The 52,280-nt window shown below is 71.1% G+C and carries 58 protein-coding genes and 1 pseudogene (1 of these 59 only partly in view); 29 read left to right on the top strand and 30 right to left on the bottom strand.

Features of this window, described 5'->3' with window-relative positions:
• On the bottom strand, positions 1 to 712 hold the 5' portion of the coding sequence (locus AC3RCE_RS24730) for a LysR substrate-binding domain-containing protein (RefSeq protein WP_369643709.1). It extends 257 nt beyond the left edge of the window; the window shows 712 of its 969 coding nt (coding positions 1–712); the start codon lies at positions 710 to 712; the stop codon falls past the left edge of the window.
• A 108-nt stretch (positions 713 to 820) separates the two neighbouring features.
• On the opposite strand from AC3RCE_RS24730, the gene AC3RCE_RS24725 reads away from it, so the two are divergent.
• The 5 genes from AC3RCE_RS24725 to AC3RCE_RS24705 all read left to right on the top strand — a co-directional run bounded on the left by AC3RCE_RS24725 (position 821) and on the right by AC3RCE_RS24705 (position 6,336).
• The gene (locus AC3RCE_RS24725; RefSeq protein ID WP_218297178.1) at positions 821 to 1,786 is read left to right on the top strand and encodes a tripartite tricarboxylate transporter substrate binding protein BugE; all 966 of its coding nucleotides are present in this window, start codon (positions 821 to 823) and stop codon (positions 1,784 to 1,786) included.
• Positions 1,787 to 1,987: 201 nt separating this feature from the next.
• Positions 1,988 to 2,914 carry an N-formylglutamate amidohydrolase gene (locus tag AC3RCE_RS24720; protein WP_218297179.1) on the top strand — a complete coding sequence of 309 codons (927 nt, stop codon included), beginning with the start codon at positions 1,988 to 1,990 and terminating at the stop codon, positions 2,912 to 2,914.
• 82 nt (positions 2,915 to 2,996) lie between these two features.
• Entirely contained in the window at positions 2,997 to 3,671 is a 675-nt protein-coding gene (locus tag AC3RCE_RS24715) for a response regulator (protein ID WP_218297180.1), read from the top strand.
• 64 nt (positions 3,672 to 3,735) lie between these two features.
• Positions 3,736 to 5,187, top strand: coding sequence for a sensor histidine kinase (locus AC3RCE_RS24710; RefSeq protein WP_218297181.1), 1,452 nt, complete (start codon positions 3,736 to 3,738; stop codon positions 5,185 to 5,187).
• 156 nt (positions 5,188 to 5,343) lie between these two features.
• Entirely contained in the window at positions 5,344 to 6,336 is a 993-nt protein-coding gene (locus tag AC3RCE_RS24705) for a tripartite tricarboxylate transporter substrate-binding protein (RefSeq protein ID WP_492255436.1), read from the top strand.
• 3 nt (positions 6,337 to 6,339) lie between these two features.
• On the opposite strand, the gene AC3RCE_RS24700 is transcribed toward AC3RCE_RS24705, so the two are convergent.
• The 4 genes from AC3RCE_RS24700 to AC3RCE_RS24685 all read right to left on the bottom strand — a co-directional run bounded on the left by AC3RCE_RS24700 (position 6,340) and on the right by AC3RCE_RS24685 (position 9,545).
• Positions 6,340 to 7,104 carry a DUF6882 domain-containing protein gene (locus AC3RCE_RS24700; protein ID WP_492254183.1) on the bottom strand — a complete coding sequence of 255 codons (765 nt, stop codon included), beginning with the start codon at positions 7,102 to 7,104 and terminating at the stop codon, positions 6,340 to 6,342.
• A gap of 83 nt (positions 7,105 to 7,187) precedes the next feature.
• Positions 7,188 to 7,889, bottom strand: a complete 702-nt coding sequence (locus AC3RCE_RS24695) for an SPOR domain-containing protein (RefSeq protein WP_492254182.1) — start codon at positions 7,887 to 7,889, stop codon at positions 7,188 to 7,190.
• Positions 7,890 to 8,046: 157 nt separating this feature from the next.
• Positions 8,047 to 8,922 (bottom strand): biotin--[acetyl-CoA-carboxylase] ligase, encoded by an 876-nt coding sequence (locus AC3RCE_RS24690; RefSeq protein WP_218339462.1) that lies wholly within the window; start codon positions 8,920 to 8,922, stop codon positions 8,047 to 8,049.
• Positions 8,919 to 9,545, bottom strand: a complete 627-nt coding sequence (locus AC3RCE_RS24685) for an SET domain-containing protein (protein WP_492254181.1) — start codon at positions 9,543 to 9,545, stop codon at positions 8,919 to 8,921. Before AC3RCE_RS24685 ends, AC3RCE_RS24690 begins: the two co-directional genes overlap by 4 nt.
• A 137-nt stretch (positions 9,546 to 9,682) precedes the next feature.
• On the opposite strand from AC3RCE_RS24685, the gene AC3RCE_RS24680 reads away from it, so the two are divergent.
• From AC3RCE_RS24680 to AC3RCE_RS24655, 6 genes are all read left to right on the top strand, one after another.
• Positions 9,683 to 12,607 carry a DNA topoisomerase III gene (locus AC3RCE_RS24680; protein ID WP_492254180.1) on the top strand — a complete coding sequence of 975 codons (2,925 nt, stop codon included), beginning with the start codon at positions 9,683 to 9,685 and terminating at the stop codon, positions 12,605 to 12,607.
• Positions 12,604 to 12,822, top strand: a complete 219-nt coding sequence (locus AC3RCE_RS24675) for a hypothetical protein (RefSeq protein ID WP_218339464.1) — start codon at positions 12,604 to 12,606, stop codon at positions 12,820 to 12,822. Before AC3RCE_RS24680 ends, AC3RCE_RS24675 begins: the two co-directional genes overlap by 4 nt.
• Positions 12,823 to 12,932: 110 nt before the next feature.
• Positions 12,933 to 13,712 (top strand): helix-turn-helix transcriptional regulator, encoded by a 780-nt coding sequence (locus tag AC3RCE_RS24670; RefSeq protein ID WP_492254179.1) that lies wholly within the window; start codon positions 12,933 to 12,935, stop codon positions 13,710 to 13,712.
• Positions 13,713 to 13,827: 115 nt separating this feature from the next.
• Positions 13,828 to 14,433, top strand: a complete 606-nt coding sequence (locus tag AC3RCE_RS24665) for a YbhB/YbcL family Raf kinase inhibitor-like protein (protein WP_369643703.1) — start codon at positions 13,828 to 13,830, stop codon at positions 14,431 to 14,433.
• A gap of 74 nt (positions 14,434 to 14,507) precedes the next feature.
• A complete protein-coding gene (locus AC3RCE_RS24660; RefSeq protein WP_492254178.1) occupies positions 14,508 to 14,858 on the top strand; it encodes a DUF4124 domain-containing protein in 351 nt (116 codons plus the stop codon).
• A gap of 149 nt (positions 14,859 to 15,007) precedes the next feature.
• Complete coding sequence (locus tag AC3RCE_RS24655; RefSeq protein ID WP_218297190.1) at positions 15,008 to 15,346, top strand: DUF2834 domain-containing protein; 339 nt, start codon at positions 15,008 to 15,010, stop codon at positions 15,344 to 15,346.
• Here the strand turns inward: AC3RCE_RS24655 and AC3RCE_RS24650 are convergent.
• Positions 15,307 to 16,149 carry an AraC family transcriptional regulator gene (locus AC3RCE_RS24650; protein ID WP_492254177.1) on the bottom strand — a complete coding sequence of 281 codons (843 nt, stop codon included), beginning with the start codon at positions 16,147 to 16,149 and terminating at the stop codon, positions 15,307 to 15,309. The two genes, AC3RCE_RS24655 and AC3RCE_RS24650, sit on opposite strands and share 40 nt — an antisense overlap.
• A gap of 132 nt (positions 16,150 to 16,281) precedes the next feature.
• Between AC3RCE_RS24650 and AC3RCE_RS24645 the strand changes: the two genes are divergently transcribed.
• On the top strand, positions 16,282 to 17,037 hold the full coding sequence (locus AC3RCE_RS24645) for a tyrosine-protein phosphatase (protein ID WP_492254176.1): 756 nt from the start codon (positions 16,282 to 16,284) through the stop codon (positions 17,035 to 17,037).
• A 36-nt stretch (positions 17,038 to 17,073) separates the two neighbouring features.
• Here AC3RCE_RS24645 and AC3RCE_RS24640 read toward each other — a convergent pair whose 3' ends face one another.
• The 8 genes from AC3RCE_RS24640 to AC3RCE_RS24605 form a co-directional block, all read right to left on the bottom strand.
• Positions 17,074 to 18,204 (bottom strand): M20 family metallopeptidase, encoded by a 1,131-nt coding sequence (locus AC3RCE_RS24640; protein ID WP_218297193.1) that lies wholly within the window; start codon positions 18,202 to 18,204, stop codon positions 17,074 to 17,076.
• 91 nt (positions 18,205 to 18,295) lie between these two features.
• Positions 18,296 to 19,219, bottom strand: a complete 924-nt coding sequence (locus AC3RCE_RS24635; protein WP_492254175.1) for an alpha/beta hydrolase family protein — start codon at positions 19,217 to 19,219, stop codon at positions 18,296 to 18,298.
• A gap of 46 nt (positions 19,220 to 19,265) precedes the next feature.
• Entirely contained in the window at positions 19,266 to 20,279 is a 1,014-nt protein-coding gene (locus tag AC3RCE_RS24630) for an ABC transporter ATP-binding protein (protein WP_492254174.1), read from the bottom strand.
• On the bottom strand, positions 20,276 to 21,259 hold the full coding sequence (locus AC3RCE_RS24625) for an ABC transporter ATP-binding protein (protein ID WP_218339472.1): 984 nt from the start codon (positions 21,257 to 21,259) through the stop codon (positions 20,276 to 20,278). Before AC3RCE_RS24625 ends, AC3RCE_RS24630 begins: the two co-directional genes overlap by 4 nt.
• Positions 21,256 to 22,170, bottom strand: coding sequence for an ABC transporter permease (locus AC3RCE_RS24620; protein WP_492254173.1), 915 nt, complete (start codon positions 22,168 to 22,170; stop codon positions 21,256 to 21,258). Before AC3RCE_RS24620 ends, AC3RCE_RS24625 begins: the two co-directional genes overlap by 4 nt.
• Positions 22,171 to 22,191: 21 nt before the next feature.
• The gene (locus AC3RCE_RS24615; RefSeq protein ID WP_218339473.1) at positions 22,192 to 23,166 is read right to left on the bottom strand and encodes an ABC transporter permease; all 975 of its coding nucleotides are present in this window, start codon (positions 23,164 to 23,166) and stop codon (positions 22,192 to 22,194) included.
• Between the two features lie 164 nt (positions 23,167 to 23,330).
• Complete coding sequence (locus AC3RCE_RS24610; RefSeq protein ID WP_492255435.1) at positions 23,331 to 24,953, bottom strand: ABC transporter substrate-binding protein; 1,623 nt, start codon at positions 24,951 to 24,953, stop codon at positions 23,331 to 23,333.
• A gap of 263 nt (positions 24,954 to 25,216) precedes the next feature.
• The gene (locus tag AC3RCE_RS24605; protein WP_218339474.1) at positions 25,217 to 25,795 is read right to left on the bottom strand and encodes a flavin reductase family protein; all 579 of its coding nucleotides are present in this window, start codon (positions 25,793 to 25,795) and stop codon (positions 25,217 to 25,219) included.
• 256 nt (positions 25,796 to 26,051) lie between these two features.
• On the opposite strand from AC3RCE_RS24605, the gene AC3RCE_RS24600 reads away from it, so the two are divergent.
• On the top strand, positions 26,052 to 26,435 hold the full coding sequence (locus AC3RCE_RS24600; protein WP_492254172.1) for a VOC family protein: 384 nt from the start codon (positions 26,052 to 26,054) through the stop codon (positions 26,433 to 26,435).
• Here the strand turns inward: AC3RCE_RS24600 and AC3RCE_RS24595 are convergent, their stop codons facing one another.
• From AC3RCE_RS24595 to AC3RCE_RS24580, 4 genes are all read right to left on the bottom strand, one after another.
• Positions 26,436 to 27,026, bottom strand: a complete 591-nt coding sequence (locus AC3RCE_RS24595; RefSeq protein ID WP_492254171.1) for a hypothetical protein — start codon at positions 27,024 to 27,026, stop codon at positions 26,436 to 26,438.
• Between the two features lie 16 nt (positions 27,027 to 27,042).
• Positions 27,043 to 27,855 (bottom strand): DUF899 domain-containing protein, encoded by an 813-nt coding sequence (locus AC3RCE_RS24590; RefSeq protein ID WP_492254170.1) that lies wholly within the window; start codon positions 27,853 to 27,855, stop codon positions 27,043 to 27,045.
• A 160-nt stretch (positions 27,856 to 28,015) separates the two neighbouring features.
• Positions 28,016 to 28,669, bottom strand: coding sequence for a Vgb family protein (locus AC3RCE_RS24585; protein ID WP_218297230.1), 654 nt, complete (start codon positions 28,667 to 28,669; stop codon positions 28,016 to 28,018).
• Positions 28,670 to 28,789: 120 nt separating this feature from the next.
• Positions 28,790 to 30,025 carry a helix-turn-helix domain-containing protein gene (locus tag AC3RCE_RS24580; protein WP_492254169.1) on the bottom strand — a complete coding sequence of 412 codons (1,236 nt, stop codon included), beginning with the start codon at positions 30,023 to 30,025 and terminating at the stop codon, positions 28,790 to 28,792.
• 120 nt (positions 30,026 to 30,145) lie between these two features.
• On the opposite strand from AC3RCE_RS24580, the gene AC3RCE_RS24575 reads away from it, so the two are divergent.
• Positions 30,146 to 30,754, top strand: a complete 609-nt coding sequence (locus AC3RCE_RS24575; protein WP_218298088.1) for a class I SAM-dependent methyltransferase — start codon at positions 30,146 to 30,148, stop codon at positions 30,752 to 30,754.
• Positions 30,751 to 31,512 (top strand): tRNA-uridine aminocarboxypropyltransferase, encoded by a 762-nt coding sequence (locus AC3RCE_RS24570; protein WP_218298087.1) that lies wholly within the window; start codon positions 30,751 to 30,753, stop codon positions 31,510 to 31,512. The genes AC3RCE_RS24575 and AC3RCE_RS24570 overlap by 4 nt, the downstream gene beginning before the upstream one ends.
• A 22-nt stretch (positions 31,513 to 31,534) precedes the next feature.
• On the opposite strand, the gene AC3RCE_RS24565 is transcribed toward AC3RCE_RS24570, so the two are convergent.
• Positions 31,535 to 32,389, bottom strand: a complete 855-nt coding sequence (locus AC3RCE_RS24565) for a DUF3617 domain-containing protein (RefSeq protein WP_492254168.1) — start codon at positions 32,387 to 32,389, stop codon at positions 31,535 to 31,537.
• A gap of 175 nt (positions 32,390 to 32,564) precedes the next feature.
• On the opposite strand from AC3RCE_RS24565, the gene AC3RCE_RS24560 reads away from it, so the two are divergent.
• Positions 32,565 to 33,449 (top strand): PA4780 family RIO1-like protein kinase, encoded by an 885-nt coding sequence (locus AC3RCE_RS24560; RefSeq protein WP_492254167.1) that lies wholly within the window; start codon positions 32,565 to 32,567, stop codon positions 33,447 to 33,449.
• Between the two features lie 9 nt (positions 33,450 to 33,458).
• Here the strand turns inward: AC3RCE_RS24560 and AC3RCE_RS24555 are convergent, their stop codons facing one another.
• Positions 33,459 to 34,133 (bottom strand): DNA-3-methyladenine glycosylase, encoded by a 675-nt coding sequence (locus AC3RCE_RS24555; protein WP_492254166.1) that lies wholly within the window; start codon positions 34,131 to 34,133, stop codon positions 33,459 to 33,461.
• Positions 34,134 to 34,352: 219 nt separating this feature from the next.
• Between AC3RCE_RS24555 and AC3RCE_RS24550 the strand changes: the two genes are divergently transcribed.
• Together AC3RCE_RS24550 and AC3RCE_RS24545 are read left to right on the top strand one after the other, a co-directional pair.
• Positions 34,353 to 34,844, top strand: a complete 492-nt coding sequence (locus AC3RCE_RS24550) for a GNAT family N-acetyltransferase (RefSeq protein ID WP_492254165.1) — start codon at positions 34,353 to 34,355, stop codon at positions 34,842 to 34,844.
• Positions 34,845 to 35,020: 176 nt separating this feature from the next.
• Positions 35,021 to 35,272, top strand: a complete 252-nt coding sequence (locus tag AC3RCE_RS24545; RefSeq protein ID WP_218298083.1) for a hypothetical protein — start codon at positions 35,021 to 35,023, stop codon at positions 35,270 to 35,272.
• On the opposite strand, the gene AC3RCE_RS24540 is transcribed toward AC3RCE_RS24545, so the two are convergent.
• Positions 35,269 to 36,198 carry a DMT family transporter gene (locus tag AC3RCE_RS24540; RefSeq protein ID WP_492254164.1) on the bottom strand — a complete coding sequence of 310 codons (930 nt, stop codon included), beginning with the start codon at positions 36,196 to 36,198 and terminating at the stop codon, positions 35,269 to 35,271. The two genes, AC3RCE_RS24545 and AC3RCE_RS24540, sit on opposite strands and share 4 nt — an antisense overlap.
• A 70-nt stretch (positions 36,199 to 36,268) precedes the next feature.
• On the bottom strand, positions 36,269 to 37,162 hold the full coding sequence (locus AC3RCE_RS24535) for an AraC family transcriptional regulator (RefSeq protein WP_369643688.1): 894 nt from the start codon (positions 37,160 to 37,162) through the stop codon (positions 36,269 to 36,271).
• 75 nt (positions 37,163 to 37,237) lie between these two features.
• Between AC3RCE_RS24535 and AC3RCE_RS24530 the strand changes: the two genes are divergently transcribed.
• Positions 37,238 to 37,813, top strand: coding sequence for a DUF1439 domain-containing protein (locus AC3RCE_RS24530; RefSeq protein ID WP_369643687.1), 576 nt, complete (start codon positions 37,238 to 37,240; stop codon positions 37,811 to 37,813).
• Between the two features lie 112 nt (positions 37,814 to 37,925).
• On the opposite strand, the gene AC3RCE_RS24525 is transcribed toward AC3RCE_RS24530, so the two are convergent.
• The 3 genes from AC3RCE_RS24525 to AC3RCE_RS24515 all read right to left on the bottom strand — a co-directional run bounded on the left by AC3RCE_RS24525 (position 37,926) and on the right by AC3RCE_RS24515 (position 40,882).
• Positions 37,926 to 38,972 (bottom strand): serine hydrolase domain-containing protein, encoded by a 1,047-nt coding sequence (locus AC3RCE_RS24525; RefSeq protein ID WP_492254163.1) that lies wholly within the window; start codon positions 38,970 to 38,972, stop codon positions 37,926 to 37,928.
• A 112-nt stretch (positions 38,973 to 39,084) separates the two neighbouring features.
• A complete protein-coding gene (locus AC3RCE_RS24520) occupies positions 39,085 to 39,840 on the bottom strand; it encodes an aspartate/glutamate racemase family protein (protein WP_255593114.1) in 756 nt (251 codons plus the stop codon).
• A gap of 118 nt (positions 39,841 to 39,958) precedes the next feature.
• Complete coding sequence (locus tag AC3RCE_RS24515; protein WP_369643810.1) at positions 39,959 to 40,882, bottom strand: LysR family transcriptional regulator; 924 nt, start codon at positions 40,880 to 40,882, stop codon at positions 39,959 to 39,961.
• Positions 40,883 to 41,025: 143 nt separating this feature from the next.
• Between AC3RCE_RS24515 and AC3RCE_RS24510 the strand changes: the two genes are divergently transcribed.
• Positions 41,026 to 41,826: an SDR family oxidoreductase gene (locus AC3RCE_RS24510; protein ID WP_369643686.1), complete on the top strand. Its 801-nt coding sequence runs from the start codon at positions 41,026 to 41,028 to the stop codon at positions 41,824 to 41,826.
• 37 nt (positions 41,827 to 41,863) lie between these two features.
• Here AC3RCE_RS24510 and AC3RCE_RS24505 read toward each other — a convergent pair whose 3' ends face one another.
• Positions 41,864 to 42,844 (bottom strand): LysR family transcriptional regulator, encoded by a 981-nt coding sequence (locus AC3RCE_RS24505; protein ID WP_492254162.1) that lies wholly within the window; start codon positions 42,842 to 42,844, stop codon positions 41,864 to 41,866.
• 159 nt (positions 42,845 to 43,003) lie between these two features.
• On the opposite strand from AC3RCE_RS24505, the gene AC3RCE_RS24500 reads away from it, so the two are divergent.
• The 3 genes from AC3RCE_RS24500 (at position 43,004) to AC3RCE_RS24490 (ending at position 45,639) form a co-directional block, all read left to right on the top strand.
• Positions 43,004 to 43,900 carry an oxidoreductase gene (locus tag AC3RCE_RS24500; protein ID WP_492254161.1) on the top strand — a complete coding sequence of 299 codons (897 nt, stop codon included), beginning with the start codon at positions 43,004 to 43,006 and terminating at the stop codon, positions 43,898 to 43,900.
• Between the two features lie 358 nt (positions 43,901 to 44,258).
• Entirely contained in the window at positions 44,259 to 45,233 is a 975-nt protein-coding gene (locus AC3RCE_RS24495) for an SDR family oxidoreductase (protein ID WP_370627884.1), read from the top strand.
• A gap of 10 nt (positions 45,234 to 45,243) precedes the next feature.
• On the top strand, positions 45,244 to 45,639 hold the full coding sequence (locus AC3RCE_RS24490) for a hypothetical protein (protein ID WP_492254160.1): 396 nt from the start codon (positions 45,244 to 45,246) through the stop codon (positions 45,637 to 45,639).
• 27 nt (positions 45,640 to 45,666) lie between these two features.
• Here the strand turns inward: AC3RCE_RS24490 and AC3RCE_RS24485 are convergent, their stop codons facing one another.
• The gene (locus AC3RCE_RS24485; protein WP_492254159.1) at positions 45,667 to 46,473 is read right to left on the bottom strand and encodes an SDR family oxidoreductase; all 807 of its coding nucleotides are present in this window, start codon (positions 46,471 to 46,473) and stop codon (positions 45,667 to 45,669) included.
• 155 nt (positions 46,474 to 46,628) lie between these two features.
• On the opposite strand from AC3RCE_RS24485, the gene AC3RCE_RS24480 reads away from it, so the two are divergent.
• A complete protein-coding gene (locus AC3RCE_RS24480; protein ID WP_218298074.1) occupies positions 46,629 to 47,525 on the top strand; it encodes a LysR family transcriptional regulator in 897 nt (298 codons plus the stop codon).
• A gap of 17 nt (positions 47,526 to 47,542) precedes the next feature.
• Here the strand turns inward: AC3RCE_RS24480 and AC3RCE_RS24475 are convergent, their stop codons facing one another.
• Both AC3RCE_RS24475 and AC3RCE_RS24470 read right to left on the bottom strand, forming a co-directional pair.
• Positions 47,543 to 48,076, bottom strand: a complete 534-nt coding sequence (locus AC3RCE_RS24475; protein WP_492254158.1) for a hypothetical protein — start codon at positions 48,074 to 48,076, stop codon at positions 47,543 to 47,545.
• Positions 48,077 to 48,108: 32 nt separating this feature from the next.
• Positions 48,109 to 48,912 (bottom strand): NIPSNAP family protein, encoded by an 804-nt coding sequence (locus AC3RCE_RS24470; protein ID WP_492254157.1) that lies wholly within the window; start codon positions 48,910 to 48,912, stop codon positions 48,109 to 48,111.
• 23 nt (positions 48,913 to 48,935) lie between these two features.
• Between AC3RCE_RS24470 and AC3RCE_RS24465 the strand changes: the two are divergent.
• Both AC3RCE_RS24465 and AC3RCE_RS24460 read left to right on the top strand, forming a co-directional pair.
• Positions 48,936 to 49,643 (top strand): annotated as a pseudogene (locus AC3RCE_RS24465) (helix-turn-helix transcriptional regulator); the annotation flags it as partial.
• Complete coding sequence (locus tag AC3RCE_RS24460) at positions 49,639 to 50,076, top strand: WCX domain-containing protein (protein WP_492255434.1); 438 nt, start codon at positions 49,639 to 49,641, stop codon at positions 50,074 to 50,076. The pseudogene AC3RCE_RS24465 and the gene AC3RCE_RS24460, both read left to right, overlap by 5 nt.
• 113 nt (positions 50,077 to 50,189) lie before the next feature.
• Here the strand turns inward: AC3RCE_RS24460 and AC3RCE_RS24455 are convergent, their stop codons facing one another.
• Positions 50,190 to 50,837, bottom strand: a complete 648-nt coding sequence (locus tag AC3RCE_RS24455) for a TetR/AcrR family transcriptional regulator (RefSeq protein ID WP_255591880.1) — start codon at positions 50,835 to 50,837, stop codon at positions 50,190 to 50,192.
• Positions 50,838 to 50,944: 107 nt separating this feature from the next.
• Between AC3RCE_RS24455 and AC3RCE_RS24450 the strand changes: the two genes are divergently transcribed.
• From AC3RCE_RS24450 to AC3RCE_RS24440, 3 genes are read left to right on the top strand one after another with little or no spacing between them, the layout of a single operon-like run.
• Complete coding sequence (locus tag AC3RCE_RS24450) at positions 50,945 to 51,373, top strand: VOC family protein (protein WP_218298070.1); 429 nt, start codon at positions 50,945 to 50,947, stop codon at positions 51,371 to 51,373.
• An 11-nt stretch (positions 51,374 to 51,384) separates the two neighbouring features.
• Positions 51,385 to 51,732 (top strand): GFA family protein, encoded by a 348-nt coding sequence (locus AC3RCE_RS24445; protein WP_218298069.1) that lies wholly within the window; start codon positions 51,385 to 51,387, stop codon positions 51,730 to 51,732.
• A 48-nt stretch (positions 51,733 to 51,780) separates the two neighbouring features.
• Complete coding sequence (locus AC3RCE_RS24440; protein WP_218298068.1) at positions 51,781 to 52,266, top strand: DUF1579 domain-containing protein; 486 nt, start codon at positions 51,781 to 51,783, stop codon at positions 52,264 to 52,266.
• Positions 52,267 to 52,280: the final 14 nt, after the last annotated feature.

Genomic DNA, 52,280 nt, shown 5'->3' with positions numbered 1-52,280 from the left:
CGGCCATCACCGCGCGGATCATGGTCTGGAACTGGTCGAACTGCGGGCCGGCCAGCGGGTCGAGCTGGCCCTGTACCCCGTGCGTCTCGCTCCAGCGCAGCCAGGCCTCGGGCACGGTCACATGGCGCAGCAGCGCGTAGCGCGCCACGTCGCGCGGGGTGTGGATGGGCCAGTCCGCCACCTTGGCGCGCGGCGCGATCAGGGCCACGTCGTTGCCCGTGATGTAGTGGGCGTGGGCGCCCGGCCAGTGGCCATCGCCGAACAGGATGGCGCAGTCGAGCTCGGGCCGTTCGAAGTTGTAGCTGTGCACGTACGGCACGAAGTGCAGCGTGACCTGCGGGTGCTGCTGCTGGAACTGCGGCAGGCGCGGAATGAGCCACTTGGCGGCGAAGGTGGGCAGGCTCGACAGGTGCAGCGCGCCGCCGCCGTCATCGCTGGTGATCAGCTCCAGTGTGGCGGCCTCCAGCTGCGCCAGCACGGCGCGCACGGCCTTCTCGTAGCGCTCGCCCGCGGGGGTCAGCGCCAGGCGCTTGCGGCTGCGCTCGAACAGCGGCACGCCCACCCAGGCCTCCAGTTCCTTCACCTGCTTGCTCACCGCGCTCTGCGTGAGGTGCAGGGCCTCGGCGGCCCGCGAGACGCTGCCGAAGCGCGTGACGGTGGAAAACGCCCGCAGCAGGTGCAAGGGGGGTGAAAGGCGGCGCAGGGAAGACATCGTAAGTTATCAAATCATTCCATATGGGAATGTTATCAGGCATATCCATTGCTTGGTAGGGCTCGTGGATTCCATTAATCTCAACCTACCCCATAGGAGAAATGTCCCATGCAACGCCGTCATCTGCTCTCAGCCCTGGCCACAGTATCTTTCGTTCCTGGAATAACTCTGGCGCAAGAAGGCAAGCCCCTGCGCATCATCGTGCCCTTTCCGCCCGGAGGCGCCACGGACATGACCGTGCGCAGCCTGCAGGAGTCGCTGGCCCGCATCCTCAAGCAGCCCGTGGTGCTGGAAAACCGCGGCGGCGCGGGGGGCTCCATCGGCATGGCCGAAGCCGCGCGCGCTCCGGCCGACGGCCTCACGCTGGGCGTGGCCACGCTGTCCACGCATGGCGTGAACCCCGCCGTCTACAGCAAGCTGCCCTACGACCCCATCAAGGACTTCGTGGGCGTGACCGAGATGGTGAAGGCCCCCGGCGTCGTGGTGGTGAACCCGGCCGTGCTGCCCGTCAAGGACTTTGCCGACCTCGTGAAGTACCTGAAGGCCCATCCCGGCAAGGTTTCGTATGCCACGCCCGGCAACGGCACCATCGGCCACATGTGGGGCGAGCTGTTCAAGAGCAGCACCGGCACGGCCATGGTGCACATTCCCTACCGCGGTGCGGGCCCGGCCGTCAACGACGTGCTGGCCGGCCAGGTGGCGGTGTATTTCGATCAGGTGGCTTCCTCGCTGCCGCACATCAAGTCCGGCAAGCTCAGGGCGCTGGCGGTGTCCTGGCCCGAGCGGCTTGACGTGCTGCCCGACGTCCCCACCTACGCACAGCTGGGTTTCGCCAACAACAACGACCCGTCCTGGTTCGGCCTGGTGGCTCCCGCGGGCACGCCCGCGGCCGCGGTGGACCGCATCCAGCAGGCCGTGGCCCAGGCGCTCAAGGAGCCCGCCGTGCGCGAGCGCCTGGCGGGACAGGGGCTGTACCCGTCGGGCACCACGTCCCGGGACTTCACGGCGCAGATCGCCCGCGAGATCGACAAGATGAAACGGGTGGCGGCCTTTGCGAAGGTGGCGCTGGATTGACATGGGCCCCCGCTGAGGCGCCTCGCGCGATCCACCCCACGGGCGGTGGCGGGCCGGCGGCCAGGGGGAGCCTCATTTTCTTCGATACCGGGCCCCTGGGCCCGGCGGCCACAGCTGGAGGAGTCCATCTCAGGGATAACCATGGTCTCCAACCGGTCCGGGCGGCTAGGCCGGCCGCCCCACTTTGCGCACACTCTGCCTATGCATGCCGCTTTGAAACTGATCAACCGACGATTCCAGCAGGCCCAGCCCGGTGCCACCGGTTCCCCCGGCACCCCGCTGGCGCCTGCGGCCTTCACCTACCTGCCAGGCACCACGGCGCTGGTGCTCGATTCGCCGCACAGCGGCACACAATACCCCGCCGACTTCGGCTCGGCCTGCGACCTGCCCACGCTGCGCCGCGCCGAGGACACGCACGTCGAGAAGATCTACGCCTTTGCCCCCGCGCTGGGCGTGGCCTGGGTCGAAGCCCACTTCCCCCGCATCTACCTCGATGCCAACCGCGACACGACCGAGCTCGACACCTCCCTGCTCGACGGCGAGTGGACCGGCCCCATCTCCACCGACCCCCAGGTGCTCAGCAAGGTGCGCCTGGGCAAGGGCCTGATCTGGAAGTTCACCGACGAGGGCGAGCCCATCTACAGCCGCCAGCTCACCGTGGCCGAGGTGCGCGCGCGCATCGACCGCTGCTGGCGCCCCTACCATGCGGCCGTGGCCCAGGCCATCGACGCCGCCCATGCGCGCCACGGCTACAGCATCCACATCAACTGCCACTCCATGCCCGCCGTGGCGGGGCGCTTCGCCACCGAGTTCCCGGGGCTGGAGCACGCGGACTTCGTGGTGGGCGACCGCGACGGCACCACCGCCAGCCCGGCGCTGTCGGCGCTGGTGTGCGAGCACCTGCGCGGCTGTGGCTACAGCGTGGAATACAACCACCCCTACAAGGGCGTGGAGCTGGTGCGCCGCTACGGCAACCCCGCGCAGCACCGCCACAGCATCCAGGTCGAGATCAACCGCAAGCTCTACATGGACGAGGGCACGCTCGCCCAGCACCCCGAGGGCATGGCCCGGCTGCAGGCAGACCTGCAGAAACTGGTGCGCCTGCTGCTCGCACACGATCCGCGCTGACGCGGCGCGCAGGGGCGGGGCCATCCTAGAATCGAGGGCAGGCGCGGCGCCAGACCGCAGCCAACCCTCAAGGAGACACCGCATGCGCATCCTCATTGCCGAAGACGACCAGGTGCTGGCCGATGGCCTGCTGCGCACGCTGCGGGCGTCGGGCGCCGTCGTGGATCACGTGGCCAGCGGCAGCGAGGCCGACGCGGCCCTGCTGACCAACAACGAGTTCGACCTGCTGATCCTGGACCTGGGCCTGCCCCGGATGCACGGGCTGGAGGTGCTCAAGAAGCTGCGCAGCCGGGGCTCGGCGCTGCCCGTGCTCATCCTCACCGCGGCCGACAGCGTGGAAGAGCGCGTCAAGGGCCTGGACTTCGGTGCCGACGACTACATGGCCAAGCCTTTCAGCCTGCAGGAGCTGGAGGCGCGCGTGCGGGCCCTCACGCGCAGGGGCATGGGCGGCACCAGCAGCGCCATCAAGCACGGCCCGCTCGTGTACGACCAGGCCGGCCGCGTGGCCACCATCGACGGCAAGATGATCGAGCTGTCCGCCCGCGAACTGGGCCTGCTGGAAGTGCTGCTGCAGCGCGCGGGCCGCCTGGTGAGCAAGGAGCAGCTGGTGGAGCGCCTGTGCGAATGGGGCGAGGAGGTGAGCAACAACGCCATCGAGGTCTACATCCACCGCCTGCGCAAGAAGATCGAGGGCGGGCCCATCCGCATCGCCACCGTGCGCGGCCTGGGCTATTGCCTCGAAAAGATTCCAGGGTAGCTCCTGAAATGATAGCTACTTGCGCTTTCTAGACGGGCGCCAGTGGCTCAAAGGGCTTGAAACCTTGAAAATCTTCCAGCGAGAGCAGCGCTCCCTCTTCGGCGAGATCCTTGACTGGATGCTCACGCCGCTGCTGCTGCTGTGGCCCGTGAGCCTGGCGCTCACCTGGCTCGTGGCCCAGGGTCTGGCCAACAAGCCGTTCGACCGGGCGCTGGAGTACAACGCCCATGCGCTGGCCCAGCTCGTGTCCGTGGTGGGCGGCAAGGTGCAGTTCAACCTGCCCCAGCCGGCCAGCGAAATCCTGCGCGCGGACGACTCCGACATCGTCTACTACCAGGTCATCGGCCCGGGGGGCGAATTCCTCTCCGGCGAACGGGAACTGCCCGAGCCCGCCAGCGACGAGGTGCCCCTGTCCGGCGAGGTGCGCCTGCGCGACGCCGAGATGCGCGGCATCGAGATCCGCGTGGCCTACATCTGGGTGCGCCTGCCGCTGGAGGGCACGCCCGTGGCGCTGGTGCAGGTGGCCGAGACGCGCGAAAAGCGCAGCGTGCTGGCCACCGAGATCATCAAGGGCGTGATGCTGCCGCAGTTCGTCATCCTGCCGCTGGCGGTGCTGCTGGTGTGGCTGGCGCTCGCGCGCGGCATCCAGCCGCTGAACCAGCTGGAGCAGCGCATCCGCGCGCGCAACCCCGACGACCTCTCGCCGCTGGACGACCGCACCGTGCCGCTCGAGGTCGCGCCGCTGGTCTCGTCGGTGAACGACCTGCTCACGCGCCTGAACGACTCGCTGGCCACGCAAAAGCGTTTCCTGGCCGACGCGGCGCACCAGCTCAAGACCCCGCTGGCGGGCCTGCGCATGCAGGCCGACCTGGCCCAGCGCGAAGGCACCAGCACCGAAGAGCTCAAGCGCTCGCTGCAGCAGATCGGCCGCTCCAGCATCCGCGCCACGCACACCGTGAACCAGCTGCTCGCATTGGCGCGCGCGGAAGGCAGCGGCGTGGGCATCGCGCGCCAGCCCTGCGACCTGGCGCGCCTCGTGATCGAGGTGGTGCGCGACTCGGTGCCGCGCGCGCTCGAAAAACACATCGACCTGGGCTACGACGGCGCCGAGCCCGGCTCACCCGGCGTGCTGCTGGACGGCAACCCCACGCTGCTCAAGGAACTGGTGCGCAACCTGCTCGACAACGCCATCAACTACACGCCTTCCACCCCCGCCAAGCCCGGCGTGGTCACGGCCCACGTGCTGGCCGATACCTTCGGCCACGTGCTGCTGCTGCAGGTGGAAGACTCCGGCCCCGGCGTGCCCGAGGCCGAGCGCGAGCTGGTGTTCCAGCCCTTTTACCGGGCGCTGGGCAGCGAGGCCGACGGCTCGGGCCTGGGCCTGCCCATCGTGCTGGAGATCGCACGCAAGCACGGGGCCGAGGTCACGCTGGAAGACGCGCGCCCTGGCCACCACCCGCCCGGCGCGCGTTTCAGCGTGCGGTTCGCGGCGCGGGATGTGGTGGCGGGGTCCTGAGCCAGGCCGGGTGCATCCCGCCGCACGGCCTTTCGCGCTGCGGCACATTCCGCGCCGGAATGGGATGAGTTCCAAACGTCGTTAGCCAGCCCGGCCATGCCTCTCCAGAATGGGCCGCACATGCCGCGAGGCGAGGAGAGGACCACGATGACGACGATGAAACGGCGCAAGCTGCTGATCTCCACCGCCGCTGCCTGCCTGGGAGGTGCTGCCCAGGCGCAATCCGCCCCGGTGTCCACGGGCAGCGCACGGCCCCTGCGGCTGCTGGTGCCCTTTGCCGCGGGCGGCGCCACCGACATCACGGCGCGCGCCCTCGCCGGCCCGCTGTCGCAGTTGCTGGGTGCACCCGTGGCCGTGGAGAACCGCCCCGGCGCGGCCGGCGCCACCTGCATGGCCGAGGTCGCTGCCGCCGCGCCCGACGGCGCCACGCTGGGCGTGGCCACGTTGTCCACTCATGGCGTGAACCCAGCCGTCTACAAACACCTGCCCTACAACGCGCTGGACGGCTTCACCCCCGTCACCGAGATCGTCAAGGCCCCGGGCGTGCTGGTGGTGCACCCCGGCCTGCCGGTGCGCGATTTCGCGCAGTTCATGCAGCACCTGAAGGCGCGGCCGGGCCAGCTGGCCTATGCCTCGCCGGGCAACGGCACCATCGGCCACATGTGGGGCGAGCTGCTCAAGAGCAGTGCCAATGTGCGCATGGACCACCTGCCCCAGGCGGGCGCCACCGCAGCACTGGCCGAGGTGCTGGTGGGCCGGGTGCCGGTGTACTTCGACCAGGTGGCGTCGTCGCTGCCGCACATCCAGGCCGGCCGTTTGCGGGCCCTGGCCGTGTCGTGGAGCCGGCGCCTGGCCGTGCTGCCCGAGGTGCCCACCTACGCCGAGCTCAGCCTGTTCTCGAACAACGACCCGTCCTGGTTCGGCCTGGTGGCCCCTGCGCACACGCCGGCCGCCACGGCGCGGCGGCTGCGCGACGCGGTGGCCACGGTGTTGCGCGAGCCCGCGGTGCTGGCGCGCCTGGGAGAGCAGGGGCTGTTTGCCTCGGGCAGCCTGCCGGACGAGTTTGCCGCGCAGATCCGCAAGGAGGTCGAGAAGATGCGGCGCGTCAGCCGGTTTGCGCGCATCACGCTCGGCAAGGACGCAGCGTGACGGCTATGCCGCAGGCGCATGCGGCGGACGCAGCGCGCGAAGGGACATCAGCGCCATGAAGAGAAAGCCATTCTGGGTGGGCGCGCGGTACACCCCCAGCGCGCCCAGCACCTGCGCCGCCACGCCCGCGAGTTCCCAGCCGTCGGTCTCGTCCGCTTCCCAGCGCGGCACCGTCAGGGGCGCAAAGCCGCGCTCGTCGCCCCACTCCCACACCGCGGGAATGCGGGCCACCACCTGGGGGTCGTTGTGGAAATTGGCCCAGGCCCACAGCCAGGTGCCGCTGGTCCGGGAAATCGATCCGATGAATTCAATGTCCGCCACCAGCCGCGGCACGCCGGCGTGCGAGAAGGTGAGCGTGCCCTGCACCTGGTCATAGTCCCAGCGCTCGAAGCGCGAGATGCCGTAGTCCGTCTCCAGGGCATCCTGCTTGCCCACCAGGGCCTGGTGGCTTTCGGTGACCGCCTCCACCCAGGCGTCGTGCGGAGCATCCGCCATGGCGCCGACACTCTGCGCCATGGAGTCCTGGTAGCAGTGGTGGCAGATGATCTGCAGGTCCAGGCAGTCCTCGTTGCGCTCGTTCCACTCGCCGCCCTCCCGCTCCAGGGCTGCCTGGCAACTGGCGCACCACGCGTCGGGAAAGGGGCAGTCCGGCGCCGGCATGTCGCAGAACCAGCGCTGCGCCGGCTGGCGGCACAGGTGCCCGCAGACGTAGGTGGCGGTGGCTTCGCCGTGGCGGTTGCAGTGGATGGCGGAGAGTTCTTCGGTCATGGCGCGGGGCTCGCGAAAGGAGGGGCGGAATCGAAGGATGGGCGCGGAACGCCGGGCGCGACCGCCAGCGCGGCCACCACGGTTCAGCCGCAGGCGCGCATCGTCTTGCCGGCCATCGCCGTGCGCAGGGCGTCCAGCTGGGGGCGCAGCGATTCGGTCACGGCGGGCAGTCGCAGCGTGAACCCTGCCGTGTCCGGCCGCTCCTGCACCACGCGGGCCGTGCGCACGCCCTTGCCGCCCAGGGTGGCCAGCTCGCGCTCGGCGGCCTCCTTCGAGGCGAAGCGGCCCAGCGAAAGGCCGAATTCCAGGGTGCCGCCCGCGCGGTCGTGGTCGACCTTGCGGGCACGCAGTTCGGCCCGTTTCCTGTCCAGCGTTTCCAGGTCCTCGAAGCGGCCCATGTAGACCATCCAGCGGCCCGGCACGGGCGTGGGCTCGAGCAGCCAGCTGCCCTGGGGCAGGTTGGCGGCGGCGGCGCGCAGGGCGTCGGCCTGGCGTTCGTCGAACACGCCCGCCTGAAGGCATTCGCCGGTGTCGGGCGGGGTGGGGGTCTCGGCGGAAGCCGCAGCCGCTGCGCTGGGGGCGGCGGGCGACGCGGCGGCGGGGGCGGGGGCCTTGCCGGAGTTCACCCGCAGGATCTGCAGCGTCTCGGGCCGTATCTGCTGGTCCATGCGCTGGGGCTCGGCCTGCTCCTCGGGGGCGAAGCCCCAGTCCCGAAGCAGCCCCTGCGACCACGCGTAGTAGCCCGCGTTGGCCAGCAGCAGCGCGATCACGGCAAGTCGCAGCATGGGGGCCTCTCCTTGTTTTCCCGCCGGTTGTCCATGGGGTTGCGCGCCCTCGTCCCCGCCCGCGTGGCGGGCCCGCCCAGGGCCAGGGCCGCCCTGGAGCGGGCGTCGCCAGGCCACGACGGGCGGCCTCCGCCCCGATGGAGAGGCGCGGCGCGGCTCAGGGGGGGCTCCCCAGCTCTTGCACTGCGCTGGGCCGCACGCTGATCTCGGAACTGGTGATCGCCTGCATGCCGCCGGCCGTGTGCACCAGGAGCGCGCCGTCCTCGCCCACGCCGTGGGCCGTGCCCGCAGTGCCGTCGCTCAGGGCCACGGCACGGCCCTGCAGCACGTCGCGGGCCGCGAAACGTGGCTGCATGGGGCCAAAGCCGTAGCCTTCGAACGAGCGCAGCATGCCGATCAGCGGCGGCACGATGCGCAGCAGGGCGGCGGGTGCGTCCAGGCCGGGCTCCACGTCCTGCAGGCTGCCCGGCGGCATGCTCATGCCTTCGCTGCCACGCGGCAGCACGTTGATGCCGATGCCCACGACCACGTAGCGCGCCGTGCCGGCTGGCCCCTGCGGGGACGGCGCGGCCCCCTGGAGCGCCACGAAACTGGCCGTCTCGACCAGGATGCCGCCCAGCTTGCGGTCGCCACCCGCGCCGCCCAGCCACAGGTCGTTGGGCCATTTCAGGCCCACGCGGGCGGCCTGGCCCGCACCCAGCGGCGGCAGCACGGGCTGCAGGCTCTCGGCCACGCTCACGCCCACGGCGAGCGACAGCCCCGACCAGTCGCGCGGCGCGAGCGGCAGGCCCAGGGACATCATCAGCGAAGACCCCACATCGCTCTGCCACGCCCGCCCCATGCGGCCCCGACCGGCGGTCTGCTGCTCGGCCACGAGCAGCGTGGGCTCGCACTGGCCGGCGCGGGCGCGGCGCATGAGTTCGGTGTTGGTCGAGTCGATGCTGGGCAGCACCTCGACGGTAAAACCGGGTAACAGCGGTGACACCGCCTCCCACACGGCCTCGGCGGGCCAGCGGATGGGGGCGGCGGTCACTGGCGGCGGCCTTTCCGGGCGCCGGGCTGGAGGCTCCCTGGGACTGGCTGGGTGGCCTTGGCGGTTTTGGTCGGTTTGGCGGGCAGGGCGGGCTTTGTGGCCGCCTTGGCGGGGCTGCGCGGCACCGGCGGCGCCCAGCCGCGCTTGGGCGCGAGCAGCGTGCCGCGGCAGTTGTCGCTGCCGCACCAGCAGGGGTATTCCGCCTTCAGCTTGGGCGTGTAGCGCTCTTCGATGATCAGCCCGTAGTCGTAGTTCAGCTCTTCGCCCGCCTTGATATTGCGCAGCGCCGTGATGAAAATGCGGCCGTCCCGTTCGTCGGCGTAGCAGTTGGGGTTGCAGCTGTGGTTGATCCAGCGCGAGGAATTGCCGCCGAACTTTGCGTCGATCACGCGGTCTTCATCCACGTGGAAGTAGAACGTGTGGTTGGGCTGCAGGGGGTCGTGCGGGTGGCGGTCCTGCGCCTCCTGCCAGGTGATGACCTCGCCGGTGTACTCCACCAGCACCTCGCCCTCGGCGATGTCCTGGGCGGCGAACACGCCGTTGCCATGGACGCCCGAGCGCCGGGTCTGGATGCGGCGTCCCGGTGCGGCGGTGGGGGCGGCGGGCGAGGCAAAGCGGGGCATGGCAAAAACTCTGTTAACTTGATAGTGCACACATGTGTGCGTGCGCGTGTATGCGCGCGAAACCCGAATTGTAGGAGCGACCGGGCCGGAACCGGGCGCTCAGAACGAACGACGACGATGACAGGCAAGAGCCCCAAATGACCAAGACCCTGGTAATTGCAGAGAAACCCTCCGTGGCGCAGGACATCGTGCGCGCGCTCACCCCCGTGGCGGGCAAGTTCGACAAGCACGACGACCACTTCGAGAACGACCGCTACGTGGTCACCAGCGCCGTGGGTCACCTCGTGGAGATCCAGGCGCCCGAGGAGTTCGACGTGAAGCGCGGCAAGTGGAGCTTTGCCCACCTGCCCGTGATCCCGCCATACTTCGACCTGAAGCCCGTGGACAAGACCAAGACGCGCCTGAACGCGGTGGTCAAGCAGGCCAAGCGCAAGGACGTGACGCAACTCATCAACGCCTGTGACGCGGGCCGCGAGGGCGAGCTGATCTTCCGCCTGATCGAGCAGTACGCCGGCGGCGCCAAGCCCCTGGGCAAGCCCGTCAAGCGCCTGTGGCTGCAGTCCATGACGCCCCAGGCCATCCGCGACGGCTTCGACGCACTGCGCACCGAGCAGCAGATGGCGGGCCTGGCCAGCGCCGCCCGCAGCCGCAGCGAGGCCGACTGGCTGGTGGGCATCAACGGCACGCGCGCCATGACGGCGTTCAACTCGCGCGACGGCGGGTTCTTCTTGACCACCGTGGGCCGCGTGCAGACGCCCACGCTGTCGCTGGTGGTGGAGCGCGAGGAAAAGATCCGCAAGTTCGTGAGCCGCGACTACTGGGAAATCCACGCCACCTTCGGCGCGCAGGCCGGCGAGTACCCCGCCAAGTGGTTCGACCCCAAGTGGAAGAAGGGCGAGGACGTGGAGATGCGCGCGGACCGCGTGTGGTCCGCCGCCGAGGCCACGGCCATTGCGAACGCCGTGCGCGGCCAGCAGGCCACCGTCACCGAAGAGAGCAAGCCCACCACGCAGGCGTCGCCCCTGCTGTTCGACCTGACCAGCCTGCAGCGCGAGGCCAACGGCAAGTTCGGCTTCTCGGCCAAGACCACGCTGGCGCTGGCGCAAAGCCTGTACGAACGCCACAAGGCCCTGACCTACCCGCGTACCGACTCGCGCGCGCTGCCCGAGGACTACCTGCCCGTGGCCAGGCAGACCTTCGAGATGCTGGCCGACAGCGGCATGCGCCACCTCGCGCCGCACGCCGCCACGGCGCTGAGCAACAACTACGTGCGCCCGTCCAAGCGCATCTTCGACAACAGCAAGGTGAGCGATCACTTTGCCATCATCCCCACGCTGCAGGCCCCCAGCGGCCTCTCCGACGCCGAGCAGAAGCTGTACGACCTGGTCGTGCGCCGCTTCATGGCGGTGTTCTTCCCGAGCGCCGAATACACCGTCACCACCCGTATTTCCACGGTGGCGCCCCACAGCTTCAAGACCGAAGGCAAGGTGCTGGTCAGGCCCGGCTGGCTGGCCATCTACGGCAAGGAAGCCGCTGATGAGGTGGAAGGTGGCAAGGACGGCGACAAGGGCCAGAACCTCGTGCCCGTGAAGCCCGGCGAAAGCGTCAACACCCTGGCAGCCGACCCCAAGGGCCTCAAGACCAAGCCGCCCGCCCGCTACTCCGAAGCCACGCTGCTGGGCGCCATGGAAAGCGCCGGCAAGCAGATCGACGACGACGAACTGCGCGAGGCCATGCAGGAAAAAGGCCTGGGCACGCCTGCCACGCGCGCGGCCATCATCGAAGGCCTGTTGACCGAAAAGTACATGCTGCGCGAAGGCCGCGAAATCATTCCCACGGCCAAGGCCTTCCAGCTCATGACGCTGCTGCGCGGGCTGGAGGTCGAGGAACTGTGCCGCGCGGACCTGACCGGCGAATGGGAGTTCAAGCTCTCGCAGATGGAAAAGGGCCAGCTCAGCCGCGAATCCTTCATGGCCGACATCGCCGCCATGACCGAGCGCATGGTCAAGAAGGCCAAGGAATACGACCGCGACACCATCCCCGGCGACTACGCCACGCTCGAATCGCCCTGCCCCAACTGCGGTGGTGTGGTGAAAGAGAACTACCGCCGCTTTGCCTGCGTGGGCAAGCCTGGTGCGGAAGGCTGCGGCTTCAGTTTTGGCAAGTCGCCCGCGGGCCGCACCTTTGAAACGGCAGAGGCCAACGCCCTGCTGCGCGACAAGAAGATCGGCCCGCTGGAGGGTTTCCGCTCCAAGGCCGGCTGGCCCTTCACCTCCGAGATCGTCATCAAGTACGACGACGAGGCGCACAACTACAAGCTCGAATTCGACTTTGGCGACGACAAGAAGGGCGAGGAATCGGGCGAGCTCGTGGAGTTTGAAGACGCCGCGCTCGGCCCCTGCCCCATCTGCGGATCGGAAGTGCACGAGCACGGCAGCAACTACGTGTGCAGCAAGGCCGTGCCCACCGCCGCGCAGCCCACGCCCAGCTGCACCTTCAAGAGCGGCAAGATCATCCTGCAGCAGCCCGTGGAGCGCGAGCAGATGCACAAGCTGCTGGAAACGGGCAAGACCGACCTGCTCGACAAGTTCGTGAGCATGCGCACGCGCCGCGCTTTCAAGGCCCACCTGGCGTGGGACAAGGAGGCGGGCAAGGTCAACTTCGAGTTCGCACCGAGCAAGTTCCCGCCGCGCCCAGGCGCTGCTACAAAAACAGTAGCTGCCAAGGCTGGAAAGACAAGCGCTGCAGCCAAAAAGTCCGCCAAGCCTGCCGCCGCCAAGAAAGCCCCGGCCACCAAGACCGCTGCCAAGGCACCGCGCAAGGCCGCAGCCGGCAAGGCCCCCAGCGCCGCCCTGGCCGCCGTGATCGGCGCCGAGCCCGTGGCCCGGCCCGAGGCCGTCAAGAAGATGTGGGAATACATCAAGGCAAACAACCTGCAGGATCCCAAGGACAAGCGCACCATCGTCGCCGACGACAAGCTGCGCGCCGTGTTTGGCAAGGACAGCGCGGGCATGTTCGAGCTGGCGGGCATTCTGGGCAACCACCTGGGTGGCGAAGGATGAAGCCACGCGCAGCATCCGCAGCATCGCCTGTGTGGGGCTTCTGGCGCACCGCGCTGGTGGCTCTCGCGGTCGTTGGCGCGCTGGGCGGCTGCAGCAGCACGACAGGTTCTGCGCGCTCCAGCGACCCCGCGAGCCCGCAGCAACCGCGGGGCGCCAGCGGCGTCACCGTGTTTGGCGATATCGATGTGGGCGTGACGCGGGAGCGCACGCGCTGACGTGGGGTGTGCTGCCTTGCAGGCCGTCCCCGCTGAACCTGCCGAACCTGCGCGGAGCCAGCCTTTCCGCCCCCACGGTCGATGACGGAACCTGAACCGCAGGGGAACGAATGATGGGCGAACCCGCGCTGTCCTTGCAGATCGCCACCACGGTGCACCACCGCATCCACACCGTCACCGTGCGCATGGATTCGGTGGGCTGGGTGGTGTCGGGCACCAAGCATTTGGTCACGCCCGGCGGCGGGCACCGCTACCCCAGCGGGCGGGTGTTCGTGCTGCCGTGCGGCGCGCAGTGGGAGGTGGTCAACGACCCGGCGCCCCAAGGCCGCTATGTGGCGCGGCTGCTGTGTTTCGCGCCCGAGCTGGTGGCGCAGTTCCACCGCCAGTTCGGCCAGTTCGCGGCCATTCCACCAGTGCAAGGCTGCGCGGGCCTCGCGGCCGACGCCGCCTTTGAAGACAGCTATATGCGCGCCGTGGCCGCGCTGGAGAGCGATGCCAGCTCGCAGGCGCTGCGCGAACACCGCGCGCTCGAAGTGCTGCTGATGCTGGCCGAGGCGGGCATCGTCTTCGCCCCGCCCGGCGAGCTGGGCTGGGCCGAACGCGTGCGCCGCCTGGTGGGCCCCAGCCCGCAGGCCGACTGGACGCTCGAACGCATCGCCAGCGCCTTTGCCACCAGCGCCAGCACCCTGCAGCGCCGCCTGGCGCAAGAGGGCGAAACCGTGAGCCAGTGCCTGCGCGACGTGCGGCTGGAGACGGCGCTGGTGCTGCTGCAAAGCTCCGCGCTGCAGGTGTCCGAGATCGCTGCGCGCTGCGGCTACGAGTCGCACAGCCGCTTCAGCGCGGCCTTCCGCGAACGCTTTGGCTTTCCGCCCTCGCAGCTGCGGCCCTGATTCCTGCGGCTGACGCGCAGCGCACAGCCATTGACGCCACCGGGCCAATGCGAAGGCGCGGCGCGCAGCACCATCAAGCCCTTGTTTCACACCGCTACTGCAAGGAGCTTTTCAGATGCCCCACCCACTTTCACGCCCCCTTCGCGTTGGCACCGCCATCGCGGCACTCGCCACGATCGGTTTGGCCCCAGCCGCCCACGCCCAGGCCTTCGCGCTCACCAGCCCCGACTTTGCCGAAGGCAGCACACTGCCCCAGCGCTTCGAGTTCAAGGGCTTTGGCTGTGCGGGCGACAACCAATCACCCGCCCTGCGCTGGAGCGGCGCGCCTGCTGGCACCCAGAGCTTCGCCGTCACCGCCTACGACCCCGATGCCCCCACCGGCTCGGGCTGGTGGCACTGGTCGGTGGTCAACATCCCCGCCAGCACCACCGAGCTGCGGTCCGACGCGGGTGCTGCTGGCGGCGCCAAGCTGCCCGCAGGCGCCAGCCATGTGCGCATTGACTATGGCGTGGCCGCCTGGGGCGGGGCCTGCCCGCCCGAAGGCGATGTGCCGCACCGCTACATCTTCACCGTGCACGCGCTCAAGGTGCCGCGCCTGGACCTGCCTGCCGACGCCACCGCTGCGCTGGCCGGCTACATGATCAACGCCCACAGCCTGGGCAAGGCCACGCTCACGGCGCGCTACGGGCGCCCTGCGGCCAAAGGCAAGCAGCAGCCGTGATAGGGCGCGGCCCGGTGGGTGATGCGATGTTTTAAGCTTGGTGGTCGCCCACCACCACGCCACAGGCCCACCCCATGCGCAGCACCCGCGAACGAGCCCTCTGGTCCCTCCTGGCCGCATTGCTGCTGGCCGCCACGGCCGCCGCATGGTGGACGGCCGACCAGTGGCTGCCCCACGCCGGGCCGTGGACCGAGCAGGCCTGGAAGAAGATCACCCGCCCCGGCCCCGACACCTTGCCGCCCGGCAAACAGCAGCCCGCCGCACGAGCCCGCGCTGCGCACGGCGGCGCGTCCGAGCCCGCGGCCCCGCAGCCGCGCAAGTGCGTGAAGGACGGCCGCACCACCTACACCGACCAGCCCTGCCCCAAGGGCACGCAGGAGCTGCCGGTGGATGGCGCCGTGACCTCGCTGCCCCGCGCGCAGTAAGTTCATGAAGGTGGCGGGCAGCGGCAGGCCCGCCGGTGTGAGGCATGTCGCTTTTTTCCTAGCCTGCCCGGGGGCTGCGCGGATTCAATCGGTGCATTGATTCACTACCCAGGGCCTCTCTCCTTTTCTTTGGGGGGCCGCATGCACCGATGCAAAAACACACACACCTGCGCACCTTTTTTCTTTTGCTGGCCCTCGTGGGCCTGGCCGTCCCCTGGTACTTCAATGGGGTGTACTTTCTGGCGGGCGGCAGCGTGATGCCCGATGTCTTCTGGCGGGATGCGTTTGCCAATGCACTCACCACCGGCATCACCCTCGACGTGTACCTGGCCGCCGTGGCGTTCTCGGCCTGGGTGGCGGCAGACCGCAGCCTGGGTGCGTGGCGCTGGGCTTACATCGCGGCCTGCTTTGGCATTGGCCTCGCGTTTGTGATGCCGCTCTACCTGGCTCAGCGCTTGCGCGTGGGCTCCAAGGGTGGGGCAGGCTGATTCGGCAGGGCCTGCGCGCCGATCTGCAAGGGCCAGTGCGCGGTGAGCGGGCTGCGCGTGCCTTGCACCAGAGCCTGCAGCGGGTGGCCCGCCAGCCTGCGCACATCGCGCCCCATGTGCGACTGGTCGTAGTACCCCTGGCCGGCTGCCAGGTCCACCACCGGGCCGCCGGGCGCGGCGAGGGCGTTGCCCAGCGTGCGGTTCAGCCGCGCAATCACCTGAAACTGCTTGGGCGCCATGCCCCAGTGCGCCGCAAAGCGCCGCTCAAACTGCCGCTGGCTCAGGCCCAGGCGCTGGTCCGCGTCTGTTGCATCGTCGCTGGTCGCATGCAGCAAGGCCAGCGCCTGCAGCCGTCGTGCTTCACACGGTGACGGCGGCGCGACCACCTGCCGGACGAACTGGCACAGCACCGCGATCCGCGCGCCATCATCCTGCTCAGCATGTACGCCATGCTCCACCTCGGTCCACCCAGGCCCCACCAGTTCCGCCAACGGCCGCAGTGTGTTCACCAGCCCGCGTGCACTGCCAAACAGCGCCGCGGCGGCCTCAGGCTGCAGCACCAGCCCCACGGCCCGCACCGGTCCGCCGTGTTCGTACACCGTGGCCGTGGTGCTGGCGCTGATCCAGGCCGACGGCGGCACCAGCGCGCCCCGGCACCGCACCTGCCCGGCCAGCCGCACCACCAGCATGCTCGACACCATCGCCGGGAAATGCGACTGCGCCAGTTCCGCAGGGGCATCGATCACCACCGCTGCCATCAACCAGGGCTGTAGATCGGAGGGGAGGGGCACAAGACGCTGCATGCCCGGATTCTGCACACCGGCGATGTGCTGGCAGGAACACCCGTCCAGCCACGCGCGCGACATGCGCCTGCCGCACCGCCCGGCTATCCTTTCCGCTTCACCAGCCCACCACCGCATCCCCCGCCACGCACCATGCAGTCAGCACCCACCCGCTCCCTTCCCCTGGCCGGGGCCACCAACTTCCGCGATCTGGGCGGCTACGCCGGCCATGGCGGGCGCACCGTCAAATGGCGGCGCATCTTCCGCTCGGACCACCTGGCGGGCCTCACCGCGCAGGACCGGGCCCTGCTGGCCGAGCTGGGCGTGGCCCGCGCGGTGGACTTTCGCGGCCAGGCCGAAAGCGCCGCGTATGCCTACGCGCTGCCGGGCATCAGCTACCACCCGCTGGCCATCGAGCCCACGGTGGTGCAGCGCGCGCTGGAACTGCAGCGCACCGGCCGCCAGCTCACCGCGCAAGACGCCGTGGCGCTGATGCAGGACACCTACCGGGGCTTTGTGCACGACAACGCGCATCGATTTGCCGAGCTGTTCCGCCTGCTGCTCGATGAAGGCAGCGCCACCCCGCTGGTGTTCCACTGCACCGCGGGCAAGGACCGCACAGGCTTTGCCGCCGCCCTCATCCTGCTGGCGCTGGGCGTGCCGCGCGAGGTGGTGATGCAGGACTACCTGCTCACCAACACCCTCTACCGCCGCCCCGAGGGGTTGGCCAGCCACGCGCCCGACGAAGTGCTGGCCGTGCTGTGGCGTGTGCAGGAGGAGTTTCTCAATGCAGCCCTGCACATGGTGGACACCGAGTTCCAGGGCGTCGATGCCTACCTGGGCGACGTGCTGGGCGTGAGCGCGGCGGCCCGGCAGGCGCTGGCCGCCCGCTACCTCGAACAGCCCTGACGCCGCCTTTCAGGCGCCCACCAGGGAATCGCCCCCTTACGCCAGGTGCGCCAGCAGATGGCGCCAGAAGTTCAGGCGCGCCTCCAGGGTCGAGACGAGGATGTGTTCCTGCAGCGTGTGGGCGCCGTCGCCGTCGGCACCCAGCCCGTCGAGTGTGGGCACCCCCAGGGCCGAGGTGAAGTTGGCGTCGCTGCCGCCGCCGGTCATGGGCGCATCTTCGAGCGCGAAGCCCGCATGCCGGGCCGACGCCTTGGCGCGGTCCAGCAGGGCCACCACGGCCTCGCTCTTGACCATGGGCGGGCGGTTCACCTCGACCTCGATGTCGAGTTCCATGTCCGCGCCCACCGGGCGCAGCGCCTGCATCTTGTGCACCAGCTCGTCGGCGGCCTGCAGGTCGGGGAGGCGAAAGTCCACCACGCAGCGGCACTGCGCCGGCACCGTGTTGGTGGCGGTGCCACCTTCGATGGTGCCCACGCTCACCGTCACGCCGCGCGCGTAGTCGGTCATGGCCTCCAGCGCCAGGATCTGGTGCGCCATTTCGCGGATCGCGCTGCGGCCTTTTTCATGCGCCACGCCCGCATGGGCTGCATGGCCCTTCACGCCCAGGCGCAGCATGCCCGTGCCCTTGCGCGCGGTCACGCATCTGCCGCCATTGGCACGGGCAGGCTCGCAGACCAGGGCGTAGCGGGCATTGTGCGCAAAACGCTCGATGTGCACACGCGAAGCGTGGCTGCCGGTTTCTTCGTCGGGCACGACCACGAAGTCGATCGGCATCGCGCTGGCGCCGGCGGCCGCCAGGTCGCGCAGGGCCGTCATGGCCAGGTAGATGCCTGCCTTCATGTCGTAGCCGCCGGGGCCGTAGAAGCGGTCGCCCTCGATGCGGCAGGGGTTGTCGCTCAAGGTGCCCACCGGGTGCACGGTGTCCGAGTGGCCCAGGACCAGCAGCCCGGGGCGCGTGTCGCCGGCTGCGCGGTTGGTCACGTGCAGCAGCGGCCCCACGCGCTCGCCCAGTGGCGTCACGGTGGCCTGCAGTCCGCCTTCCCGGGCATAGCGGGCCATGTCGGCCACCATGGCCGCCACGCCCGCGGGCGAGCTGGTGGGTGACTCGCACTGCATCCAGGCGGTGATGCCGTCAATGAGCGTCTGTGTCGTGGCGGAGGTGGTCATGGCGGTGCAAGGTGGGACAGGGTGGTTCGGGGGCTCCGCCTGCTTCCCGCAGGACGGAGGGCTGAGTCCGAGGAGGTGCAGGCGGCGGGCGTCAGGCCGTGTGCTCGCCGGCCAGCCGGGCCAGTTGCGCAGCGTCGGGGAGGTGGCCGTGGAACCAGAGGTGCGCGCAGACGGCCGACATGGCCTTGCCATCGTGGCCAATGCCCGCCACGGTGTGCAGCTGCCAAGCCAGCGGCAGGGCGCGGCGCGCGGCCTCGGCCCGGGCGGTGGCGTAGTAGTTCAACGCGCGGGCATAGCGGTGCGGGCCCTGGCGCAGTGCCGCCGGTTCGGACGGCAAGTGCACGTCGGCCGTGGCGATGTCCTGGTCGCCCGCCAGGATGGTCAACGGGTAGGCGAACAGGCGCGCCAGGCTGCCGGTGTCGGCGGGAGTGCCGGCCAGGCCTTCGGGGAACGGCAGCTCCAGCAGCGGCAGCGTGTACCAGCCGGGGTTGCCCGCGGCCACACCGGCAAAGGTGCCGGGCGTGAGCACGCTCATCAGCCGGTGCACGAACTGCCCGCCGGCGGAGTGGCCGAACAGGTACAGCGGCTGCGTGGTCAACACGCCCGATGCCTTGAGCTCATCGACCAGCCGCGTCACGACGGTGTACGACCAGTCCCCGGGTGGGTTCGCCGGAGCCGTGTCGGCGTGGGCTTCGCGGTCGGCGGTGGCCAGCAGGTTGCCGTTGTTGTAGCTCACCACGTCGGGCCACTGCGCGTTCGAGAACGTGGGCGCGATGATGACCAGGCCATGCTCGTCGGCGGCGGGCATCCAGAAGTCGCGGTAGTCGTCGCCGTTGCGCATCACGCCGTGCTGCACCAGCACGATGGGGCTGTGGTCCGTGGCATGTGCGGGCCGGTAGGTGTTCAGCGCGATGGAGCGGCCACCGGGCAGGGGGCTGTTGCTGTAGTCCACCGCGTGGCGGCCCACCCGCTGCACGGCGTCGCGCAGCGATTGCAGATGAAGTTCGTTGGGCATAGGCAAGAAATGGGGCAGGGCAGCAGGCGGGGCGACATTGCCGTTGTCAGGCCGCTGCGGTGTTCAGGTGGCAGGCCGACCAATGGCCGGGGGCGATGGCTTCGAGCGCCGGTGCTTCCTCGCGGCAGCGGGCCATGGCGTGCGGGCAGCGCGGGTGGAAGGTGCAGCCCGGTGGCGGTTTCAGTGGCGAGGGAATCTCTCCCTGGATCGGCACGAACACGCGCTTGCGCCGCTCCAGGTTCGGCACCTCGGCCATCAGCGCCAGGGTGTATGGATGGTTGGCGCGCGCAAAAATCTCGGCCGTGGTCGAGATCTCGACGATCTTGCCCAGGTACATGATGGCCACGCGGTCCGAGATGTGGCGCACCACACCGAGGTCATGGCTGATGAACAGGGAGGTCAGGCCGTGCTGGGCACGCAGGTCCATGAACAGGTTGATCACCTGCGCCTGGATCGACACGTCCAGCGCCGCGACCGGCTCATCGCAGACCAGGAAGCGGGGCGACACCATCAGCGCCCGGGCAATGCCCACGCGCTGGCGCTGCCCGCCCGAGAGCTGGTGCGGCAGGCGGGTGCGGTACTCGGCGGCCAGGCCCACTTCGGCCAGCGCCCTGTCGACGCGTGCCGGTATTTCGCCGGCGGGCGCGAGTTTGTGCACGTGCAGCGCCTCGCCCAGGATCTGGTGCAGCCGCTGGCGCGGATTGAGCGAGGCCTGGGGGTCCTGAAACACCATCTGCACGCCCAGTGTGTAGGCCAGTCTGGCGGCCCGGTCCAGGCCGTCCACGGCGGCGCCCTGGTACAGCAGTTCGCCTTCGGTCTGGCGGTGCAGGCCGGCGACGATGCGGCCAAGCGTGGACTTGCCGCAGCCGGACTCCCCCACGAGGCCCAGCACCTCGCCCTGCGCAATCGCCAGGCTCACGCCGTTGACGGCATGCACGGTGCGCGGCTCGGGCTTCTTGCCGGCCAGCTCGAACACGCGCCCGATCAGGTCCTGCCTTTTGACAAAGCGTTTGTACACATTGCGCAATTCGATGACGGGAGGTGGTGCGGTGTGGCTCATGCGGCAGGGTCCAGGGCAACGAGGGGGGCAAAGCAGCGGTAGGTACGCCCATTCACCGTGGTGTTCTCCGGTTCGCCCGTGGCGCATTGCGCCAGGGCGTGCGCGCAGCGCGGCGCAAAGGCGCAGCCGGCGGGGCGGTTGCCCAGCATCGGCGCCATGCCGCTGATCTGCCGCAGGCGTCCGCCGGGCAGGGCGGCGCCGGGCAGCGAATCGAGCAGGCCGCGGGTGTACGGGTGCACCGGGGCATCCAGCACCTCATCCACCGGGCCGGACTCGACGATCTTGCCCGCGTACATCACCGCGACCTTGTCGGCCAGCTCGGCGATCACGCCGAGGTCGTGGGTGATCCAGATGAGCGCCGTGCCGTGCGTGCGGCAGATCTCCTGCATGCGGTACAGGATCTGGCCCTGAATCGTCACATCGAGCGCCGTGGTGGGCTCGTCGCAGATGATCAGCTCGGGCTTGTTGAGCATGGCAATGGCGATCGCCACGCGCTGGCGCATGCCGCCCGAGAACTCGTGCGGGTAGTTGCGCAGGCGCGAAGCCGGGGCGGGGATGCCCACCATCTCCAGCGCCTCCACGCAGCGCTGGAGCGCCTGGGTGCGCGGCACGCTGGCATGGGTCTGGATAGCCTCGAGCATCTGCTCCTCGATGCGCAGCACCGGGTTCAAGGTCATCAGAGGGTCCTGGAAGATCATCGCGATGCGGTCGCCGCGCAGCTGGCGCATCTGCTCCTCGCTCAGGTCGCGCAGGTTCCGGCCCTTGAACAGCACCTCGCCGGCGATCACCTCGCCGGGAGGGTCGATCAGGCCGAAGATGGAAAAGCCGGTGACCGACTTGCCCGAGCCGGATTCGCCGACCAGGCCCAGGATCTCGCCAGGCCCGATGGACAGGTCGATCCCGCTGACGGCGGGCCAGGCGCCTTCCTCGGTGTGAAAAACGGTGTGCAGGCCACGCACTGCAAGCAAAGGGGTTGTCATGGGCTTCTCGGGTCCAGCGCGGCGCGCAGGCGGTCGGCGATCACGTTGATCGCCAGGATGAGGGCCAGCAGGGCCAGGCCGGGGAACATGCTGATCCAGTAGTCGCCAGACAGCAGGTACTGGAAGCCGGTCGCGATGAGCAGGCCCAGCGATGGCTCGGTGATGGGCACGCCCACGCCCAGGAACGACAGCGTGGCTTCCAGCACGATGGCGTTGGCGATCTGGATGGTGGCAAACACCATCACCGGGCCCAGGCAGTTGGGCAGCAGGTGGCGCAGCATGATGCGCCAGGCTGGAAAGCCCAGGTTCTGTGCCGCCTCGATGTATTCCTTGCGGCGCTCCTGCAGCGCGCGGCTGCGCATGATGCGCGCGTAGTGCGCCCACTGCACCATCACGATGGCGATCACGACCTTGTCCACGCCGCGCCCCAGCATCGCCAGCAGCACCAGCGCCACCAGGATGGTCGGAAAGCCCAGGATGAAGTCCACGATGCGCATCAGCACGGTGTCGACCAGGCCGCCCACGTAGGCCGCGAGCAGGCCGATCAGGCTGCCGAGCACGGTGGCCAGCGCCACCGCGGCCAGGCCCACGGTCAGGCTGATGCGCAGGCCATACAGGATGGCGCTGAGCATGTCTCGGCCCTGGCTGTCGGTGCCCAGCCAGTAGTGGAAGCCGTCCATGCTGGCCGAGCCCGGCGGCAGGCGCCCGTCCATCAGGTCCAGGGCGGCCAGGTCATAGGGGTTCTGCGGCGCCAGGAACGGCGCCAGCATCACCACCAGCAGCAGCACGACCAGCGAAATCGCCGAGCCCCTGAGGGACGGGCGGCTGCGCAATTGCTTGAGGATGGCCCGGCGGCGCGGCGTTTCCGTCAACGGGGCGTGGGGAGTGGGGGGGGATTCTGGAGTTTGCATAAATCGCTTGTGCCCGCTTTCCTATTCGGACTCTTGCAGCTGCACGCGCGGGTCCAGCGCCGCATACAGCATGTCCACCAGCATGTTGATCATCACGAAGATGAAGGTCACCAGCATCACGTACGCCACGACCACGGGGCGGTCGAGCTGGTAGATGCTGTCGATCAGCAGCTTGCCCATGCCGGGCCAGGCAAACACGGTCTCGGTGATGGTGGAGTAGGCGATCAGCGAGCCAAACTCCATGCCGATCACCGTGACCACCGGGATCAGGATGTTGCGCAGGATGTGGCGCGTGAGGATGCGGCGCGGCTTCAGGCCCTTGGCGCGGGCGAATTTCACGTACTCCTGTGTCTTGGCGTCCACCACGCCCGTCGCCGTCAGGCGCAGCACCAGCGCGATATTGGCCAGCGCCAGGTTCACGGCCGGCAGCATCACATGCGACCAGCCATCCGCCGTCAGCAACGACAGCGGCACGCCGAACACCGCCACCGTGTCACCACGCCCCGCGGCGGGCAGCCACTGCAGCCACACGGCGAAACACAGGATCAGCACCATGCCCTGCCAGAAGTTGGGCAGCGAAAAACCCAGCACCGAGCCCGCCATCAGCCCCCGCCCCGTGGGCTTGTCATTCTTGAGGCCGGCGACCAGGCCCAGCGGAATGCCGACCACGATGGTCAGCGTGATCGCCACCAGCACCAGCTCCAGCGTGGCCGGAATGCGCTGCACGATCAGTTCGATGGCCGGAATCCCGTGCACGAACGAGGTGCCCAGGTCGCCCTTGAGCGCGCGAAACAGGAAGCTCGTGTACTGCTGCCAGATGGGCAGGTCGAGGCCCAGGCGCTTGATCATCGCCAGGCGGTCGGCCTCGCTGGCCTCGGCGTTGACCAGCAGTTCGATGGGGTCGCCCACGGCATACACCGCAAAGAACACCACCAGCGACACCGCCAGGAGGACAAGAAGGCTCTGCATGAACCTTCGCAGGATGAAGACGAGCACTCAGGCACCCCCTTGCGAAATGGATGGAAGCCGCGCCACGGTGGCGTTGCAAAGGCCAAGGCGTGGGGGCCTGGACATGGCGGGCCTGCGACAACGCGGCGTGGCAAATAAAAAATACGGAGTGCGCAAGCGCACCCCGTATCCGTCCACTGGCCGGCAGTGGCTTACTTGGCCTTGACCGAGGTGGCCAGCGTGTACTGGTCGCGGCGGCCTTCGTAGCTCAGGCCCTTCTTGAAGGCCCAGATGCTGCTCTCGAAGTGCAGCGGGATCAGCGCCACGTTGTCCAGGGCGAACTTGGTGGCGGCTTCCAGGCCGGCCTTGCGCTTGGCGGGGTCCACCGTGTCGGCGGCCGGCAGGTACAGCTTGTCGAACTCGGGGTTGTAGTTGGCGCCGTAGTTGCTGGTGCCCTGGCCCTTGGGCGCATCCAGCGATGCCACCCACAGCTGGAACAGCGCCGACGCCTCGCCCGTTTCCGCGGGCCAGCCGCCCATGGGCAGGCTGAACTCGCGCTTGGCGCGCTTGGGGAAGTAGATCGATGCGGTCATCGCATCCACGTTGGTCTTGATGCCGATGCGCGTGAAGTACTGCGCCACCGACTGGGCCACCTGGGCGTCGTTCACGTAGCGGTCGTTGGTGGATGACAGCGTCAGCTCGAAACCGTTGGGGTAACCGGCTTCGGCCAGCAGCTTCTTGGCGCCTTCGGGATCGAACTTGATCTCGGGGGCCTGGGGCAGCGCGCCGAACATGCCGTCGGGCATGTACTGGTAGGCGGGCGTGGCCATGCCGTCCATGATGCGCTGCACGATGGCCTTGCGGTCGATGGCCATGTTCATGGCCCGGCGCACGCGCACATCCTGCAGCGGGTTCTTGCCGTCGGCGGCCTTCACCAGGGGGCTGGGGTTGCGGCCGATGTCGGGCTGCAGGAACACGAGGCGCGTCGATGGCGTGGCGACGAAGTCGAACTTGGCGTTGTCCTTCACACGCGTCAGGTCGCGCGCGGCGGGGTTCTCGATCACGTCGTAGTCACCCGACAGCAGGCCCGTCAGGCGCGGGCCGGCGCTGGGCACCGGCACCATCTTCACCGTCTTCCAGTGGGGCTTCTCGCCCCAGTAGGCTTCGTTGCGCTCCAGCTGGATGCCGGTGCCCTTGACGTAGGACTTCATCAGGAACGGGCCGGTGCCGATGGCGGTCTTGCCGGTATTGAAATCGGTCACGGTCGGCCAGGCGCCGGTCACGCCGCAGCCCGTCTTGGGTGCGAACGCGAGCTTGCCGCCCTGGGCAATACCGCTCCACAGAATCGGCAATGAACGCGCCATTTCGGCGGGCAGCAGCGGCAGCGGCGCCACGGTCTTGATGATCACGGTCAGGTCATCGGGCGTCTTCACGTCGGTGATGCGCTTGGTGGTGTCGGTGTACGACTCCGAGACGTTGGTCTCGTTGTTCAGCGTGCGGCAGATGGTGAACAGCACGTCCTTGGACGTGAACGGCTGGCCGTTCGAGAACTTGACGCCGGGGCGCAGCTTGAACTCCCAGGTCAGGTCGTCCAGGTTCTTCCACGACGTGGCCAGCGAAGGGATCAGCTCCATCTTGGCGTTGCGCACCACCAGCGAGTCATAGACATGGGCCGAAAAAGCATCGTTGGCCGTCATCTTGTGATAGTGCGGATCGGCCGCGGTCGGCTCGGCCGCCAGCGCGATGGTGAGCGACTGCGCCTGCGCAACCCCTGCCCCACCTACCGACACCACCACGCCGCTCGCCACGGCCAGCACGGTCTTTCGAAAACCCATGTTCATTTCAGCTTCCTTGTTTCATCTACAACCGGGGGATACACGCAGCGAAGTCGAAAGGCAGCCGCCGCACGGCGCCGCTGCCGCAGCGCGCCGGGACTGCGGTTGACCGTGGCACGGCAGCGCAGCGGCTTCGCATTCGCTATGCATGCATATTATCTGGTCAAAGAACCGGAGCCACTAGGGTATTCCGCATGGACCGGATTCTCCGGGAGGCGGCGCCCACTGCCCTTCCTGCCGCGCTGTGGTGGCCACAGCGCCTTTCACACCACGACCGACGCCCCCGTCGCATAGAACTGCCCGCCCGCCACGTAGTGCAGCGTGCGCAGCGCCTGGGGGGCGGTGTCGAACTCCCAGTGCCCGTTGCGGAACACGCGCTCGTCCGCCCAGGCGGCCACCACTTCGCCGATGAAGAGGTCGTAGGCCTGCTGGTTGTGCGGCTCGGGGATGGCGCGGCACAGCAGCCAGGCGGCGCAGCCGTGCACCAGCGGGGTATTGGCGTGGCCGGGGGCGTGGAACAGCTCCACGCCGTGCTGCCGCAGTTTGTCGGGGTGGGTCTTGGCGCTGTCGGTGCCAATGGCCACGGTCATCGCCGCCATGGGCACGGTGGGCAGCTGCAGCGCGAAGGCGCCGCTGGCCTCCACCAGTTCGCGCGTGCGTGTGGCCTTGTCGAGCACCACCGTCACCTTGGGCGGGGAAAAGTCCAGCGCGCAGGCCCAGGCGGCCGCCATCACGTTGTGCTGGCCGGCGTGCGCGGCCGACACCAGCACGGTGGGGCCGTGGTTGAGCAGGCGGTAGGCCTTGTCGAGGGGGACGGGGGTGAAGTGGGCGGTGGGTGGCATGGCGGGAGGCTGAATGCTCTTCAATTGATAGCTGATGGCGGTGATTGAACGTGCGCTCCAGGGCATTTTGGCTTGAAAAATGCCAGGCTGCAGCGTGTTCGCCGGCAGTGGTGTCCCCGCGCGCCGTGCAGGCCACTCACTCCACGCAGGCGCTGCCCGCGCCACGGTCTGCTGGGCGACAGCGCGCGGGTGCGCAGCCGGTAACATCCCTTCGCCCATCAACCGCCCCATCGGGGCCCAGCGGAGACAAAAAAGTATGTTCAGTCATGTGATGGTCGGTGTGAACGACCTGGAGGTATCCCGAAAGTTCTACGACGCGCTGCTCGGCACCATCGGTGTGCCCCCTGGCGTCGCCAACAAGAACCGCTACTTCTACCGGGGCCCCTCCGGCACCTTCTGCATCAGCACCCCCATCAATGGCGAGGCCGCCACCTTTGCCAACGGCGGCACCATCGGCTTTGCCATGCAGTCGCCCGAGCAGGCCGATGCGTTCCATGCGGCGGGTGTCGCCCACGGGGGCACCACCTGCGAAGACCCGCCCGGCTACCGCGAAGGCCTCGGCGGCAAGCTGTACCTGGCGTACCTGCGCGACCCGGACGGCAACAAGCTCTGCGCGCTGCACCGCCCCCCAAAGGCATAGTCAACGGACTGGGCGGCAGGCGCGGCGCTTGTGGCGCTGCAGCCAGCGTGTGGCCCCCCGCACGCCACGGCATGCGGCGGCGGCCATGGCGGCGCTGGCCGCCAGCATGGCCAGGGTGTGAACGCCCAGTGCGGCCAGCGCCAGCAGCAGGGGGGTGGATGCGGCACCGCCCCCTGCCGCGCCACCGCCCAGGCACAGCGGCGCCAGCGCGGGCACCAGCATCAGCCCCGCGCCGTGGGCGGTGGCCGTCCCAAAGGACCACAGGGCCAGGCCCGCGGGCCCGGCAGGCCTGCGGATGCAGGGCGGCGCAGTATGCCCACGCAGGTGGGCCAGCACCACCACCGCGCACAATCCGCCCGCCACCGCCAGCAGCACGGGCCGGGCCAGCGGCAGGCCCCACACCGCCGTGGCGGCCACCAGCGCCACCGAGGCCAGGTGCCCGGTGGCCAGGGGCAGCACGGTGCGCAGCGGGATGCCGTGGTCGTGCGTCCGCAGGCCCCAGGCCGCCGCCAGTCCCCATCCCGTGGCAGGGTTCATCCCATGCAGGGCGCCCAGCGCGGCGGTGGCGAGCCAGGGCCAGAGGGTGTCCATGGCCGTGGGGCGGTGTTCAGCCCCGTGCGGCGCAGCACGCGCCCGGTGCCGGGTGGGCCTGGCTTGCCTGCGCAGCCGGAGCGGCCGGGGTGCGGGCGGCGTCGGCGGGCGCGTAGCGGTCGTGGTGGCGCACCCAGTCCATGGGGTAGGCCGGGTTGGTTTCGTGGCGCCCCAGCGGCGTCAGGTCCAGCAGCTGGTAGGTGCCCATCATGGCCTCGACGCCGCGCCCGAAGGTCGAGTAGGTGTGGAACACCTCGCCCGCATCGTTGCGCACGAACACGCTGATGCCCGGTGCCTCCTCGGCGGGGAACGGCTGCATGCCGTAGTTGTAGAAGACCTCGCCGTTCCCCCGTGCGCGCTGCTCGGGCGTGAAGCTCACGGCGAAGTCGTGGTTGAAGTCGCTGCCGTGCGACGACACCCAGCGGAACCGCCAGTCCATGCGCTCGCGAAAGCGCTCGATCTCGGCCAGCGGCGCGCGCGAGATGGCAAGCAACGACACGTCGCGGTGCTGCAGGTGCAGCTCCATGCCACCCAGGTGGTCGGCCATGAACGAGCAGCTGGGGCAGCCTTGCTCCCACCCCGGGCCGAACATGAAATGCTGCACCAGCAGCTGGCTGCGGCCGTCGAAAAGGTCGGCCAGGGCGCGCGGGCCCTGGGGCGTGTCGAAGGTGTAGCGCTTGTCCACGCGGGTCCAGGGCAGTGCGCGGCGCTCCTGGGCGATCTCGTCGCGCAGGCGGGTCAGCGCCTTCTCGCGGGCCAGCAGGGTGTGGCGCTGGGCCAGCCATTGGCGGGCGGAGACCACGGGATGTTGTTGTGTGGGGGCGTTCATGGAGGACTCCTCGATGGGGTGGTGGGTGGGGTAGAAGAAGGATGGGCTCGCGGGCGGGCCAGGCGCACCTGTCCCCGGCCTGCGGCCCGCGCGGAAAGCGCGGGGCCGGTGCAGGGCCCGTGGGGTGCACGGCGATGGGCGCGGCGCGCGGCCGCCCCGTTCAGGCGCGGGGCGCCTCGGGCCGGCGCACGGCGCGCACCTTGCCGCTGCTGCCGCCGCCGGCGTAGAACAGGCCGGCCCCGTCGGACTCGAGCCCGCTCACGCCCATGCCCTGCGGCAGGTCCAGCTGCTGCAGCACGGCACCGCTGGCGGGGTCGATGTGGCGCAGCGTGCTTTCGTCGCCCTCCCAGGTGCCGTGCCACAGTTCGCCGTCCACCCAGGTCACGCCGGTAACGAAGCGGTCGGACTCGATGGTGCGGCGGATGGCCCCCGTGGCGGGGTCGATCTGGTGGATCTTGCGGTCGCGGTACTGGCCCACCCACAGGCTGCCTTCGGCCCAGGTCAGGCCCGAGTCGTTGCCGCCGCCCGGCGCGGGGATGGTGGCCAGGACGCGGCCGGTGGAAGGGTCGATCTTGTCGATGCGCGCCTCGGCGATCTGGTAGAGGTGCGTGCCGTCGAAGGCCGTGCCCGCGTCGCACGCCACGTCGAGCGTGCGGGCGGTGGTGCCGCTGGCGGGGTCGAAAGCCACCAGGTGCTCGCCCGTCGCGGCCCACACGCGCTGGCCGTCGTGCGTCACGCCATGGACCGCCCCGGCATCGCCGAACGGTCCGTACTCGCGCACCACCTGGGCGGGCTGGCGCGAGGCGATGGGCATCTGCCGGTGCGGCGGCGGGGTGTCGCCCACCTGGCTGCTGCAGGCTGCGTCGCGGGGGGCTTGTGGGGTGCGGGTGATGGTGGTCATGGCTGGGCTCCTTCAACGGTTGGTGATGCCACTTTAGGGAATCGGCTGCGCCGTGGGGAGTAACAAGATCGTCGTGAATCCGACGAGCGGCGCCGCCAGCCAGCGGCGGGCGCGGGCCTGGCCGATGGCGCGCACCTGGCCGCCGGCCTCCAGCTCGGCCAGCGCGCGCTGCACGGTGCGCTGGCTGTCGCCCAGCGCGAGCGCCAGGGCCGATGTGGACCACGCGGCGCCGTCGGACAGCAGCGCCAGCAGCGCGCCCTGCGCGCCATCGACCGGCGGCGCGAGCACGGCCACCCCGCGGCCCCCCTGGGGGCGCAGCATGAAGCCGCGTGCGGTGGCCTCCACGCCCGCCAGCGGTGCCATCAGCGCGCGCAGTCGCCCCATTTCCACGCGGAGGCGGGCGCGGTGGGTCTCGTCGGGGTGGCGCGTGCGGAACACGTCGGCGATCAGCGTATCGCGGTCCGCGTCGCCCGGCCACGCCTGGGCCAGCGCGCGCACGAGTGCAAACAGCACCGGCCGGCGCGCCAGCGGGTGCCACGCGCCGCCCGCCTGCACGCCGTGGCGGCAGGCGTCCACCACCAGTGTGTCGCCCGCTGCGCGCAGCGCCGCCACGTCCCGCAGCTGCAGCAGGTGCTCGGTGCCCGGCCCCAGGCGGCGGGCCGCGGGCTGCTGGAGCAGCGTGCGGGCGTGGGCCACCTCGGCCACCAGGGCGGGCACCCCGGCGTGGCCGGCCGCCTCGGCGGCCCGCTGCAGCGCGGCGTCTGCGGCGTCGATGTGCAAGGCGCGCAGGGCCAGCTCTGCGGCCGTGAGCGCGGCCACGGCGGCCAGCGGCGCGGGCAGCTGGGCCGGAAGGCCCGCCGCCTGGATGGCTGCGAGTGCGGCGGAGGCCTGCGCCAGCCGCCCCAGCAGAATCAGCCTGCGGGCCGCCACCAGCCGGGCCTGCAGGGCGTTGATCGCGTCGCCATGGGCCTGCAGCGTGTCGGCCGCCGCCAGCAGTGCCAGGCCCTGGCCGCCCAGGTCGCGCAGGGCGAGCGCCACCTCGGCCTCGGCCACCGCGCAGCGCGCGCGGGCCCGGGCCTCGTGGGCGCCAAACGCGCGGCCCGCCTGCCGCAGCAGGTCGCGCGCGCGGGCCAGCTCACCCAGCTGGGCCATGGCGATGCCGCGCAGGGCCAGCGCGGGTGGGTCGTCGCGCAGCGCCACGCGCTTGAGCGCGCCCAGCGGGTCCCCGGCGGCCAGCGCGCGTGCGGCGGCGGTGATCAGCGAATCCATGGCGACAGCCTACACGCAGCCGTGCGCCAGGGCCGTGCGCGGCCGGGTGGGGGATACTCGCCCGCTTCACGCCCCCGGCCGCCGCGGGGGGCCCCCACGGCCTAGACACAAGGACCCCCATTGAAATCCGCCAGCGCCACCACCTTCGACGAGGCCTACTACCAGCGCTACTACTTCGACAAGAAGACCAGCGTGGTGGACCCGGACCATGTCGAGCGCCTGGGCACGTTCGTGTGCAGCTACCTCAAGTACCTGCGCGTGCCGGTGCAGCGTGTGCTGGACGTGGGCTGCGGCATCGGGCTGTGGAAGGACATCGTGGCGCGGCATTTCCCGCTGGCCACCTACCAGGGCGTGGAGTTCAGCGCCTACCTGTGCGAGCGCTTCGGATGGCAGCAGGGCTCGGTGGTGGACTATGCGGCCGGCGAGCCGTTCGACCTCGTCATCTGCCAGGGCGTGCTGCCCTACCTGAGCCCGCCGGACCTGAAGGCCGCGCTGCACAACCTGGGGCGCCTGAGCCGCGGCGCGCTGTACGTGGAGGCCGTCTCGCGCGAGGACTACGAGCGCGACATCATCGACGAGGACCTGACCGATCCGCGCCTGTTCCGCCACCGCGCCGAGCTGTACCGGCGCGGCCTGCAGGAGGGCGCGATCGAACTGGGCGGCGGCGTGTGGCTGAGCCGGCAGGCGCAGGTGCCGCTGTTTGCCCTGGAACAGGCGGGCGGGCAGTGACGCATTCCCCCGCGAACCCCGCCGCGCCGCACGCGGTGGCGCGCCTGCGTGCCGAGCGCCTGGCGCGCAGCGCCAAGCCCTTCCTGGCCCGGGGCGGCCCCAGGGGCGAGCGCTGCGCGGGCTGCCGCCTGGTGCCCAGCCACTGCATCTGCGCGCTGCGGCCCGTGCTGCCCACGCGCGCGGGCATGTGCCTGCTGATGGCCGACATCGAACCGCTCAAGCCCAGCAACACGGGCTGGCTGATCGCCGACGTGGTGCCCGACACGTTTGCCTTTGGCTGGGCCCGCACCGAGGTGCACCCCGGCCTGCTGGCGCTGCTGTCCGACCCGCAGTGGCAGCCGTATGTGGTGTTCCCTGGCGAGTTCGTGGCGCCCGGGCGCGTGGTCACGCAGGTGGCCATGCCAGAAGGCAAGCGCCCGCTGTTCGTGCTGCTCGACGCCACTTGGCCCGAGGCCCGCAAGATGTTCCGCAAGAGCCCGTACCTCGACCTCCTGCCCGTGCTTAGCCTGCAGCCCGAGCAGCTCTCGCGCTACCACCTGCGCCGGTCCACCCGCAGGGACCATTTCTGCACGTCCGAGGTCGGCGCCCTGTGCCTGGAGCTGGCGGGCGAGGCACATGCCGCGCAGGCGCTGGAGGCGTACCTGGACGTGTTCACCACCCACTACCTCGAGGCCAAGCACCAGCGGCCCGTGGATGCGGGCGACGCGGTGCACCAGCGGCTGGCCGCGCTTCGCGCCCGGGACGCGGGGGCGCTGTAGCCGCGCATCGCGTACCACGGGCCTAGCGTGCGGCCGCGTCCGCCGCCATGCGGCCTTGCACGGCCCGCGCGACACCCTCCGGCTCCAGGTACGGGCTGCACGACTGGTACAGCGCAAACTTCTTCTCCGCGGGCGCCCCCACCAGCTCGGCGGACACCTCGGGCGCGGATTGCCTGAGCGCTTCCAGGTGGAAGCCGCCCTCCCCGGGGTGCAGCTCCACGGCGGCCGCGATCATCGCCGCCGCCGCTGCGCGCATGCCTTCCTGCCGGGGTTTCGCCACGCCGAGCGACAGCCCGTTGAACACATGGCCGCAGCGGATGAGGTCCAGGGCCACCGCCTTGCGGGCGCCTGCCTGCGCGGGCGTGCCTTTGCTGCCGTGCATGCCGTCCAGGTAGGCCTCCACGTCCAGGGGCGGGTGGCCGGGCGCGCACGCCCCCTGGTACCTGCCGGCAAAGGCCTTCTTCGTCATCATCATCGGCGGGCCCGCGGAAGCCGCCATGCTGCTGTCGATGACGAGCTGGTCGCCGTCGGCGTGCACCGTGAACCGGTAGCGGTGCGGGGCGCTGGCGCCCAGGGCCGGGCCCGTGCAGCTGGCCGCCCAGGTTTCGTGGCCGGGCATCGGCCGGGCGGACTCGCTGAGCGTGCAGTCCACGCCGCGCTGCTGCAGGGCGAGTTTCCAGGCGGCGGCCGTGAGGCGGGCCATGTGCTCCGAGGTCACGCACACCACCGCCGGGCCGCCGAGTGCATCGGCGTACGCGCCCGGGCGGAACCCGGCCGCCGCCGCCGGCTGCGCGGCCCCGGCGCACCCACAGGCCAGCAGGCACCCGAGCAAGACGGCGCGCAGGGCAGGGGCTGGGGGCGCAATGGCGAAGGGCATGGGGAAGGTCTCCGGGGGGGCGGGCGCGGCGGGGAAGGGATGGCGTGCCCACGGGCGGGCAGCCGCCGGATTGTCGTTCAGCACGTGGCGTCCGCCGCGCCCGCCCCCACCCGCCAAGGCCGTGCACCGGCCATGCGGCGACAATGGTCCGCTTCCCCTCTAGCGCACAGGCCCGATGAAAGCACCCCCCAGACTCCAGTCCCTCATCGAGGAAGGCCTGATCGACACCGTGGTCCGGCAGCTCATGAGCGGCAAGGAGGCCATGGTCTACGTGGTGCGTTGCGGGGACGACACCCGCTGCGCCAAGATCTACAAAGAGGCCAACAACCGCAGCTTCCGCCAGGCGGTGGACTACACCGAGAACCGCAAGGTCAAGAACTCGCGCTCGGCCCGCGCCATGGCCAAGGGCAGCAAGTTCGGCCGGCAGGAGCAGGAGGCCGCCTGGCAAAGCGCCGAGGTCGATGCGCTGTACCGCCTGGCCGCCGCGGGCGTGCGCGTGCCGCAGCCCTACAACTTTCACGACGGCGTGTTGCTGATGGAGCTGGTGACCGACGCCCACGGCGACGCCGCGCCGCGCCTGAACGACGTGAGCTTCACGCCCGAGGACGCGCGCACCCACCACGCCACGCTGGTGGCCGAGGTGGTGCGCATGCTGTGCGCGGGTGTGGTGCATGGGGACCTGTCGGAGTTCAACATCCTGCTGGCGCACCTGCCCGGCGCTGATGGCGAAGGCGGCGAAGGCGGCCACGATGGCCCCGTCATCATCGACCTGCCCCAGGCGGTGGACGCCGCCGGCAACAACCATGCCCAGCGCATGCTGCTGCGCGACGTGGCCAACCTGCGCGACTTCTTCGGCCAGTTCGCGCCCGAGCTGCGCAGCACCCAGTACGGCCCCGAGATCTGGAGCCTGTTCCAGAGCGGCCTGCTCGACAACGCCACGCCGCTCACGGGCCGCTACGCGCCGGACCATCCCGACGTGGACATGCAGGCGGTGCTGCGCGAGATCGACGATGCGCGGGCCGAGGACGCGGCGCGCAGGCTGCGCATGGCCGCGGGCTGAGGCGTCCTTTCAGCGGCGGCCGTGCCCGCCAGCGCCCGCCGGAGCGGCAAACGCGCGGCTCAGGTAGCGCGACCCGCGAAGCCCGAAGCGCCACGGCACATCGACCGCCTTGGAAATGCCGATGCGCGGGCCGGCCACCACGCCGACGGGGTGGCAGCCGGGGGCGCCGGCCGCATCGGGCTCCAGCAGCGCGAATGGCGGCAGGTGCAGCGGCCGTCCGTTGAAGCTGGCATCGATGCCCAGCGCCTGGGCCAGGCGCCCGGGGCCCGCGCACAGCAGATGCACGTCCTCCAGCCCGCGCCGCGCCTGCATGGTGCCGATGCCGTGGGTGGGCTCCAGCGCGCGCAGCAGCACGCCGGCGCCGTGCCCGGCCTCGCGGCACACGGTGTTGATGCACCAGTGCAGGCCGTACGAGCGGTACACGTACGCGCAGCCCGGTGGCCCGAACATGGCGGCGTTGCGCGCGGTGGGCCCGCCAAAGGTGTGCGATGCCGGGTCCGACTGGTCGTAGGCCTCGGTCTCCACGATGCGGCCGCCCACGCCGTCCACGAGCAGCGTCACGCCGATCAGGCGCCGCGCCACCTCGTGCGCGGGGGCCGCGAAATCGATGGCGGCCCGTACGAGCGGCGGGCCGGGCGGGGGTGTTGCGGGCAGGTGCAGGGCGGGCGAAGGGGCGCGGGGCATGCGGGCAATGCTATCGGGGCGCCGGGGAGGGCGTCGCGGCGGGTGATCCCGGGCTTCCGTGCGCCACGGCCTACGTCCCCGCACCCCGAGGCAGCGCCGGTGCGTCCCGTCGGGCCGCAGCGCCCCCGGCGTGCGGCACAATCGCGCGCTTTTCCTGCCTCTGCCCCCCGTGCGCCGTCACCCCGCGTGCCGCCCGCCGTCCCGTCCGCCTTCACGCCCATGCCCCTGCCCGATATCCTCATCCGCGACTTTCGCCCCGGCGATGAAGCCCTGCTGCACGCCGTCTTCCACGCGTCGGTGCACGGCCTGGCCGCGAGGCACTACACCCCCGGGCAGCTCGCGGCCTGGGCACCCCCGCAGCACGACGCCGCGCAGTGGGCCGCCCGCATGCGGGCCAACCAGCCCTTCGTCGCCCAGGCCGCGGACGGCAACGCCATCGCGGGGTTTGCCGACCTGCAGCCCACGGGGTACATCGACCAGTTCTTCGTCGCGCCCGACTGGGCCGGCCAGGGCGTGGCCCGCGCGCTCATGGCGCACATCCACGCGCAGGCGGCGCGGCGCGGCATCGCGCGGCTGCATGCCGATGTGAGCCTGGCCGCCGAGTCCTTCTTCGCCGCCAGCGGCTTCGAGGTCCTGGCACGCCAGCACGCCGAGCGGCAGGGCGTGGTGCTGCGCAATGCGCGCATGGCCAAGCTGCTAGGGCCGCATTAAGCTCTTGTTTTGATAGCTTGCTGTGCCAGTCCATCCAGCGCCGGCGCGCTGCCGAGCCTGTGGCGGGGAGTGGTTCGGGCGCCGTGTTTCGCCCGGGCGTGCGCGGGTGGCTTACAGTAGCCGCCCCGCAGCATGCAATCCCACCCCGACACCACAGCCCCCAAGGCTGCCCCCCCATGACCAAAGACCTGGCGCGACAGAACGAACTCAAACCCATGGCGCTGTGCGAGCCCTGCCAGGGCATCCAGCGCAACTGGCGCAAGGCGCCGGGCCATGCCGAACTGGTGCAGCGGGGCAATCGCAAGGAAGACCGCGACCACGGCTCCGTCACCATCACCCGCTACGTGTGCGACCGCTGCGGAACCGCGTGGGAGTACGAGAACGACAAGACCAACCAGCAGGCCGGCTGGTCAGTGGTGGGGCGCTAGGCGCGCAGGGTGGCCCGTTCCCCGCGCGCCGTCGCCCGCTCCGGGGCGCCCCTGGCCGCCAGCACCATGGCCAGCAGCACGCAGGCCAGGCCCGCCCATTGCCAGGGGCGCACGGACTCGCCGAGCAGCAGCACCGACAGCACCAGGGCCGACACGGGCAGCCACACCGTGGCCAGCGAGGCGCGCACGCCGCTGGTGCGCGCGCTGCCGGCGTACCACAGCAGAAAGCCGCCCACCGTGGGCACCCACGCGTAGTACAGCACGCCCGCCAGCGCGGGCGCGCCGAAGGCCAGGGGGGTGGCGGCGCGCCACGCCAGCCAGGCGGCGGGCAGGGCCGACAGCAGCAGGCCGCCCGCCGACATGAGGGTGGACAGCGCCAGCGCGGGCACCGGCCGCGCGAGGCGCTTGTGGGCCAGGATTAAGACCGCCTCGCAGGCCACGGCGGCCAGCACCAGCGCGATGCCTGCCAGCCGCGCGGGGCTGGCCCCGCCGCCGCCGGGCGAGAAAGCCACGGCCATCACGCCCAGCGTGGCCAGCCCGATGGCCAGCACCAGGCGCAGCGCGGGCCGCTCACCCAGCACCACGGCCGAGAGCAGCGCGGCCGCGGCAGGCTGCGTGCCCGCCACGATGCCCGCGTCCGATGCGCTCGACAGCGTGACGCCCAGGATGAGCAGCACCGAGTACCCCACGCTCCCCGCGGCCGCCTGCACCGTGAGCAGCACCGCGTCGCGCCGGCCCACGCGCGGCAGCCGCTGGCCGCGCCAGCGCATCAGCGCAAAGAACACGGGCAGCGCCAGCGCGTGCCGCAGCACGGTGGCGAGAAAAGGTTCGATGTCCTGGCCGATGACCTTGCTGGCCACCACCGTGCTGCCCACGAGCACCATCGCCAGGCTGCACAGCAGCTGGCCCTTGAGTGAATCTGACATGACCGGAAACCCTGCCGAAGTGGTGAATCAGCGGCCAGTCTGCGGCGTCTGGCGCGGCGCGTCTTGAACGTTATTGCGCCGCCGGGCCGCGCCGGGCCTTCTGCCACGCGCCCGGCGTGAAGCCGAACTGCCGCGTGAACATGCGCGTCATGTGGCTCTGGTCGGCGAAGCCGCTGGCCGCCGCCGCATCGGCCAGGCCCACGCCCTGGCCGATCAGGTGGCGGCTGCGCTCGGCGCGCTGCTGCAGCAGCCAGGCGTGCGGCGGCAGCCCGTAGGTGCCGGCGAAACGCCGCAGCAGCTGGTAGCGGCTGAGCCCGGCGAAGGCGGCCATCTGCGCGAGCGTGGGGGGCGCCAGGGGCGCGTCGGCCAGCCAGTCGCGCACCTGCCCGAGCGCGGGCGCGGCGTGGGCGGTGCGCGGGGCAGTTGCCGGGGGCGTGCTGGCGTGGCGCTGCAGCAGCAGGGCGCAGGTCTGGGCCAGCGATTCCTCGCAGGCCAGGCGGTCCACGGCGCCGGCCATCGCTGCGGTGGGCGGCGCCGGCGGCTGCACCACATTCCACAGGGCGATGCGCGCGACCAGGGTGTGGAGCGCGCGGGCCAGGGCGGCGTCCTGGATCACGGGGCGCGTGAGCGCGATGCCGGCCTGCCCCGCCACGGCGCCCTCGTCGTCGGCCAGGGCCTGCAGCACCGCCGGTTCGATGTACACCATGCGCCAGCGGCGCGATGCGCTGCCCAGCGGCTGCCCGTCGTGCACCTCGCCCGGGTTGGTGGTGATGAGGTCGCCCGCATAGGCATCCACCGGCCCGCGCCCGCTGGCCGAGCTTTGCGCGCCGTCGTCCAGCAGGCCCAGCCCGTAGACTGCGTGCCAGTGCTTGCCGTAGCGGCGGGAACTTTCGGCGCGTGTGCAGTACACACCTTGCCAGGGCGAGGCAAAAACCTGGCAATGGTGCACGGGCGGGGGCGTCATGGCGCCGATTATTGCGGGCCCGCGCCGCCGGGGCCGATCCCACCACCACCATCACCGCAGCAAAGGAGCGCACGCATGGTGCACCGCAGAAGATTCCTGGGCACCGCGCTGCGGGGCCTGGCCGGGGGGGCCACCGCCCTGGCCGGGCTGCGCGCCGCCCGGGCCCAGCCCAGCTACACCGTGCCGCTCGGGCAGCTGCAGGAGGCCGTGGCGCAGAAGTTTCCGCGCAGCGTGCCGGTGCAGGGGCTGGTGGACCTGGCCGTGCAGGCGCCGCGCCTGCGCCTGCTGCCCGAGGCCAACCGGCTGGGAGCCACCATGGCCGTTGAGGTCGCGGGCCCGGCGCTGCGCCGCAGCCATGCGGGCACGTTCGATGTGGAATTCGCGCTGCGCTACGAGGCCGGCGACCGCACGGTGCGTGCCCACCAGATCCGGCTGGGGCGCCTGGATTTCCCGAGCCTCAAGCCGGCCGTGAACGAGATGCTCAACGCCTACGGCCCGGTGCTCGCCGAGCAGTCGCTGCGCGAGGTGGTGCTGCACCAGTTGCGCCCGCAGGACACGGCCGTGTTCGACGGCCTGGGCCTGCAGCCGGGGCCCATCACCGTGACGGCCCGGGGGCTGGTGGTGGCCTTCGTGAACAAGCCGCAGCCTTGAGCGCCGTCGTCCGCATTCGTCTGCATTTGCTATTAAAAATATAGCCATCAGCGCTGAATGGATAAGCGCTGAAGGCCTTTTTGCCTGAAATTCCCTGGACGGCTTTCGCGGGTCAGCGCGGCGCGCCCTGCGCGCGCTGCTGGGCCGCCGCGAACGCCTGCGTGCGGATCCACTGCAGCGCATGGCCGCGCCGGTGGCTGTCCGGCGACACCGTGGAGGTGGTGGCCACGACCAGGTCCAGGGGCGGATACACCCAGATGAACTGGCCGCCGTAGCCGCTGGCCAGGAAGGTCGGGCGCGGCGCTGGCGACGGCACCACCCACCACAGGTAGCCGTACGACAGGCCCACCGGCGGGCCGCCCGCGTTCTGCGCCTTCACCGAGGCATCGGCGAACGCCTCGGGCACCAGCGGCTGGCCGTTCCACCGTCCATGCCGCAGGTAGAGCTGGCCCAGCTTGGCCATGTCGAGCGTGCGCAGGTGCAGGCCCTGCCGGTAGGACGGCTCGGCGAAGCCCAGGGGGCCCACCAGCTGCTGGCGCGCGTAGTCGGCCAGGGGCATGCCCGTGGCTTTTTCCAGCACGGCGACGAGCAGCGGCACGACCGAGTTGTCGTAGGCGAAGGCCTGGCCCGGGTCGCTGGCCAGCGGGCGTGCCCAGGCATCGCGCGGGCGCAGCGGCGCGGCGGTGCCGATGGCGTCGCGGGCCGCGAAGCCCGCCGTCAGCGTGAGCAGGTGCCGCAGCGTGATGGCGGCCGCGCGCGGGTCGCTGTGGGCCCCGGCCCACTCGGGCACCAGGTCCACCACGCGCTGGTCCACGCTGGCGATGCGGCCCTGCGCGAGGGCCGTGCCCAGCAGCACCGACAGCGCGCTTTTGGACGCGGACTGCGTGTCGCGCAGCTTCTCGGCGTCGCCGTCGCGGTAGAACGAGTACACCACGCGCCCGTCCAGCACCACCACGGCGCTCTGCACGTCGGTGAACTCGCGGGCCAGCGCGGCATCGGGCCCCTGGAAGGCGGCGGCATCCAGTGCCTGCTCGCCGGGGGCCGGGGCTTCGCGCCAGGCGCCGGCGGGTGCCGGCTGGGCCAGCGCGGCGCCAGCGGCCAGGCAGGCGGGCAGGGCCAGGGCGATGCAGGTCGAACGGCGGGTCCAGCGGGGGCGCATGCGGGCTCCTTCGGGCGAAGAACGGACGGTGCGCGCAGTGTAGGCGCCGCAACCTTTGCGCCGGCCAAAGAACAAAGGCGGCGCGGCGGGGCGCAGTGCCGCGCGCCTGCGCTCAGGCCCTGCCGCCGCTGCCCACGGCCCTGCGCAGCGCCGCGCGCGCGAGCAGCCGCGTGGAGTCGAGCGTGGGCAGCGCGGAATTCGCGTCGCTGATGATGAGCGGAATCTCGGTGCAGCCCAGCACCACGGCATCGCAGCCCTCTTCGCGCTGCATGCGCGCGATCACGCGCTGGAACGTGGCCACCGCCTCGGGCCGCACCACGCCGGGCACCAGCTCGTCCATGATGATGCGGCCGATCTCGGTGCGCTCGGCCTCGGTGGGGCGCACGCAGGCCAGGCCCTGGGCGGCCAGCTTGTCGGGATAGACGCTGCTGTCCACCAGCCAGCGCGTGCCCGTCAGCGCCAGCCGCCGGTGGCCCCGCGCCGCCGCCTCGGCGGCCACCACCTCGGCGATGTGCAGCCAGGGCAGCGGCGAGTGGGGGGCCACGCGGTCGAAGGCCTGGTGGATGGTGTTGTCCGGGCAGACCAGGAAGTCCGCGCCCGCGCGTGCCAGCGTGCGGGCCGATGCCAGCATGAGGTCGGCCACGCCCTGCAGGTCGCCCCGCTCCAGGCAGTCGACATAGGCGGCCAGCGAGGGGGTATGCATCGACACCTCGGGGTGCGCATGGGCCTGGCCCAGGATCGCGGCACCTTCGGTGCAGATGGTGCGGTAGCACAGCGCCGCGCCCTCGGCGGAGCAGCCCACGATGCCGATGTGCAGCGGCGCGGCCCCGGAAGGCATGGAAGGGGCGGGGGTGATGGAAGCGGTCATGCGGTTGGGCGGGTGGCCGGAGGGCGCCGTGTCGGCGGACAGGCGCCATGATGCCAGCAGCGCTTCCCACGCGGCCATGCCCGGTGGGCCACGGCCTCCTGCGCGCGGGCGCTGCGGGTCAGTCTCCGCGCACCCGCTGCGCGAAGCCGCGCTGCGCGAACTGCTCCACCACGAAATCCACGAACACCCGGGTGCGCGCGGGCAGCAGCTTCTTGCTGGGGTAGTAGAGCGAGGTGGGGCCGGCGTCTGCCCACCAGCCGGGCAGCACGCGCACCAGGCCGCCGTTGGCCAGCCAGGGCTGCGCGAACGGCATGGGCAGCACGGCCAGGCCCAGGCCCATCAGCGCGGCCTGGCACATGGCTTCGGGGTCGTCGAACACGGCGCGCGGGCGGAACTCGGCCGCGGCGGCCTCGCCCGCCCTGTTGCGCAGCGTGATGACCGGGATGCGCCCCGTGCGGATGGCGCGGCGCGCGATGCCGTCCCACCGCGCCAGGTCCGCCGGGTGGCGCGGTGCCTTGCAGCCCTTGAGCAGCGCGGGCGAGCCCACCACCACCAGGTGGATCGGGCCCAGCGTGCGCGCCACCATGTCGGGGTTCAGGTTCAGGCCGCCGCCGATGCCCGCGTCAAAGCCCTCGCCGATCAGGTCGACCTGGCGGTTCTCGAAGCGCCAGTCGGGCTGGATGGCGGGGTAGCGCTGCAAGAACTCGGTGAGCAGCGGCACCAGGTAGGCCCGGCCAAAGGCCTGGCCCATGCTCACCTTGAGCGTGCCCGCGGGCTGCTGCTCGGCCTCGGCCGCGTGGTCCACCGCATCGGCCAGCGCCGTCAGCGGCGGGCCGATCTGCGCGAGCAGGCGCTGCCCGCCCTCGGTGAGCGTGAGGCGCCGCGTGCTGCGCTGGAACAGCCGCACGCCCAGGCTGGCCTCCAGGCGCGCCACGTTCTTGCTCACGGCGGCGGGCGTGAGGCCCATCTGCCGCGCGGCGGCCGAGAAGCTGCCGCACTCGGCGGACTGGACGAAGGACTCGAGATGGCTCAGGGGCTGCATGGCCCACATTTTCAACTGCTGGTTGAAATAGATCCAGCCCATTCATCGCTACCGCCCGTGCAATGGTTTTCCGACACTGCAGATGTTCCCGGTTCTGCCACGAACCGCCTCCTCTTCACCATCACTTTTTCTGGAGAAACACCATGTCTTCCGTGCCCCACACCACACCCCCCGCCCCCGGGCCCGCCGCTGCTTCACGCGTGCTGGCCGGCAAGGCCGCCTTCGTCACCGGCGGCGCGCGCGGCATTGGCGCGGCCATCGTGCGGCGCCTGGCACGCGATGGCGCGGCCGTGGCCTTCACGTACAGCAGCTCCGAAGCCCCCGCCCAGGCGCTGGTGGCCGCCATCGAGGCGGACGGCGGCAAGGCCCTGGCGTTGCGGGCCGACAGCGCGGATGCGCAGGCGCTCGCGCAGGCCATCGACGGCGCGGCGCGCACGCTGGGCCGCCTGGACATCCTCGTCAACAACGCCGGCGTGGCGGTGGCGGGCGAGCTGGACAGCTTCGCGCTGGCGGACTTCGACCACACCCTCGACGTGAACGTGCGCGCCGTGTTCGTGGCCACGCAGGCCGCCGCGCGCCACATGGGCCAGGGCGGTGCCTACGGCCGCGTCATCACCATCGGCAGCACCAATTCCGACCGCGTGCCATGGGCCGGGTTCAGCGTCTATGCGATGAGCAAGGCCGCCATCGTGGGCCTCACGAAAGGGCTGGCGCGCGACCTGGGGCCGCGCGGCATCACCGTGAACAACGTGCAGCCCGGTCCCGTCAACACCGACATGAACCCCGCCGACGGCCCTCTGGCCGGCAGCATGCACGGCCTGATGGCGCTCGGCCGCCACGCGCACCCCGACGAGATCGCCGGCATGGTGGCCTACCTGGCCGGGCCCGAGTCGGGCATGGTGACCGGGGCCAGCCTGCTCATCGACGGCGGCTTCGCGGCCTGAGCCGCCGCGCGGGCGAGCCCGGGGCGGTTTCTCTTTCTCAGCCCTTGGCCCTGCGCGGCCGGGCCTTGCGGCCGGGGGATGCCGCCAGCTCCTGCGGCGTCAGCGCATGGGCGGGGTTGTTCGCCACCATCTCCACCGCCAGGTCGATGAAGGTGAAGGCGCGCGCGCGGGCGGGCAGCGCGGTGCGGCTGCCGTAGTACACGTACAGGCCCAGGTGCTCGGCCACGTGCTGCGTGAGCAGGGGCACCAGCTGCCCGCTGCGCACCAGCGGCGCGGCCGTGGGGCCCACCAGCTGGCCGATGGCGTGCCCGCCCAGCACGGCGCGGGTTTCCACCTCGATGTCGTTGGTGCAGAACGCGGCGGGGATGGCGTGCGAGACGATGTCGTCCCCCACCTGGAATTCCCACGGCATCGGCTTGCCCGTGGACGGGTGCCGAAAGCCGCTGCAGGTGTGGGCTGCCAGCGCGTCGATGCTGGCGGGCGCGCCGTGTCGTGCGATGTAGGACGGCGCGGCGCACACGATGAGCTGCAGCGCCAGCAGCCGCCGCGCCACCACGCCGCCCTCGGGCGGATAGCCCGAGCGAAAGCCCACGTCCACGCGGTCTTCCACCCAGTTGCCGATGCGGTCGTCGAGCTGCACGTCCGGCTCCACCCGGGGGTGGCGGCGGCAGAACGCGTCGAGCACCGGCCAGATCACCTCCAGCAGGATGGAGCGCGGCGCCACGATGCGCAGCGGCCCCGCCATCTCTTCCCGGCCGCGCCGTGCGCCCTGCACGGCGTGCTGCAGCGTGGCCAGGCCGGGCTGCGCCGACGCGAGGAACTGGCGCCCCTCTTCGGTGAGGCTCAGGCTGCGGGTGGTGCGGTGAAACAGCCGCACGCCCAGGTGCGCCTCGAGCTGCACCAGCAGCTGGCTGGAGGCCTGGGGCGTGATGCCCTGCGTGGCGGCGGCCTGGCGCAGGCTGCCCAGTTCGGCCGCCTTCACGAAGTTGGCGATGGCGCGCAGTTCGTTGATGGCCATGGTGGGGTTGGGGGGTGGATTGGCAAGCGCCGCTTGTGAATGTATCCATGAATTATGGGCTAGTCCGATGTCAATGGGCTCCCTACAGTTCACCCCCGTGGGCCCGCCAAGGCGCCCACCCAGCCCATCCACCACCCCTGAACCCCCGAAGGATTCGCCATGGCTTTTGCCGACACGACCACCACCACCACCACCGTTTCACCCTCCCGCGTCTGGCTGATCACCGGCGCCTCGCGCGGCCTGGGCGCGCGCATCGCCGAAGCGGCCCTCGCCCAGGGCGATGCCGTGGTCGCCACCGCGCGCGATGCCGCAGCCGTCGGCCAGCGCCTGGGCGGCGGGGGCGCGCTGCTGCCCCTGGCGCTGGACGTGACCGACGAGGCCCAGGCGCAGCACGCCGTCCAGGCCGCGCTCGCGCGTTTCGGCCGCATCGACGTGCTGGTCAACAACGCGGGCTACGGCCTGATGGGGGCGGTGGAGGAAGCCACCGCCGACGAGGTGCGCCGCCTGTACGACACCAACGTGTTCGGCCTGCTGAACGTCACGCGCGCGGTGCTGCCGGCCATGCGGGCGCGCCGCGCGGGGCACGTGATCAACATTTCCTCCCTGGGGGGCGTGCGCTCGAGTGCCGGCTTTGGCCTGTACTGCTCCACCAAGTTCGCGGTGGAGGGCATCACCGAGGCGCTGCACGCCGAGCTCGCGCCGCTGGGCATCCATGCCACGGCGGTGCAGCCGGGGTACTTCCGCACCGAGTTCCTGGATGGCGCGTCGCTGGCGGTCTCGCCCCGCGTGCTGGAGGACTATGCGGCCAGCGCGGGCGTGGTGCGCCAGGCGGTGCCCGGCATCAACCTGCAGCAGCCCGGCGACCCGGCGCGGCTGGCCCGCGCCCTGCTGCAGCTGGTGGCCAGCCCCATGCCGCCGGTGCGCCTGCCCCTGGGCTCCGACACGCTGCGCACCATCGCCGAGCAGCATGCGCGGGTGGCCGCCGAGACCGCGCAGTGGAGCGCCGTGGCCGCGTCGACGGACTTTCCCCAGGCTGCCGGGACGGCCGTGACGTGAAGGGGCGGCCACTGGCTGCGTTTGCTATTGAATGAATAGCATTGGGGCATTGCGAAGACAGCGCTGGATGCCATGGGGGCTCGGATCCGCCGGCCCGCCCGCCGCGGCGGGTGCTGTCCTGTCCGCAAGGCTTTCTGGCAGCCGTCCTACAGCGCCGGACCGGCGGACGATCTACAACAGGCACAGGCTTGCCGCATTGCCGCCAGCCCGTGGGCCAGCCATTCCCCAGTCCTCCAGCAAGCGCTTTTCTTCTGCCATGGTGTCTTCCTCCCCCACTTCCCCCACTTACCCCGCCGCGCTCCCGGGCGCTCCTTCGGCCGCGCCGGCCGACCCTGTTTCCCCGGCCGATGCCGCCACCGTGCCGCTGCCGCCGCCCCCGGCGCAGGTGGTGGTCATCACCGGCGCGTCCAGCGGCATCGGCCACGCCACCGCCCTCGCGTTCGCGCGGCGGGGCGCGTGCCTGGTGCTCGCCGCGCGCAACCCCGACACGCTGGCCCCGGTGGCCATGGCCTGCCGCAACGCGGGCGCGGCGGCGGCGCTGGGCGTGCCCACCGATGTGACCGACGCCGATGCCGTGGCCCGGCTGGCCGATACGGCGCTGCGCCACCATGGCCACATCGACGTCTGGGTCAACGGCGTGGGCGTGGGCGCGGTGGGGCGGTTCGACCAGACGCCCCTGGCCGCGCACCGCCGCGTGCTGGAGGCCAACCTGCTCGGGCACCTGCATGGCGCGCATGCGGCGCTGCGGCACTTTCGCGAACGCGGGCAGGGCACGCTCATCAACATGATCTCGGTGGGCGGCTGGCTGCCGTCGCCATATGCGGCCGCGTACACGGCCAGCAAGTTCGGGCTGCGAGGGCTCTCCGAGGCGCTGCGCGCCGAGGTGTCGGACCTGCCGGGGGTCCATGTGTGCGACGTGGCGCCCACCTTCGTCGATTCGCCGGGCCTCTCGCACGGCGCCAACTACACGGGCCGCAGCATCCAGCCCCGCATTCCGCTGCTGGACCCGCGCCGGGTCGCCCAGGCGGTGGCCGCGCTGGCCGACCGGCCCAGGGCCGTGACCTGGCTGGGCGCCGGTGCCGCGCCGGGCCGCGTGGTCCATGCCCTGGCGCCGCAGCGCCTGGGCGCCGCGATGCGCTGGGTGACCGAGCGTGCGCTGCGCGGCGCCCGGCCCGCGCCCCGCAGCGACGGCAACCTGTTCGCACCGTCGCGCGGCACCGCCATCGATGGCGGCCAGCGCGATGCGCGGCGCCACGGCATGGGCCTGGTGGCCGTGCTGGGCGTGGTCGGCCTGGGCCTTGGCGTGTGGGCCGCCCGCCGCCGTTCATCGTGAGGAGCCCGGCATGCCTGTTTCCACCAACACCAACACCACCGCCGCCTCGCCCTCCCCGGCGCCCGCGGGCGCGCGCTTCGTGCTGTATGCGCTGCAGGGCCGCGTGTACGCCAGCAACGTCAGGCACAAGCTCGTGGACCTGGGGCGCCTGTCGCAGGAGGGAGACGGCGGCACCTACGCCTACCTGCTCGACGGCGACCAGGCCACGGGCAGCGGGTTCGCCGGTGCGCGGGAGGCGCTGGCGCACATCGCGCGCACGACGAGCTTCCTCTTCCTGGACGGCCAGTTCACCGCGCTGGAAGACCTGGGCGGCACGGGCCGGCCCGATCTGGCGGATGCCCCGCGGCTGGCGGTGGCGCTCGATCCGCTGGGGCGGGGCGCGCCGGTGATCCACGCGCCGGCGTAGGTGCCGGGGCCCGCGCGGAGCGCGCCGTCACACCATGCCGCCGTTGGCGCGCAGGGTCTGCCCGTTGATCCACCCGCCGTCCGGCCCGGCCAGGAAGGCCACGGCGCTGGCGATGTCCTCGGGCGTGCCCAGGCGCTCCATGGGGTTGGCCTGGGCCAGGCGCCCGATCAGCTCGGGCGTCTTGCCGTCCAGGAACAGCGCGGTGGCCGTGGGGCCGGGCGCGATGGCGTTCACCGTGATGTTCCGGCCGCGCAGTTCCTTGGCGAGCACGCTGGTCAGGGTCTCCACCGCGCTCTTGGTGGCGGCGTACACGGCATAGCCCGGCAGGGCCGTGCCGACCAGGCTGGTCGAGAAGTTGACGATGCGCCCCCCGGGCTGCAGCCGGTGCGTGGCCTCGCGCAGGGTGTTGAACGTGCCCTTGAGGTTGATGGCGACCACGCGGTCGAAGGTGGCGTCGTCCGTCTGCGCCAGGTGCGGCAGGGTGGATGGCATCACGCCCGCGTTGTTGACCAGCACGTCCACGCGGCCAAAGGCCTGCTCGGTGGCATCGAACAGCTGGCGCACGGCGCCGCTGTCGGCCACGTCGGCCTGCACCGCCACGGCCGCTCCGCCCGCTGCGGTGATCGCCTGCACCACGGCCTGGGCGTCTTCGGTGCGGCCGGCGTAGTTGACCACCACGCGGAAACCGTCGCGCGCGAGCCGGTGGGCAATGGCGGCGCCGATGCCGCGCGATGCGCCCGTGACGATCGCGGTGCGCGGGCCCGTGGGGGCGGACTCAGGGGAAGAGGAGGAGGAAGGGGCGTAGGAGGAAGGGGTGGTGGACAGCGGCTGCATGGCAAGGCTCCTGGTGCGGTGGGGAAGGGACGCCACCCGGTGGCGGCGTGTGGCAGCGGTATTGTTCTGTTGTTGTGAAGATTGATAAATACCTAGAATTGACTTCACTGTTCAATGCGGCACAACAATCAAGACCCACCGGGGAGCCCTTCGCGATGGACCGCTTTCAATCCATGCAGCTTTTCACGCGCATCGTCGAACTGGGCAGCTTCACCCGCGCGGCCGAAGACCGGCAGCTGCCGCGCGCGAGCGTGACCCTGGCGGTGCAGGCGCTGGAAAAGCGCCTGGGCACGCGGCTCCTGCAGCGCACCACGCGCCACGTGAGCACCACGCCCGACGGGCAGGCGTACTACGAGCGCTGCCAGCGTCTGCTGGCCGACCTGGAGGAAACAGAGGCGGCATTCGGCCACGCCGCGAGCGCGCCGCGTGGCAAGCTGCGCGTGGACCTGCAGGGCACGCTGGCCCGGCATTTCGTGCTGCCGCGCATCGGCGAGTTCTGCACGCGCTACCCCGAGGTGGAACTGGAGATCGGCATGGGCGACCGGCTGGTGGACCTGGTGCGCGAGGGCGTGGACTGCGTGCTGCGCGGCGGCGAGCTGCGCGACTCCACCATGGTGGCGCGGCGCGTGGCACTGCTGCAGCAGGTGACCTGCGCGAGCCGCGGGTACCTGGCGCGCCACGGCACGCCCGCCACCGTGGAGGCGCTGCGCGGGCACCGGGCCGTCAACTTCCTCTCGCAGCGCACGGGCAAGCCCCTGCCTTTTGACTTCATCGTGGACGGCGTGGCCACAAGCGTGCAGCTCAAGGGCCCCGTGGCCGTGAGCGATGCCGATGCGTACCACGCCTGCTGCGCCGCGGGCCTGGGGCTGATCCAGGTGCCGCGCTACCACATCGCGCCCCGGCTGGCCGATGGCAGCCTGTGCGAGGTGCTGGCGCCGTTTCGCCCCGCGCCCATGCCGGTGTCGGTGCTGTACCCGCACAGCCGCCAGCTGTCGCCGCGCGTGCGGGTCTTCGTGGACTGGCTGGCCGGGGTGATGTCGGCCGCGCGCTGAGAACGGCCGGAGCGCGCCTACACCGGGCGCGTGAACTCCATCACCCAGTTCACCTCCCAGGTGGCGCCGCCGTCCTCGGAAAACGCCTGCTGCCAGCGTGGCGCGCCGGTGTGCATCCCTGACCACTCGAAGCGCACCCGCACCGGGCGGCCCTCGAACAGCTCCTGGCCGTCAAAGATGCCGACACCGTCCTGGAAGCCGCCGACCACAGGGGGCTGCAGCATTCCCGTGGCCGGGTCCAGGCCGCCGGTGGCGTTGTCGAGCCAGTAGATGCTCCAGCGCTGCGTGGCGGGGCTGAACACGCGCAGGGTCATGCCCACGAAGCCCGGCTTCCAGGCCAGGGGCGTGAAGTCGTCGCAGTTGCCGATGCCGGCGGGCAGGGGGCGGGCGGTGCCGGTGGCGTCGAACACCTCCCAGTCGCTGCAGCCGGCCAGGCGCCGCACCAGGCGCGTGTTGCGGATGCGCCAGGGGCCCATGAGGAAGTCGAAGTCGCGCGCGGCGCTGGGCGCCACGGCGGGCGAGGGGATGGTGATGAGGTTCGGGGTGGCCATGGTGGGGTCTTTCATCGGTGAAGCGGGGGGCGTCAGGCGTGCAGCGCGGAGCGGGCGGTGGGCTGCAGGCGCAGGGTCTCGGGTTCGCGGGCCAGCCAGGGGGCAAGGCCCGGCGCCACACCCCGCGCCCAGGGAGTGCTGCCGGTGAACGCCTCCAGCGCGGCCTCGCGGCCGAACAGCGCCAGCCCCAGCAGCACATGTTCGCCCTCGCGCACGGGCAGGCGGGGAAAGGTGTTGGGGCTGGTCTCGGTGCAGTACCAGGCCACCTGGCGCGCGCCCCCGCGTTGCAGCGTGGGCGCCATGCGGTGGCGGCAGAAGTCCAGCAGCGCGGGCGTGGCGGCCTCGCGCAGGTGAAACACCGTGGCCGCCACCACGCCGGGGGCCGCGCCGCTGGCGCCCGGCGCCGCGCGCGCGTGCTGGGGCAGCGCGGCGGCCGCGCCGGGCCAGGCGGGGCGCAGCAGCAGCACGTTGTCGGAGTCGATCATGGTGGCGTTGGCGGCGTCGCGGTGCGCGGCCCAGGTGGGCCCGCTGTAGAAGGCTTCGAGCGCCTGGCGGCGCGCCTGCATGCTGCCGAAGCCGCGCAGCCACACGAACAGGTCGGGCCGGTCCAGGTCGCGGAACTGGCCCAGCACGCGCAGGCCCTGCGCCTCCTGGGTCTCCACGAACTCGCGGTCGAACAGCTCGATCAGCACGTCGCGCTGCCCCGGGTGCAGCGTGTACTGGCGCAGCTCGACGATGGCGCATTCGTCGGCGGCGGGTGGGGCGCAGGGGTGGCGCGTGGCCATGGCGGTGTCGTGCATGCGGGCTCCTGCAGGGTGGGGGTCGATGAAAGTCATGCCCGCAGTCTGCGCCCCCATACATGACACCGCATGGCAGGTATTTCAGGTATCTTCGCCGCAGCTGCCTTCTTTTTTTCTGGCCAGGGGCCCCGGGCCCGCGCCGCACCCTACCGGACCACTTCCTTCCCGCCATGCGCGCCAGCCGCCTGCTCTCGCTCCAGATGCTGCTCGAAACCCAGGGCCGCATGAGCGCGCCAGCGCTGGCCGGGGCGCTGGAGGTGTCGGTGCGCACGCTGTACCGCGACGTGGACCAGCTCAGCGCCGCGGGCGTGCCCATCTATGCCGAGCGCGGGCGCCATGGCGGGTTTGCGCTGCTGCCGGGCTGGAAGACCACGCTCACGGGCCTCACGCCGTCGGAGGCGCAGGCCGTGTTCCTCAGCGGCCTGCCCGGCCCCGCGCAGGACCTGGGCCTGGGCAGCGACGTGCAGGGCGCACGCCTGAAGCTGCTGGCCGCCCTGCCCGCCGCATGGCGCGAGGACGCGCAGCGCGTGAGCGCCCGCCTGCACCTGGACCCGGTGGACTGGTACCGCGAGAGCGACCCCACGCCGCACCTGTCCACGGTGGCCGCCGCCGTGTGGAGCGGGCACCAGATCGCGATGCGCTATGAAAGCTGGTCCGACACCGTGGAGCGCACCGTGAGCCCGCTGGGCCTGGTGCTCAAGGCGGGTGCCTGGTACCTGGTGGCGCTGCCGGCGGACAAGGCCACGGGCAAGGGCGGCGGTGATGGTGGCGATGGTGGCGACAGCGGGCCACGCACCTACCGCGTCTCGAACATCCTGGCGGCGCAGGCGCTCGCCACGCCGGTGCGCCGCCCCGCGCGGTTCGACCTGCCGGGCTACTGGGCGCGCTCGATCCGGCGCTTTGAATCCGGGCTCTACACCGGCGAGGCGGCGCTGCTGGCCACGCCCGCCGGGCTCAAGGGGCTGCGCGCGCTCAGCAGCGCGGTGGCCCGGGCCGTGGCGGCCGCGCCCACGGCCGCCCCCGCGCCGGGCGGACGGGCGCGTGGCGGTGACCATTCCCATCGAGTCGGTGGAGCACGCCTGCGGCCAGCTCCTGCGCTTGTCGCCGCAGGTGGAGGTGCTGCGGCCCGCCGCCTTGCGCCGTGCGCTGGTGGCCCGGGTGCGGGCCACGGCGCGGATGTACGGGCTGGACGGTGGCTGAGCAGCAGAATGTGAATTTGCTATCAAATATATAGCTTAAAGCGCTTGTTCTTCAAGCGCCAGCGCGTGGAATGGCTTCGGACATGCGGCGCTGCGCGCGCCGGGAAAGGGTGCCTAGAGGCCGCGCCGCACCATGTCCAGCAGGCGCAGGCCCAGCAGGTCCAGCATCTGCTGCGGCGTGCCGCGCAGCGGCCCGTCGATGGAGAGCAGCGCCATGCCGTGCACGGTGGACCAGGCCAGGTATTCAGCGCCCGGGCGGCGCTCGGGCGGCAGGGCGCCTGCCGTCACCAGGTCATCGAGTGCCGCGCTCAGGTGCTGGAACGGGTTGAGCCCCGTGGCGCCGCCCATGGCCGGGTCGGGGTCGTGCTGCACGGTGAAGCGCCCGCCGAAGGCGGTGCGGAACAGGCCTGTCTCGGCATGCGCGAAGCGCAGGTAGCCCGCGCCCACGGCGCGCACCTTGGCGTGGGCCTGCTCGGTGGCCGTGCCCGTGGCGGGCACCTGGGCCAGTTCGGCCTCCATGGCCTGGGCCACGGCCGCCACGGCGGCGGCACGCACCGCGTCCAGCAGGTCGTCGCGGTTGGCGAAATGGCGGTAGGCCGCATTGGGCGCGACCCCCGCGCGGCGCGTGGCCTCGCGCAGCACCACGGCGTCGGGGCCGCCCTGGCGCGCCAGCTCGATGCCCGCGTCCAGCAGGGCGCGGCGCAGGTCGCCATGGCGGTAGGTGCTGCGTGCGGCGGGGGTGTTGCGAGTGGTTACGGTCATGGGCGGTGAGATGTGGACACTGTCCATTATCTTTGGTATTGTTTGTGGACGGTGTTCACAATTGTGCGCCGAAATCCATGTTCCGAGACCTTCCCAAGGAGACCCCCATGAAAGTCGAGCCGTATCTGATGTTTGAAGGCCGCTGCGAAGAGGCCCTGGATTTCTACCGCCGCGCCCTGGGCGCGCAGGTCACCATGCTCATGCGCTACAAGGACAACCCCGAGCCCGCCGCCGGCCAGGGCTGCGCCGAGGGCGCCGGCCCCGGCCCCACGCCCGAGATGGTCATGCACGCCGCCTTCAACGTGGGCGAGACCCAGCTCATGGCGTCGGACGGCATGGGTTCGGGCCAGCTGAACTTCCAGGGCATCTCGCTGGCGCTGAGCCCCGCGAACGAGGCGGAGGCCAAGCGCTACTTCGACGCGCTGGCCGAGGGCGGGCAGGTGCAGATGCCGCTGGCCAAGACCTTCTTCTCGAAAGCCTTCGGCATGGTGGCCGACCGCTTTGGCGTGTCGTGGATGGTGGTGGCGCCGGAATGAGCGCGGCGGCCATGAAGTACCAGGGAAGCTGCCACTGCGGCAAGGTCGCCTTCGAAGTGGAAGGCACCGTCGACAGCGGCCTGGCCTGCAATTGCAGCATGTGCCACCGGCGCGGATCGCTGCTGTGGTTCGTGCCGCGCGGCGCGCTGCGGCTGACCACGCCCGAGGCCGACGCGGCCACCTACACCTTCCACAGGCACGTGATCCGGCACCGTTTCTGCCCGGCCTGCGGCATCCATCCTTTTGGCGAAGGCGTGGACCCCAAGGGCCAGCCCGTGGCGGCGGTCAATCTGCGCTGCGTGGAGGGCCTCGACCTGGGCAGCGTGCCCGTCCACCACTACGACGGCCGGGCGGCTTGACCCCCCCAACCCTCACACCCCCTCACATTCCCCTGCAAGGAGACTTCCATGATGAATCCCGAACCCCATGCCATGCACCGCTGGCTGCAGCAATTGCTGGGCCACTGGACCAGCACCTCCGACTGCGACCCGCCGCCGGGCGAACCGGCACAGCAGTCCGTGGGCGCCGAACACGGCCGCGCCCTGGGCGACCTGTGGGTGATCCTCGAAGGCACCGGCACCATGCCCGGTGGCGGCGAGGCGCGCATGCAGATGACGCTGGGCTACGACCCCGAGAAGAACGTGTTCCTGGGCACCTGGGTGGGCTCGATGATGACCCACATGTGGGTCTATCGCGGCACGCTCGATGCCGACCAGAAGGTGCTCACGCTGGAGACCGAAGGCCCCAGCTTCAAGGGCGACGGCAAGACCGCCCGCTACCGTGACGTGATCACGCTGGTGAGCGCCAACGAGCGCACGCTGACGTCGTTCAGCCAGCAGCCGGACGGCAGCTGGAACCAGATCATGCAAGCAAAATACACGAGAACCCCCTGAGCCGCCGCGGTGCG

The sequence above is a fragment of the Acidovorax sp. GW823-FHT05D11 genome, assembly GCF_058795695.1.
This window is presented reverse-complemented; position numbering and strand designations above follow the sequence as displayed.

Excerpts from the sequence above, each read along its gene's own strand:
- AC3RCE_RS24525 (WP_492254163.1), bottom strand. The coding sequence starts at position 38,972 with ATGCGCCCCCGCTGGACCCGCCGTTCGACCTGCATCGCCCTGGCCCTG.
- AC3RCE_RS24480 (WP_218298074.1), top strand. The coding sequence starts at position 46,629 with ATGGACCGCTTTCAATCCATGCAGCTTTTCACGCGCATCGTCGAACTG.
- AC3RCE_RS24560 (WP_492254167.1), top strand. The coding sequence starts at position 32,565 with ATGAAAGCACCCCCCAGACTCCAGTCCCTCATCGAGGAAGGCCTGATC.
- AC3RCE_RS24565 (WP_492254168.1), bottom strand. The coding sequence starts at position 32,389 with ATGCCCTTCGCCATTGCGCCCCCAGCCCCTGCCCTGCGCGCCGTCTTG.
- AC3RCE_RS24535 (WP_369643688.1), bottom strand. The coding sequence starts at position 37,162 with ATGACGCCCCCGCCCGTGCACCATTGCCAGGTTTTTGCCTCGCCCTGG.
- AC3RCE_RS24620 (WP_492254173.1), bottom strand. The coding sequence starts at position 22,170 with ATGCAAACTCCAGAATCCCCCCCCACTCCCCACGCCCCGTTGACGGAA.
- AC3RCE_RS24640 (WP_218297193.1), bottom strand. The coding sequence starts at position 18,204 with ATGACCACCTCCGCCACGACACAGACGCTCATTGACGGCATCACCGCC.
- AC3RCE_RS24655 (WP_218297190.1), top strand. The coding sequence starts at position 15,008 with ATGCAAAAACACACACACCTGCGCACCTTTTTTCTTTTGCTGGCCCTC.
- AC3RCE_RS24695 (WP_492254182.1), bottom strand. The coding sequence starts at position 7,889 with ATGCTGCGACTTGCCGTGATCGCGCTGCTGCTGGCCAACGCGGGCTAC.
- AC3RCE_RS24490 (WP_492254160.1), top strand. The coding sequence starts at position 45,244 with ATGCCTGTTTCCACCAACACCAACACCACCGCCGCCTCGCCCTCCCCG.
- AC3RCE_RS24715 (WP_218297180.1), top strand. The coding sequence starts at position 2,997 with ATGCGCATCCTCATTGCCGAAGACGACCAGGTGCTGGCCGATGGCCTG.
- AC3RCE_RS24455 (WP_255591880.1), bottom strand. The coding sequence starts at position 50,837 with ATGACCGTAACCACTCGCAACACCCCCGCCGCACGCAGCACCTACCGC.
- AC3RCE_RS24515 (WP_369643810.1), bottom strand. The coding sequence starts at position 40,882 with ATGCAGCCCCTGAGCCATCTCGAGTCCTTCGTCCAGTCCGCCGAGTGC.
- AC3RCE_RS24510 (WP_369643686.1), top strand. The coding sequence starts at position 41,026 with ATGTCTTCCGTGCCCCACACCACACCCCCCGCCCCCGGGCCCGCCGCT.
- AC3RCE_RS24545 (WP_218298083.1), top strand. The coding sequence starts at position 35,021 with ATGACCAAAGACCTGGCGCGACAGAACGAACTCAAACCCATGGCGCTG.
- AC3RCE_RS24470 (WP_492254157.1), bottom strand. The coding sequence starts at position 48,912 with ATGACTTTCATCGACCCCCACCCTGCAGGAGCCCGCATGCACGACACC.
- AC3RCE_RS24660 (WP_492254178.1), top strand. The coding sequence starts at position 14,508 with ATGCGCAGCACCCGCGAACGAGCCCTCTGGTCCCTCCTGGCCGCATTG.
- AC3RCE_RS24445 (WP_218298069.1), top strand. The coding sequence starts at position 51,385 with ATGAAGTACCAGGGAAGCTGCCACTGCGGCAAGGTCGCCTTCGAAGTG.
- AC3RCE_RS24520 (WP_255593114.1), bottom strand. The coding sequence starts at position 39,840 with ATGACCGCTTCCATCACCCCCGCCCCTTCCATGCCTTCCGGGGCCGCG.
- AC3RCE_RS24650 (WP_492254177.1), bottom strand. The coding sequence starts at position 16,149 with ATGCAGCGTCTTGTGCCCCTCCCCTCCGATCTACAGCCCTGGTTGATG.
- AC3RCE_RS24460 (WP_492255434.1), top strand. The coding sequence starts at position 49,639 with ATGGTGGCGATGGTGGCGACAGCGGGCCACGCACCTACCGCGTCTCGA.
- AC3RCE_RS24475 (WP_492254158.1), bottom strand. The coding sequence starts at position 48,076 with ATGGCCACCCCGAACCTCATCACCATCCCCTCGCCCGCCGTGGCGCCC.
- AC3RCE_RS24635 (WP_492254175.1), bottom strand. The coding sequence starts at position 19,219 with ATGCCCAACGAACTTCATCTGCAATCGCTGCGCGACGCCGTGCAGCGG.
- AC3RCE_RS24550 (WP_492254165.1), top strand. The coding sequence starts at position 34,353 with ATGCCCCTGCCCGATATCCTCATCCGCGACTTTCGCCCCGGCGATGAA.
- AC3RCE_RS24665 (WP_369643703.1), top strand. The coding sequence starts at position 13,828 with ATGCCCCACCCACTTTCACGCCCCCTTCGCGTTGGCACCGCCATCGCG.
- AC3RCE_RS24530 (WP_369643687.1), top strand. The coding sequence starts at position 37,238 with ATGGTGCACCGCAGAAGATTCCTGGGCACCGCGCTGCGGGGCCTGGCC.
- AC3RCE_RS24600 (WP_492254172.1), top strand. The coding sequence starts at position 26,052 with ATGTTCAGTCATGTGATGGTCGGTGTGAACGACCTGGAGGTATCCCGA.
- AC3RCE_RS24725 (WP_218297178.1), top strand. The coding sequence starts at position 821 with ATGCAACGCCGTCATCTGCTCTCAGCCCTGGCCACAGTATCTTTCGTT.
- AC3RCE_RS24685 (WP_492254181.1), bottom strand. The coding sequence starts at position 9,545 with ATGCCCCGCTTTGCCTCGCCCGCCGCCCCCACCGCCGCACCGGGACGC.
- AC3RCE_RS24630 (WP_492254174.1), bottom strand. The coding sequence starts at position 20,279 with ATGAGCCACACCGCACCACCTCCCGTCATCGAATTGCGCAATGTGTAC.
- AC3RCE_RS24485 (WP_492254159.1), bottom strand. The coding sequence starts at position 46,473 with ATGCAGCCGCTGTCCACCACCCCTTCCTCCTACGCCCCTTCCTCCTCC.
- AC3RCE_RS24450 (WP_218298070.1), top strand. The coding sequence starts at position 50,945 with ATGAAAGTCGAGCCGTATCTGATGTTTGAAGGCCGCTGCGAAGAGGCC.
- AC3RCE_RS24500 (WP_492254161.1), top strand. The coding sequence starts at position 43,004 with ATGGCTTTTGCCGACACGACCACCACCACCACCACCGTTTCACCCTCC.
- AC3RCE_RS24705 (WP_492255436.1), top strand. The coding sequence starts at position 5,344 with ATGAAACGGCGCAAGCTGCTGATCTCCACCGCCGCTGCCTGCCTGGGA.
- AC3RCE_RS24720 (WP_218297179.1), top strand. The coding sequence starts at position 1,988 with ATGCATGCCGCTTTGAAACTGATCAACCGACGATTCCAGCAGGCCCAG.
- AC3RCE_RS24580 (WP_492254169.1), bottom strand. The coding sequence starts at position 30,025 with ATGGATTCGCTGATCACCGCCGCCGCACGCGCGCTGGCCGCCGGGGAC.
- AC3RCE_RS24595 (WP_492254171.1), bottom strand. The coding sequence starts at position 27,026 with ATGGACACCCTCTGGCCCTGGCTCGCCACCGCCGCGCTGGGCGCCCTG.
- AC3RCE_RS24555 (WP_492254166.1), bottom strand. The coding sequence starts at position 34,133 with ATGCCCCGCGCCCCTTCGCCCGCCCTGCACCTGCCCGCAACACCCCCG.
- AC3RCE_RS24680 (WP_492254180.1), top strand. The coding sequence starts at position 9,683 with ATGACCAAGACCCTGGTAATTGCAGAGAAACCCTCCGTGGCGCAGGAC.
- AC3RCE_RS24540 (WP_492254164.1), bottom strand. The coding sequence starts at position 36,198 with ATGTCAGATTCACTCAAGGGCCAGCTGCTGTGCAGCCTGGCGATGGTG.
- AC3RCE_RS24645 (WP_492254176.1), top strand. The coding sequence starts at position 16,282 with ATGCAGTCAGCACCCACCCGCTCCCTTCCCCTGGCCGGGGCCACCAAC.
- AC3RCE_RS24505 (WP_492254162.1), bottom strand. The coding sequence starts at position 42,844 with ATGGCCATCAACGAACTGCGCGCCATCGCCAACTTCGTGAAGGCGGCC.
- AC3RCE_RS24585 (WP_218297230.1), bottom strand. The coding sequence starts at position 28,669 with ATGCCCATCGCCTCGCGCCAGCCCGCCCAGGTGGTGCGCGAGTACGGA.
- AC3RCE_RS24605 (WP_218339474.1), bottom strand. The coding sequence starts at position 25,795 with ATGCCACCCACCGCCCACTTCACCCCCGTCCCCCTCGACAAGGCCTAC.
- AC3RCE_RS24670 (WP_492254179.1), top strand. The coding sequence starts at position 12,933 with ATGATGGGCGAACCCGCGCTGTCCTTGCAGATCGCCACCACGGTGCAC.
- AC3RCE_RS24440 (WP_218298068.1), top strand. The coding sequence starts at position 51,781 with ATGATGAATCCCGAACCCCATGCCATGCACCGCTGGCTGCAGCAATTG.
- AC3RCE_RS24675 (WP_218339464.1), top strand. The coding sequence starts at position 12,604 with ATGAAGCCACGCGCAGCATCCGCAGCATCGCCTGTGTGGGGCTTCTGG.
- AC3RCE_RS24700 (WP_492254183.1), bottom strand. The coding sequence starts at position 7,104 with ATGACCGAAGAACTCTCCGCCATCCACTGCAACCGCCACGGCGAAGCC.
- AC3RCE_RS24625 (WP_218339472.1), bottom strand. The coding sequence starts at position 21,259 with ATGACAACCCCTTTGCTTGCAGTGCGTGGCCTGCACACCGTTTTTCAC.
- AC3RCE_RS24610 (WP_492255435.1), bottom strand. The coding sequence starts at position 24,953 with ATGGGTTTTCGAAAGACCGTGCTGGCCGTGGCGAGCGGCGTGGTGGTG.
- AC3RCE_RS24590 (WP_492254170.1), bottom strand. The coding sequence starts at position 27,855 with ATGAACGCCCCCACACAACAACATCCCGTGGTCTCCGCCCGCCAATGG.